The organism is Paenibacillus hamazuiensis (assembly GCF_023276405.1).
In the GTDB taxonomy this organism is placed as follows: domain Bacteria; phylum Bacillota; class Bacilli; order Paenibacillales; family NBRC-103111; genus Paenibacillus_AF; species Paenibacillus_AF hamazuiensis.
Genome location: NZ_JALRMO010000001.1, coordinates 4,841,594 through 4,899,264, shown reverse-complemented (window position 1 = coordinate 4,899,264; position 57,671 = coordinate 4,841,594). Strand labels below are relative to the sequence as shown.

At 54.3% G+C, this 57,671-nt stretch carries 46 protein-coding genes and 2 pseudogenes (1 of these 48 cut by a window edge); 40 read left to right on the top strand and 8 right to left on the bottom strand.

The features are described 5' to 3' along the window. Nucleotides 1-182 precede the first annotated feature (182 nt). The 9 genes from MYS68_RS21075 to MYS68_RS21035 all read left to right on the top strand — a co-directional run bounded on the left by MYS68_RS21075 (nt 183) and on the right by MYS68_RS21035 (nt 12,107). Nucleotides 183-782: a TetR/AcrR family transcriptional regulator gene (locus MYS68_RS21075; RefSeq protein ID WP_248927733.1), complete on the top strand. Its 600-nt coding sequence runs from the start codon at nt 183-185 to the stop codon at nt 780-782. Nucleotides 783-849: 67 nt separating this feature from the next. Then, nucleotides 850-2,058, top strand: coding sequence for an MFS transporter (locus MYS68_RS21070; protein WP_248927732.1), 1,209 nt, complete (start codon nt 850-852; stop codon nt 2,056-2,058). A 98-nt stretch (nt 2,059-2,156) separates the two neighbouring features. Beyond that, the gene (locus tag MYS68_RS21065; RefSeq protein WP_248927731.1) at nt 2,157-2,585 is read left to right on the top strand and encodes a VOC family protein; all 429 of its coding nucleotides are present in this window, start codon (nt 2,157-2,159) and stop codon (nt 2,583-2,585) included. A 175-nt stretch (nt 2,586-2,760) separates the two neighbouring features. Next, on the top strand, nt 2,761-4,092 hold the full coding sequence (locus MYS68_RS21060) for an extracellular solute-binding protein (protein ID WP_248927730.1): 1,332 nt from the start codon (nt 2,761-2,763) through the stop codon (nt 4,090-4,092). 71 nt (nt 4,093-4,163) lie between these two features. Then, nucleotides 4,164-5,039 carry a carbohydrate ABC transporter permease gene (locus MYS68_RS21055; protein WP_248930974.1) on the top strand — a complete coding sequence of 292 codons (876 nt, stop codon included), beginning with the start codon at nt 4,164-4,166 and terminating at the stop codon, nt 5,037-5,039. Between the two features lie 27 nt (nt 5,040-5,066). Beyond that, nucleotides 5,067-5,945: a carbohydrate ABC transporter permease gene (locus tag MYS68_RS21050; RefSeq protein ID WP_248930973.1), complete on the top strand. Its 879-nt coding sequence runs from the start codon at nt 5,067-5,069 to the stop codon at nt 5,943-5,945. A gap of 295 nt (nt 5,946-6,240) precedes the next feature. Then, nucleotides 6,241-8,016, top strand: a complete 1,776-nt coding sequence (locus MYS68_RS21045) for a sensor histidine kinase (RefSeq protein ID WP_248927729.1) — start codon at nt 6,241-6,243, stop codon at nt 8,014-8,016. Then, entirely contained in the window at nt 7,994-9,571 is a 1,578-nt protein-coding gene (locus MYS68_RS21040) for a response regulator transcription factor (protein ID WP_248927728.1), read from the top strand. The genes MYS68_RS21045 and MYS68_RS21040 overlap by 23 nt, the downstream gene beginning before the upstream one ends. 22 nt (nt 9,572-9,593) lie before the next feature. After that, complete coding sequence (locus tag MYS68_RS21035) at nt 9,594-12,107, top strand: beta-mannosidase (protein ID WP_248927727.1); 2,514 nt, start codon at nt 9,594-9,596, stop codon at nt 12,105-12,107. 296 nt (nt 12,108-12,403) lie between these two features. Here MYS68_RS21035 and MYS68_RS21030 read toward each other — a convergent pair whose 3' ends face one another. Then, nucleotides 12,404-13,051: an HAD family hydrolase gene (locus MYS68_RS21030; protein WP_248927726.1), complete on the bottom strand. Its 648-nt coding sequence runs from the start codon at nt 13,049-13,051 to the stop codon at nt 12,404-12,406. 154 nt (nt 13,052-13,205) lie between these two features. Between MYS68_RS21030 and MYS68_RS21025 the strand changes: the two genes are divergently transcribed. Continuing rightward, nucleotides 13,206-14,165 carry a LacI family DNA-binding transcriptional regulator gene (locus tag MYS68_RS21025; protein WP_248927725.1) on the top strand — a complete coding sequence of 320 codons (960 nt, stop codon included), beginning with the start codon at nt 13,206-13,208 and terminating at the stop codon, nt 14,163-14,165. 98 nt (nt 14,166-14,263) lie between these two features. Here the strand turns inward: MYS68_RS21025 and MYS68_RS21020 are convergent. The 3 genes and pseudogenes from MYS68_RS21020 to MYS68_RS21010 form a co-directional block, all read right to left on the bottom strand. Beyond that, nucleotides 14,264-14,854: pseudogene (locus MYS68_RS21020) on the bottom strand (RNA-guided endonuclease TnpB family protein); the annotation flags it as partial. Further along, nucleotides 14,854-15,274, bottom strand: a pseudogene (gene tnpA, locus MYS68_RS21015) (IS200/IS605 family transposase). The pseudogenes tnpA and MYS68_RS21020, both read right to left, overlap by 1 nt. Before the next feature lie 241 nt (nt 15,275-15,515). Further along, nucleotides 15,516-16,796, bottom strand: coding sequence for a VWA domain-containing protein (locus MYS68_RS21010; RefSeq protein ID WP_248927724.1), 1,281 nt, complete (start codon nt 16,794-16,796; stop codon nt 15,516-15,518). A 210-nt stretch (nt 16,797-17,006) separates the two neighbouring features. Between MYS68_RS21010 and MYS68_RS21005 the strand changes: the two genes are divergently transcribed. The 7 genes from MYS68_RS21005 (at nt 17,007) to MYS68_RS20975 (ending at nt 23,655) form a co-directional block, all read left to right on the top strand. Then, nucleotides 17,007-17,288 (top strand): chorismate mutase, encoded by a 282-nt coding sequence (locus MYS68_RS21005; RefSeq protein WP_248927723.1) that lies wholly within the window; start codon nt 17,007-17,009, stop codon nt 17,286-17,288. Between the two features lie 104 nt (nt 17,289-17,392). After that, nucleotides 17,393-17,803, top strand: a complete 411-nt coding sequence (locus MYS68_RS21000) for a GNAT family N-acetyltransferase (protein ID WP_248930972.1) — start codon at nt 17,393-17,395, stop codon at nt 17,801-17,803. A 142-nt stretch (nt 17,804-17,945) separates the two neighbouring features. Beyond that, the gene (locus tag MYS68_RS20995; RefSeq protein ID WP_248927722.1) at nt 17,946-18,956 is read left to right on the top strand and encodes a GNAT family N-acetyltransferase; all 1,011 of its coding nucleotides are present in this window, start codon (nt 17,946-17,948) and stop codon (nt 18,954-18,956) included. A 1-nt stretch (nt 18,957) separates the two neighbouring features. After that, on the top strand, nt 18,958-19,713 hold the full coding sequence (locus MYS68_RS20990; RefSeq protein ID WP_248927721.1) for an SAM-dependent methyltransferase: 756 nt from the start codon (nt 18,958-18,960) through the stop codon (nt 19,711-19,713). Between the two features lie 197 nt (nt 19,714-19,910). After that, on the top strand, nt 19,911-21,677 hold the full coding sequence (locus tag MYS68_RS38885; protein WP_248927720.1) for a methyl-accepting chemotaxis protein: 1,767 nt from the start codon (nt 19,911-19,913) through the stop codon (nt 21,675-21,677). A gap of 121 nt (nt 21,678-21,798) precedes the next feature. After that, nucleotides 21,799-22,686: an NAD(P)-dependent oxidoreductase gene (locus tag MYS68_RS20980; RefSeq protein ID WP_248927719.1), complete on the top strand. Its 888-nt coding sequence runs from the start codon at nt 21,799-21,801 to the stop codon at nt 22,684-22,686. Between the two features lie 39 nt (nt 22,687-22,725). Then, nucleotides 22,726-23,655 carry an NAD(P)-dependent oxidoreductase gene (locus MYS68_RS20975; RefSeq protein ID WP_248927718.1) on the top strand — a complete coding sequence of 310 codons (930 nt, stop codon included), beginning with the start codon at nt 22,726-22,728 and terminating at the stop codon, nt 23,653-23,655. Nucleotides 23,656-23,744: 89 nt separating this feature from the next. Here the strand turns inward: MYS68_RS20975 and MYS68_RS20970 are convergent, their stop codons facing one another. Beyond that, nucleotides 23,745-24,158, bottom strand: a complete 414-nt coding sequence (locus tag MYS68_RS20970) for a MerR family transcriptional regulator (RefSeq protein WP_248927717.1) — start codon at nt 24,156-24,158, stop codon at nt 23,745-23,747. A 293-nt stretch (nt 24,159-24,451) separates the two neighbouring features. Here MYS68_RS20970 and MYS68_RS20965 point away from each other — a divergent pair, with 293 nt between their 5' ends. Together MYS68_RS20965 and MYS68_RS20960 are read left to right on the top strand one after the other, a co-directional pair. After that, nucleotides 24,452-25,225 carry an HAD-IIA family hydrolase gene (locus MYS68_RS20965; protein ID WP_248927716.1) on the top strand — a complete coding sequence of 258 codons (774 nt, stop codon included), beginning with the start codon at nt 24,452-24,454 and terminating at the stop codon, nt 25,223-25,225. Between the two features lie 56 nt (nt 25,226-25,281). After that, nucleotides 25,282-25,836: a glycerol-3-phosphate responsive antiterminator gene (locus MYS68_RS20960; protein WP_248927715.1), complete on the top strand. Its 555-nt coding sequence runs from the start codon at nt 25,282-25,284 to the stop codon at nt 25,834-25,836. A 322-nt stretch (nt 25,837-26,158) separates the two neighbouring features. Here MYS68_RS20960 and MYS68_RS20955 read toward each other — a convergent pair whose 3' ends face one another. Next, the gene (locus MYS68_RS20955) at nt 26,159-27,103 is read right to left on the bottom strand and encodes a GDP-L-fucose synthase family protein (RefSeq protein ID WP_248927714.1); all 945 of its coding nucleotides are present in this window, start codon (nt 27,101-27,103) and stop codon (nt 26,159-26,161) included. Between the two features lie 697 nt (nt 27,104-27,800). Here MYS68_RS20955 and MYS68_RS20950 point away from each other — a divergent pair. From MYS68_RS20950 to MYS68_RS20925, 6 genes are all read left to right on the top strand, one after another. Then, nucleotides 27,801-29,042 (top strand): glycosyltransferase family 2 protein, encoded by a 1,242-nt coding sequence (locus MYS68_RS20950; protein WP_248927713.1) that lies wholly within the window; start codon nt 27,801-27,803, stop codon nt 29,040-29,042. Between the two features lie 36 nt (nt 29,043-29,078). Continuing rightward, nucleotides 29,079-30,734: a glycosyltransferase 61 family protein gene (locus MYS68_RS20945; RefSeq protein ID WP_248927712.1), complete on the top strand. Its 1,656-nt coding sequence runs from the start codon at nt 29,079-29,081 to the stop codon at nt 30,732-30,734. Nucleotides 30,735-30,761: 27 nt separating this feature from the next. Further along, nucleotides 30,762-31,397, top strand: a complete 636-nt coding sequence (locus MYS68_RS20940) for an FkbM family methyltransferase (RefSeq protein WP_248927711.1) — start codon at nt 30,762-30,764, stop codon at nt 31,395-31,397. 28 nt (nt 31,398-31,425) lie between these two features. Further along, on the top strand, nt 31,426-32,115 hold the full coding sequence (locus MYS68_RS20935) for an FkbM family methyltransferase (protein ID WP_248927710.1): 690 nt from the start codon (nt 31,426-31,428) through the stop codon (nt 32,113-32,115). Nucleotides 32,116-32,184: 69 nt separating this feature from the next. Then, nucleotides 32,185-32,964: an FkbM family methyltransferase gene (locus MYS68_RS20930; protein WP_248927709.1), complete on the top strand. Its 780-nt coding sequence runs from the start codon at nt 32,185-32,187 to the stop codon at nt 32,962-32,964. Nucleotides 32,965-33,100: 136 nt separating this feature from the next. Next, entirely contained in the window at nt 33,101-33,805 is a 705-nt protein-coding gene (locus MYS68_RS20925) for a glycerophosphodiester phosphodiesterase (protein ID WP_248927708.1), read from the top strand. A 68-nt stretch (nt 33,806-33,873) separates the two neighbouring features. On the opposite strand, the gene MYS68_RS20920 is transcribed toward MYS68_RS20925, so the two are convergent. Together MYS68_RS20920 and MYS68_RS20915 are read right to left on the bottom strand one after the other, a co-directional pair. After that, entirely contained in the window at nt 33,874-34,650 is a 777-nt protein-coding gene (locus tag MYS68_RS20920) for an EcsC family protein (protein ID WP_248927707.1), read from the bottom strand. 208 nt (nt 34,651-34,858) lie between these two features. Continuing rightward, complete coding sequence (locus MYS68_RS20915; protein ID WP_248927706.1) at nt 34,859-35,962, bottom strand: YheC/YheD family endospore coat-associated protein; 1,104 nt, start codon at nt 35,960-35,962, stop codon at nt 34,859-34,861. Between the two features lie 272 nt (nt 35,963-36,234). Between MYS68_RS20915 and MYS68_RS20910 the strand changes: the two genes are divergently transcribed. The 15 genes from MYS68_RS20910 to MYS68_RS20840 all read left to right on the top strand — a co-directional run. Further along, nucleotides 36,235-37,389, top strand: coding sequence for a glycosyltransferase family 4 protein (locus MYS68_RS20910; RefSeq protein WP_248927705.1), 1,155 nt, complete (start codon nt 36,235-36,237; stop codon nt 37,387-37,389). A gap of 69 nt (nt 37,390-37,458) precedes the next feature. Continuing rightward, entirely contained in the window at nt 37,459-37,851 is a 393-nt protein-coding gene (locus MYS68_RS20905; RefSeq protein WP_248927704.1) for a hypothetical protein, read from the top strand. Beyond that, on the top strand, nt 37,772-45,589 hold the full coding sequence (locus MYS68_RS20900) for a WIAG-tail domain (RefSeq protein WP_248927703.1): 7,818 nt from the start codon (nt 37,772-37,774) through the stop codon (nt 45,587-45,589). The genes MYS68_RS20905 and MYS68_RS20900 overlap by 80 nt, the downstream gene beginning before the upstream one ends. Before the next feature lie 182 nt (nt 45,590-45,771). Beyond that, a complete protein-coding gene (locus MYS68_RS20895) occupies nt 45,772-46,494 on the top strand; it encodes a sugar phosphate nucleotidyltransferase (protein WP_248927702.1) in 723 nt (240 codons plus the stop codon). Next, the gene (rfbB, locus tag MYS68_RS20890; protein WP_248927701.1) at nt 46,491-47,510 is read left to right on the top strand and encodes a dTDP-glucose 4,6-dehydratase; all 1,020 of its coding nucleotides are present in this window, start codon (nt 46,491-46,493) and stop codon (nt 47,508-47,510) included. The genes MYS68_RS20895 and rfbB overlap by 4 nt, the downstream gene beginning before the upstream one ends. Further along, entirely contained in the window at nt 47,507-48,394 is an 888-nt protein-coding gene (gene rfbD / locus MYS68_RS20885) for a dTDP-4-dehydrorhamnose reductase (RefSeq protein ID WP_248927700.1), read from the top strand. The genes rfbB and rfbD overlap by 4 nt, the downstream gene beginning before the upstream one ends. Then, complete coding sequence (locus MYS68_RS20880) at nt 48,387-48,842, top strand: dTDP-4-dehydrorhamnose 3,5-epimerase family protein (protein WP_248927699.1); 456 nt, start codon at nt 48,387-48,389, stop codon at nt 48,840-48,842. The genes rfbD and MYS68_RS20880 overlap by 8 nt, the downstream gene beginning before the upstream one ends. Nucleotides 48,843-48,875: 33 nt before the next feature. Beyond that, on the top strand, nt 48,876-49,907 hold the full coding sequence (locus MYS68_RS20875; RefSeq protein WP_248927698.1) for a mannose-1-phosphate guanylyltransferase: 1,032 nt from the start codon (nt 48,876-48,878) through the stop codon (nt 49,905-49,907). 16 nt (nt 49,908-49,923) lie between these two features. Next, nucleotides 49,924-50,877, top strand: a complete 954-nt coding sequence (locus tag MYS68_RS20870) for a GDP-mannose 4,6-dehydratase (protein ID WP_248927697.1) — start codon at nt 49,924-49,926, stop codon at nt 50,875-50,877. Between the two features lie 23 nt (nt 50,878-50,900). Then, the gene (locus MYS68_RS20865; protein WP_248927696.1) at nt 50,901-51,884 is read left to right on the top strand and encodes a hypothetical protein; all 984 of its coding nucleotides are present in this window, start codon (nt 50,901-50,903) and stop codon (nt 51,882-51,884) included. Between the two features lie 40 nt (nt 51,885-51,924). Further along, nucleotides 51,925-52,896 (top strand): hypothetical protein, encoded by a 972-nt coding sequence (locus MYS68_RS20860; RefSeq protein ID WP_248927695.1) that lies wholly within the window; start codon nt 51,925-51,927, stop codon nt 52,894-52,896. Nucleotides 52,897-52,918: 22 nt separating this feature from the next. Beyond that, nucleotides 52,919-53,893 (top strand): hypothetical protein, encoded by a 975-nt coding sequence (locus MYS68_RS20855; RefSeq protein WP_248927694.1) that lies wholly within the window; start codon nt 52,919-52,921, stop codon nt 53,891-53,893. A gap of 32 nt (nt 53,894-53,925) precedes the next feature. Then, a complete protein-coding gene (locus MYS68_RS20850) occupies nt 53,926-54,861 on the top strand; it encodes an NAD-dependent epimerase/dehydratase family protein (protein ID WP_248927693.1) in 936 nt (311 codons plus the stop codon). A gap of 1,175 nt (nt 54,862-56,036) precedes the next feature. Further along, entirely contained in the window at nt 56,037-56,999 is a 963-nt protein-coding gene (locus MYS68_RS20845; protein WP_248927692.1) for a hypothetical protein, read from the top strand. 20 nt (nt 57,000-57,019) lie between these two features. Beyond that, nucleotides 57,020-57,671, top strand: partial view of a glycosyltransferase gene (locus MYS68_RS20840; protein WP_248927691.1) — the 5' end (the start) only. The gene runs 707 nt beyond the window's last position; the window shows 652 of its 1,359 coding nt (coding positions 1-652); the start codon lies at nt 57,020-57,022; the stop codon falls past the right edge of the window.

The window sequence follows — 57,671 nt, the reverse complement described above, 5'->3', positions numbered from 1 at the left end:
ACAACCGGCAAGAGTATTACTTTTGAAATGATCGGCCAAGTTCCGGGTTATTCGCTTTTGACACAATAACGAATGTTTGCAATGATTGCTCCAATCGCCTATAATACTGAATAAATGTTCAGTATTATTTTTCGAACTTTTCTCTTAATCAATCTATCATCCGGAAAAGCGGTGAAGATGACGTGAATAAAAAGAAACAGCAAACCGAGCAAACGAAGAAGAAAATCGCCGATGCTGCAAGAGCTTTATTCGCTCAAAAAGGCTATAAAGCAACATCCATAGAAGATATTGTGAAAGCGACCGGGTGCAGCGCAGGCAACATCTATTATCATTTCAAAAACAAGGAAGGGCTTTTTGTATATTTGCTTGAAGAGTGGAACACGGAATGGGATAAAACATGGCTGGCCAAAGAAACGCTGTACCCCACCACGACCGATAAATTATACGGCATGGCCGAACAATTGGCGTTCGATCAACTAAATCATCCATTGACCAAGGCCGCTGACGAGTTTTTCAACAACTCGGAGAAAGCCCCGGATGTGGGGGAGCGAATTAATGAAATGGTCGAAGGTTATCTTAACTTTAATAGGCGGCTGCTCCAGCGGGGGATCGATAGCCATGAATTCGAAATTACCAATGTTAACGGGCTGGCCATTATTTTGGACAGTCTGATGCTTGGTTTGAATCAGCATAGCCGGAGAATGGAAAGAGAGGAAGCGCTGGAAACTTATCGATTGGCTGTAGATGTGTTTCTGCATGGCATTGTCCGGCGAACCCGCTAGCCTTTTTTTTACCACAATCCTGAATGAATATTCAGTATTTTTTTGAACCAACATGGAGGAATAAATAATGGAATTATTATCAAAAAATCGCGGAGCCTTACCGATTCTCATGTTCAATCTATTTCTGGTCTTCTCGGGGATCGGACTTGTCATTCCCATTATGCCCAAGTTTATGGAGAACTTGGGCATAACCGGGGGGATTGTCGGCCTGCTCGTGGCGGCTTTTTCACTCATGCAGCTTCTTTGTTCGCCGTTGGCCGGCCGCCTGACCGATTCCTTCGGCAGAAAAAAGATGATTGTCATCGGCTTGTTCGTGTTCGCTTTCTCCGAATGGCTGTTTGGGATGGCAGGCTCATCCGGCCTGTTGTTTGTTTCCAGGCTGCTCGGAGGCATTAGTGCCGCCATGATTATGCCGGCCGTGATGGCTTATGCGGCGGATATTACGACGAAGGAAGAACGGGCGGCGGGGATGGGCTACATTAACGCGGCTATTACGACAGGTTTTATTATCGGACCGGGCATTGGCGGATACATTGCCGATTTTGGTATTCGTGTTCCCTTTTACGCCGCGGCGGTTGCGGGGATTTTCGCGGCATGCATCACTCTTTCTATTCTTCGGGAATCGCTCCCTTCCAAAGAGAATACAGCCGCTGCTCCATCCGGCGGAGCGGAACGGAGCGGTTTTCTCTCGCAGCTGAAGAACGCCTATAAAGAGCCGTATTTTTTAAGCTTGATCATCGTTTTTGTCATGTCGTTTGGCGTTGCGAATTTTGAAACGGTCTTCGGACTGTTTGTGGATCAGAAGTTTGGGTTTGATACCAAAGATATCGCCTTTATCATTACGTTCGGGTCGATAGCCGGCGCTGTGGTTCAGGCTACGGCCTTCAGCTGGATATTGAAGCGCTTCGGGGAGCGGCGTATCATATCGCTCTGCTTGCTCTTTGCCGGTTTGTTTATTTTGCTGACGCTTTTTGTTCATAAATTCTGGATGATTTTTGCCGTCACCTTCATCGTTTTTTTGGCCATCGATATTTTACGGCCGGCCGTCAGCACGCAAATGTCGATGGTGGCTAAAGATCAGCAAGGTTATGTCGCCGGCTTAAACTCCGCCTTTACCAGTCTCGGCAATATTGCGGGTCCAATCGTTGCCGGTTTTTTATTTGATTTGAACGTTAACTATCCGTATACGATGGCATGCATGGTATTGTTTATTTGTTTCGTTTTATCGGTAAAAGGGAAAAAGAACAATTTGCAGGATGCGAGTATGGTCTCCTGAGAAGCTTGTTTGAAAAACACTGACATACAGTTGTCAGCGGCGGCCCCTTACAATAAGAATAGAAAACCGATAAACAATTTCTTGGGAGGAAATCGAATATGAGCAAGCAGCAAACGTTACGGGGATTTGCAACCATCAATTACTGGGCGGATAATATAGGGGAGGCCATGGCGTGGTACTCGGAGCTGCTCGGCATTGCGCCTTACTTTGAGCGCTCGGGACCGGACGGTCAACCGGTTTATGCCGAGTTTCGCCTGGGAGACTACCAGCACGAGCTGGGGCTGATCGATCGCCGTTTCGCTCCCGCACGCGCGGCGGCCGGCCCCGGCGGCGCCGTCATGTACTGGCATGTGGACGATGTCGAAGCGACTTTTAACAAATTGAAGTCCATGGGAGCCGAAGAGTACGAGCCGATCATCCATCGGGGAGCGGGATTCATCACGGCTTCCGTCATCGATCCGTTCGGCAACGTGCTCGGTATTATGTATAACCCGCATTATTTGGAGATATTGAATTCCGAAAGGTAATTCCACCGCGCACCTTGCCCCCGGGCAGGGTGTTTTTTTCGTCCGATGGGAACCCTGAAAGTAATCATCGACATCATACGATATTTTTCTACCCTACTGCTTTGTTTTTTCCCTTATTGCTGCCCGCCCGGACTTTGTACAATGAAAACATAAATAAAAAGGGAGGTTACACAGCATGAAAAAAGTGTACAAGCTTGGATTGGCATCGGTAATGACCGCTTCCCTTCTCGCCGGATGTGCCGGCGGAGAGCAGGCGGCTGACAATAACGGAAACGCTGCAGGCGGCAAAAATGAACCGGTCACGCTGACGGTATGGCATAACTGGACGGGAACGGACGCGAAAGCGACGGCGATGCGGAAAATTTTGGATGACTTCCAGGCTGCGCATCCCGACATCAAGCTGGAAATCGAAGGACTTCCTACGGACGGCCTGAAAACCCGCTTGAAAACGGTGGCGGCAGCCAACGAAATGCCGGATCTGTTCGTCATGTGGCCGGATGCGATGACGAAGGAGTTCGTGAAAGGCGACCTGCTTCAGCCGATCGACGATTTCCTGAACAGCAAGCCGGAGTGGAAAAACAACTTCATCCCGAACGCGCTTGACGGATACACGGTTGACGGAAAAATCTACTCCGTGCCGATGAACCTCGCGCCAAGCTCTTTCATCTATTACAACCAGGCGATTTTTGATAAATACGGCGTAAAGGTGCCGAAAACGTGGGACGAGCTGAAAGCGGCGATCGATACTTTCAATAAAAACGGCGTGACGCCGATCGCTCTCGGCAACAAGGCGAACTGGGTTGTCCAGTCGACGATTTTCAGCACGATCGGCGACCGCGTGACCGGAACGGACTGGTTCCTGAAAGCAGTTAACCAGGACGGCGCGAAATTTACCGATCCGGAGTTCATTAAAGCTCTGAACGTGCTGAAGGATCTCGGCGATTCGAAAGCGTTCCAGGACGGCTACAACAGCATCGATGAAAACCAGATGATGCAGCTTTACTTCCAAGGCAAGTCCGCGATGTTCATCGACGGCGGCTGGGCGCTGGCGAACCTGGTGAAAAACGCGCCGAAGGAAGTGCTTGACGTGACGCATCTGGCGATTTTGCCGACCATTGACGGCGGCAAAGGCAATGCGCAGTCGACCTCCGGCGTCGTCGGCACCGGCATGGGCATGAGCAAGAAAGTGACCGGCGCGAAGAAAGAGGCGGCTCAGCAGCTGCTGTACGCATTGTCCGGTCCGGACGGCCAGAAGGCGACGCTGGAGAGCAGCACGCTTGTCAGCTACAAGATCGATCTGGACAAATCGAAAGCTCATCCATTGTTCGTCGAGCTGAACGAGCTGATGAAAAATACGAAGATCAGTCCGGTCTACGATTCCAAATTAAGCTCCGCCGCGGTGGAAGCGATCAACAACGGCCTTCAGGAGCTTTTGATGGGCGGCAAACCTGAGGACGTCGCGAAGAAAGTTCAAGACGCGCAGGCGGCGGCCATCGGCAAGAAATAATCCAATCGGTGAAAATGTGAAAAAGCCCTCCCTCGCGGAGGGCTGATTACTTGGAAAGGAAGTGAAGGATGATGAACGCCAGGGCTATCCGCCGTTTTACGGTGCTCGGCTTGCTGCCGTCGGTCGCTATTTATTTACTGTTCGTGTTCGTACCGGTGATTTGGTCCGCATATTACGGATTTTTCGATTGGAAAGGGATCGGTGCCGCCAAATTCATCGGCATCGACAACTATGTGGAAGTATTCCACGATCCGGTATTTTGGCGGGCGCTGAAAAACAACGTCATCTTCGTGCTCGCATCGGTTTTCGGTCAAGTGCCGATCGCGCTTATTCTCGCCATCGTTTTGCACAAAAACACGCTGCTGCAGCGATTCCTGCGATCCGCGGTGTTCATTCCGATGGTGCTCTCCACGGTGGTCATCGGGATGATTTGGCAGTACATTTATCATCCGCAAATCGGCATCCTGAACTTTCTTTTGGACAGAATCGGCCTCGGAAGCTGGAAGCTGCAGTGGCTGTCCGACCCGAACATCGCGATTTTCTCGATGGTGCCTCCGCTCGTTTGGAGCTTCGTCGGGCTGTATCTGATCATTTTCGTATCGGCCTTTCAAAATATTCCCGGGGACATTCACGATGCGGCGCTCATTGACGGGGCTTCCGGCGCGAGAAAGCTGATCTCGATCACGCTGCCGATGATTTGGAGCACCATTCAGGTGGCGATCGTTCTTTGTATCTCCGGCAGTTTGAAATCGTTCGACCTCGTTTACGTCATGACGAAGGGCGGCCCGGCGCATGCGACGGAGCTGCTCGCGACCTATATGTACAATTCCACGTTTTCGTCGTACCGGTACGGCTACGGAAGCGCGATTTCCACTTCCATCATTTTGCTCAGCCTGCTGTTTATCGGCACGAGCCAATGGCTGATGACCAAAAAATCGACCGCCTAAGGCGCATGGGAAAGGAGGCTTTTCATGATGGAAAAGGCAGCGGCAGCTTTTAGAGAAACACCAACACATAAATGGAAGCTGAATGTGATAAAATGTAGGCGATTCCTGTTTTGGGCTTGTTTAACCGTGTACGGTCTCTTGACGCTTTATCCGTTATTTTGGCTGTTTATAAGCGCGTTTAAAACGAACGCGGAATTTATTAACCGCCCCTTCAGCCTGCCGGAGGTATGGCAGTTTGAAAACTTTGCGCGGGCGTGGAAAAGCTCGAAGATGGGCGTGGCCTTCACGAATTCGGTGATCGTGTCTTTGCTTTCGCTTGTTCTAACTTTGTTCGTTTCGGCGCTGGCCGCCTATGTGCTGGCGAGGTTCAAGTTTAAAGGAAAAGGCTGGATTTTGGGCTTTTTCGTCGTCGGCATGCTCATTCCGATTCACAGCACCTTGGTGCCGCTGTTTATTTTGATGAAGCAATTGTCGATGCTCAACACCTATTGGGCGCTTGTCCTGCCGTATACCGCGTTTGCTCTGCCGACCGCGATTTTTGTGCTTACCGCTTATTTAAGCTCGGTGCCCAAAGAGATCGAAGAAGCGGCGTTTATCGACGGAACGGGGCTTTGGGGCGTGTTTCTGCGGGTGATGCTGCCGATCTCGCTGCCTGCGCTGTCGACGGTGACGATTTTAAGCTTCCTGCATTTTTGGAACGATTTCTCGTTCGCTTTGGTGTTTATCAGCAAAACAAGCCTGAAGACGTTACCGCTCAGCATCGCCACGTTCGCCGACGGCTACCAGACGGATTACAGCCTGACGCTGGCGGCGATGACGATTGCGGTCATCCCGACCATTCTCGTCTACCTGATGTTCCAGGAGCAGGTGATGAAAGGCATGACCGCCGGCGCGGTGAAAGGTTGATTATTTATTTTTTATTTATTTAAAAGCGTGTTTAAAAAGGGGGAGTGGTGAAAAGAGCGGAATGGACGGATTCGTGCTGGAGAAGCGCCAGCGGTCGCCTTTGTCCTCGGATTTACAAGTGGTGCGGCTTCTTAGTTAAGGGGTCCCCGCAAAGTAGTCGGACTAAGCTGCGAAGATTTGCTTCACTTTGTGGGGCAGAGGAGCGATCGGAAGCACGATCCGGGACATGGAGCGGATATTTTCACCACATACCCAGCCTTTTTAAACACGCCGATCGCGCAGGGGGATTGTTCACATGTGGGGATGGATCGGACGTTCATTACGGCGAAAGCTGTCTATAATCATGTTGGCCAGCTCCCTGGTCCCCCTGCTCTTTCTGGGGGGCTTTGCGTTTGTCATCTCCTCGAAAATCACCGAGGACAGCACGAACCGGGCCGGGATCGACACGCTGCGGCAAATGGAAGGCAGCCTGCGGTTTATGCTGCAGGACATCCAGAACATGTCGATATTTCTGATCGGGCAGCAGGATATACAGCGATTTATGGTCAGGCCGGACGAAGACATGGCGGAACGGACGCGGATCAGCGGCATGCTGGCCAACCTGAGCAGCTCGAAAAACTACATTGCGGACATTTCCATCGTTCCGGCAAACGGCATTTCGGCCATATCGAGCACGACGGTCTACGAATCTTCGCTGGCCGCCCAGGTCGATCTCCGTACGGTGACGGACAAAATGTGGACGGGGCTTTACCGGATGACGACATATGCCGGCGAAATTCATGCGCTGTCGTTCATACGCCCGCTGCGCAGCACGGACAATTACACGCAAACGCTCGGCTGGATCGTCATCAGCCTTGACGAGAAAATGATTTCCCGGCTTTGGTCAAACCCGAACGCGGGTTTCCAGCAGGGTAAGGTGGCTCTGCTTAGCGAAGGCGGGGTTATTCTCTCATCCACGGAGAAGATTTGGCTGAACCGGCCGTTTCCCACGTTATTTTCCGCAGACTGGCCCTTAAGTTCGGCGGAATACGGGGTCACGACGCAAGGGGAAGGCCGGATGAAAAACAGCATCCTGTATTACCGGGAGCCTTTGACCGGGTGGACGCTGGTCGACGTCGTACCCTACGAGCAGTACCGGGTGCAGAACAGGTACATTTTGCAGCTGACGGTGGCGGCGGTCGGGCTTTCCGTCGTCGTTACGGCGGGGCTGATTCTGTTTCTGATCCGGCGGGTAACGAATCCGCTTGCCGTACTCGCGCGACTGCTCGGCAAAGTGAACCCGGACGAACCGCTGCCTCATTATACGGCGAATTCCTCCGACGAAATCGGCAGGCTGACGGAAAGCTACAACAAGCTGGGCGATCATATCGAAAACCTGAAGACGCAGCTCATCCGCAATGAAGCCTTGAAAAAAGAAGCGGACATGCGAGCGCTGCAGGCGCAAATCAATCCGCATTTTCTGTACAATACGCTTTCTTCGATCCATTGGATCGCGCTGATGTCCGAGGAAAAAAAGATCGCCGACATGGTCGGCGCTTTGAGCGATTTTCTGCGCTTCAGCCTGAACAAAGGCAAGGAGTTTTGCCCGGTCCACCAGGAAATTGCGCATATAAAAAACTACGCGCAGGTGCAGTCGATCCGTTTCCCGGATCAGTTTGACGTCGATTTTGCCGTCGACCCCGAGCTGCAGGACAAGCTGATGCTGAAGCTGCTGCTTCAGCCGCTGGTGGAAAATGCGATGATTCACGGCGTTCAGAAAAAGGAAGGCAAAGGCACGATCGCGATCTACGTTCAGAAAAAGGATGGCCAGATGTCCTTTCTGGTCATGGATAACGGCATCGGCATGACAGGGGAGCAGCTGCAGGCGATCCGCGCCAGTCTGAATCCGCGGGAAGGCGAGGAGCTGACGGAGAGCGTCAGCTACGGGCTCCGCAACGTGCATCAGCGGCTTACGCTGCATTACGGGCCGGAGGCGGGACTGCATATCGAAAGCCGGCCGAACGCGGGGACGAGGGTTTCGTTTTCGATCCCTTTTTTGGAGGTAAGCGATGAGAATCATGATCGTGGATGACGAGGTGATCATCCGGACCGGACTCGCCAAGGTGATCAAATGGAACGAGCTGGGACTCGAGCTTCTCGAGCCGGCGGCTTCCGCGGAGGAAGCGCTGCGGCGCATTCCGGAGGAGCGTCCGAACATTTTGCTGACGGATATCCGGATGACGGGGAAAACCGGGCTTCAGCTTGCGGAAGAGGCGAAGCAGATTTTGCCGGATCTGGAAGTGATCATCCTTTCGGGTTATGACGATTTTACGTATACCCAGAAGGCGATCCGCCAAGGCGTCAGCGATTATTTGCTGAAAACGAGCCGTCCGGAGGAGATCATCAAAACGGTGCTGCTCGCCAAGCAGCGGATCGAGGAGAAATGGGCGCTCAGCAGCCAGGATCTGTTCAAAAACAAAGAGGCGCGAAACCGGCTCTTCGAGCGTTTGGTCATCGAAGGCGATGCTTCCGTGCCGGGCACCGGCAATGCGACCGCTTATTTGCCCAAGCTGTTTTCCGGCGAGCGCGGCGGGGAAGACGCGTTTTTGGTGATGCTCGTTGCGGCTGAAGGCTGGAACGACTCGCCCGCTTCGGAAGCGCTGCTGCTTTTTGCCGTGGAAAATATGCTCGGGGACCTGTTCTGCTGCGAATCGCTGATCCAACGGCAGCGCGTCGTCATGGCCGTACGCGCGACGGATTGGAGCACGGACGACATGCGCCGGCAGTTTGCTTTTCAAAAAATCGAGCGGCTGCTCAAATGCGAATTGTTCGTCGCCGCCGGTCTGCGGGTCGACCGCCCGGATAAGCTGCACGAATCGTATGAAGCGGCGGACGAGGCGTTTGGCTATAAGGCGCTGTCGGGAGATAAGCTTTGCTTCTACGAGGATATCGCCAAGCGGAAGGGCGGGAAAACCGTCTGCACCTATGAGGAAGAGCTTGAGCTTTCATCCATCATGCTCGACGATGATCCGGTTGCGCTAAAAGGGTGGACGATGGAATTTATGCGGCAGCTGCTCGCGGATCCCGAGGTGACGCGCAAGTCGCTGGAGGCGGCGGTGCAATCGGTCGTCATCGCGGCCCATCGCTGGCTGGAGCGGGTGCTCGAATCGACCGGCCACGCCGACAAAATCGAGGAAACCGCAGGCGAGCTGCGCGGTCGGCTGGCGGAATTTTCGAAGGAAGCGCTGTTTCAGTATCTGTACTCGGTGATGAAGCTGTACCATCAGAAGCTGGGCGAAGGGCCGGCTGCGCACGTGCAGAAGGCGATGGCTTACATCGAGGAAAACCTCGAAAACGACGTGTCGCTGCCGCAGGTGGCGAAGCATGTGCATCTTCATCCGAACCATTTGAGCGAAATTTTCAAAAAGGAAACCGGCATGACGTTCGTCGATTTCGTAGCGCGGCAAAAAATCCGCAGAGCGATGCAAATCCTTGCGGTGTCGCCGGCGAAAATCAGCGAAGTGGCGGCGAAGGTCGGGTACGAGGACGTGAAATATTTCGGGCAAATTTTCAAGAAATATACGGGAAAAACGCCGAGCGAATACCGCGAGGACGCCGCTTTGAGCGACGGAGCGAATAAGGGCTAACAAGACAAAGGGGAGAATACGGATGGAACTGACAGGCTTATGGAGATTGCAGCATTTCGACGTCGGGCAGGCAAAACCGCTGGAAGTGGCGGCTCCAGGGCTGGACGACCGCTTCTGGATGACCGCCCGCGTTCCGGGCGATGTACATTCCGCGCTCATCGAACGTAATATTATCGAAAATCCGTATTTCGGACACAATGACATCAAATGCCGTTGGATCGAGCAAAAGGAATGGTGGTACCGCGTTCAGTTCGATTACGACCTGGAAGCCGGCAGTGGAGAGAAGCACGAGCTCATATTCGAAGGGCTGGATACGTTTGCGACGATTTATGTAAACGGGCTCGAAATCGGCACGACGGACAATGCGCTGATGGGCCATTCCTTTGACGTCACCAAGGTGCTGCGCCGCGGCAAAAACACGATCGCCGTCAAGTTCGACCCGCTGCACCTGCACAACCGCGACAAGGAGCAGTTCCAATGGTCTTCCTATACGAAGGAGCGCCCCTGGATCCGTAAAGCGGCGATGAACTTCGGCTGGGACTGGGGTCCGCGGCTCGTAACCGTCGGCATTTGGGGCAAGGTGCGCATCGAACGGAAGCGCCTGGCGAAGCTGAACCACGTGTTTGCGAGAACCGTCTCGATCGGCGAAAAAGAAGCGGTAGTTCAGGTCGACGTGGATGCGGCCGCGTTCCGCAAGGAGTACAAGCGGGAGTGCGAGGTGCGCCTTGTATCGGCAAGCGGGGAGACCGCGGCTGTCGAACGCGGCGCTATGACGGGCAGAACCGGCAGCTTTACGTTAAAAGTGGCCGATCCGAAGCTGTGGTGGACTCACGATCTGGGCGAGCCTTACCTTTACCGGTTGGAGGTCGTGCTTTTTGCGGAAGGGGAAGAAGTTGACAGCTATGTGCATGCCTTCGGCATCCGCACGATTGAGCTGCAGTTGAAGGACGAGCAGGGGAACAATGCTTTCGCGTTTTTGCTTAACGGGGTGAAGCTGTTCGCCAAAGGCGCCAACTGGATTCCCGTGGACAACATGATCGGAGCCGCGTCGGACCAGCGTTACCGCGATCTGATCTCGCTTTCTGTTGACGGCAGCATGAACATGCTGCGAGTGTGGGCCGGAGGCATTTATGAAAAAGATGTGTTTTACGACGAATGCGACAAGCAGGGCGTGCTCGTTTGGCAGGATTTTGCGTTCGCCAATGCGCTGTTCCCGGACTTCAACCGCAATTTCATGGACAATGTGCGCAGGGAAGTCGAATACAATGTCAAACGTCTGCGCAATCATGCATCGCTTGCGCTGTGGTGCGGCAATAACGAGATCGATTGGCTGTACGACATGAAAACGTCCGGCGGCGACATCACCTGCCCGTTTTACGGGGAAGGCATCTATCACGAGCTTATTCCGGAGGTGCTGGAGGAGCTCGACGACAGCCGCGCATATTGGCCGTCCTCGCCGTACGGCGGCAACGACGCCAACGACCCGGATGTGGGTGACCGCCACAACTGGCAGGTTTGGCACGGTTCCGTCTATCCGCGGAAGTTCGGCGAAGCTCCGCTGCTCGACTACAGCATGAAGGGCGTCACTTTTAAAAACTACAAGAAAGACTTCACTTTGTTCAGCAGCGAATTCGGCATGCATGCATCGGCGAACCGCTATACGCTGGAGAAAAATATTCCGGCCGGCGAGTTTTACTGGGGCAGCGTCGAAATGGCTTACCGCAACAAAGATACGAACCATCAGAAAGGCATCCTGCTGATGGAGGATTACACCGGCATTCCGCGCGATATCGAGGAATACGTGAATTTCTCGATGCTGACGCAAGCGGAAGGACTCAAATTCGGCATCGAGCATTACCGCCGCAACAAAAAAAGAACGAGCGGCTCGCTCATCTGGCAGTTGAACGACAGCTGGCCGGGCACGAGCTGGTCGATGATCGACTATGAGCTGCTGCCGAAAGCGTCGTTCTTCTACGCGAAGAAGTTTTATCACCCGATGCTGCTTTCTCTGGACATCACACCGGGAGAAACGGTTTCCATCTGGGTTGTGAACGACAAGCTCGAGTCGTACCGGGGGCAAGTCCGGTTAAGCGTGTATGACCTTTTCGGAGCCGAGGTGTTCGCGACCTCGTCCGCCGTGGATGTGCCGGCCAATGCGGCCGTGAACGTAGGCGAGCTGCGCGAGCGGGACATCCTGGGCGGCCGCAAGCCGGAGGAGGTGCTGGTCCGCTTGACCGCCGAAGGCTGGGACGCGCCGATGAATCAATATTTCCTGCGCGATCAGAAGGATCTGCCGATGCCTGCCGCCAAGCTGCAGGTGGAAGCGGATGAAGCTGCGCAGACGGTCACGGTGACGGCAAGCGAAGCGGTGGCGCGTATGGTCAAGCTCGACCTGCCGAAGGGCAATGTGCGCTTCAGCGACAACTTCTTCGATTTGCTGCCGGGGGAAAGCATGACGGTACGGATCGGCAGCCCGGACGGCAAACCGGTACCATTCGCGGGACTGCGCGTATCGGCCATCAACGTGAGCAAGTGAACGCGCAGCAAGCGCAAATGAAGAAAGGCGTCCAGTCCCTTCCGAGGGGCGGGCGCCTTTTTTTCTAACACGGTAGCTGCAACTTCCGTCTTGACTTGGAGCGCGGTCATAACGCACGAGAAACGGAATGAAGCGGGAGAGAACTGCATGCTGATCCGCCAAACGACAGACCGATCTGTATGAAAAATCATAAAAGGGCCACAGCAGACTGCCTCCCGGCCAACCTGCCGCAGCCACCAATCCCGCGTTTTATTAGTTTGGGATCATTGGAGATTCGTTCCATGACCCGCCATCGTCTATTGAACAGCTTGCTCCATGTATTGTTTAAAATCTTCTATTGTCAAAAACAGTCTGTCGGGTTGAAAAGAGCGCAGCAGTTCCGGATCGGCGGTTTCCGCCCATGCGGCGGATACAACTGGAACCCCGGCTTCTCTCGACGCTTCGATATCGCTTGGGGCATCTCCTACATACAAGCTTTCCTCAGGTGTAATTCCGAGCTGACTCAACACGCTTCGAATCCCCTGCACTTTTCTCGGCCCTAGCGGAGATCCGGTTTCAATCACGTCAAAATAGGAGCGAATGTCAAATATGTCTAACGTCATTTCTGTGCTCCGCCAGCCCTTTCCGGTAACTAAAGCCAACCGTACGTTCCTATCCTTCGCATAGTCAAGCACCTCTGTCATACCCTCGAACGGAGCGGAGCACATCGCATGCATATCGCGGTAATGCCTTAAATAATCCTCAATTCCCCGCTCGTATTGAGCCGGAATCAAAGCTCGAACAGTTCCTTCTTCGGAAGGGCCGAAGGTAGCGATAATTTCCTTATCGCTCAGCACCCTGCCGGCCAGCGGTTCGATCGCCTTCTTAAATGCAGCGATACACAGCGGCAATGTATTTCCAATCGTACCGTCCAGATCAAAAATGATACATTTCGTTTTGTTCATCCTCTTTCGATTCCTTTCCATATTGCACGCGCGGCCAAAACGTTGATTTGCAAGCTTGCAAAATAAATCTAATGTATGGAATGCATTTCATGTCAAGCACTTTAACTGCTATACTAGAGACAATTTTTATGTGGTTTGAAAGGAAGAGAGGATCATGGCGAATATTAAAGATATCGCGAAATTAGCCGGAGTGTCGGTTACGACGGTATCGAGAGTAATTAATCGTCACCCTTACGTAAGCGATGAAAAAAAAGAAGCCGTTTTACGCGCCATGGAGCAGACGAATTATGTGCGGAATATCAACGCCGTTCATTTAATCAAAGGAAAAACCAATCTGATCGGCGTCGTAGTTCCCTCCATAAAGAGGCCCTATTTCGGTCTTGTCGTGGAGGGCATAGCTGACGAAGCATTGAAAGGCAATTACAGGTTGGTTTTGATTCAAACCAACTACGAAGAAAGCCGCGAGCTGGAAGCTTTGATGATGTTAAAGCTCAAACAAATCGATGCCCTGATTATTTGTTCCAAAATCAGCGATTGGGAAATCGTAGAGGAGTACGGAGCTTACGGCCCGGTTATTGTATTTGAAGATGCGAGAGGCACAAACGTATCGTCGATTTTTATCGACCACTACAAAAGTTTTATGGAAGCGTTGGCTTATTTGAGCGGAAAGGGCCATCGTAAAATCGGTTACTGCCTGGCCAGAAAGTCTGGCACAAGCAGTAAGCAAAGGGAAGCGGCTTACAGAGATTTTTTGAAAAATGCGGGCGAGCCATTCGATCCGAGCTGCATATTTTATGACGCCGTTCATTTTGAGGATGGCGAGTGGATCGTGCAGCGATTGACGACGATGCAAAATCCCCCGACCGCGCTTCTCGTTACGAGCGACCAGGTTGCCGCCGGAATTCTGGCCTGCTGCAACGAACGAAAGATCGGGGTGCCGTCCAAACTTGCCATCGTCAGTTTCGATAACCAACCGATAGCTAAAATTTTGAATATTACCACTTTCGAAATTCCTTTGGTGGACATCGGAAGAAGTTTGTTCCTTCAAGCCATTAACGGTAATTTCTATCAAAAAGAGATACCGGTTAAGTTAATTGAACGGTTAACAGTTTGAACCTCTCACGACTAAAGTCGCGAGATTCCTGCGCTAAACGCTCCAACGAGCGAAGTCAAGCAGGCTACCCCCGTAGTTCCTACGGTTGGCGTAACGATTTACGCTGATAATAGTCTTTTGCCTTCGGCAAGAATGTTTCGACTTGCGTTTATATCCCTTTGATGATGTTCATGGCACGAAGGGCACGTCCAGTCACGAAGATTCAGATTTTTAACCTCTTTGTTTTGGTATCCGCAACTAGAGCACAACTGAGAAGAGGCGAATGTTTTTCCAACGACTACTAATTTTTTTCCATACCATTTCGCCTTGTACTCTAACATCGTTCTGAATTGATACCAAGACACTTCGCTAATCGCTTTTGCTAACTTATGGTTCTGCATCATATTCGAAACTTGCAAATCTTCCATCGCTATCATGTCGTGGTTTTTGACGATGTGCGTTGAAATTTTGTGCAAGTAATCGGTACGAGCAGCCGCAATCCCTTCATGGATACAAGCAACCTTGACCCGTTGTTTGTTCCAGTTGGATGAACCTTTTTTACATCTGGAAAGCTTGCGTTGTTCACGAGCTAATCGATGCTCCATCTTGCGAAGGAATTTCGGATTCGCAAACACTTCACCAGTAGAAAGGGTCGCAAAGTCTTTTAATCCAACATCGATTCCCACTTCCTTGTTTGTTTTTGTAAGCTTTATGGATTTGTATGGTTTTCACCACCTTTCTGATTTTGAATATACTGTCGAATTTGCGCTTCGGTGTGTTCGCTTACGGTTGCTACAAAATAAGAGGGATTCCACATGTTCCCTCCCCAAAGCTTCTTCTTTAATTGTGGAAACACTTTGAATAGAAGATTTGCTGAAACACCTTTAAGAGCCTTGATTACGCTCGGAATAGAATGTTGTGGAGTACAGTCCACCAAAAGATGAATATGGTCAAGATCGCTTTCGATCTCGGTAGTGGTAATCCCATTGTCCGAAGCAATTTTATGTAATATTTCCTTGAGCCGTTTATCTACATGGTCAGACAATACCTTATGCCTTGTACTTCACACACCATACGATGTGGTATTGAATAGAGTAGACGTACCCTCGTCCATGTTTAACTTCTGACATCATTGTCCACCTCTTAACTCGAGGATAACATATGTCAATAGATTTTGTGAAGATATCCTAATACTTATTTGTCTTTTTCTTATATTACATCGTAACATGTGTTGGATGTAAAACGCACCAAAATTGGGGTACATCACATCCGAAGCCGATTCATCTCATGACTAAAGTCACAAGTGTTCTCGGCTGGATCATAAAAACGCAGACCGCCGCAGCGGTCTGCCCGTTTTACCCGAACCAGCGGCTATTGAATATACGAATTAATAGTCTTGACCAGCAGCCGGTTCAGCAGCTCCACCTGGTAATCGCCGATCGTCGGCTCGATATGCTTATCGCCGATTCCGCTGTGGTCGGTCAAGAATATATAGGTGCCTCCGGTCAAAATATCAATCGTCCGCAGCAGCATCTCGGTGTTTTTGTCGACGCCGCTGGATGCGACAGGGATGATGCGGATCCCTTTCTCGGCTGCGGAGGCCGTCACCTTCTGCAGCTTCCCGATCACATCCGGGTTCGGATGCGGCGGTGCATCCAGCACAAGGAACAACAGCCTCGCACGCGCCGATCCGCTCCAATTGTGTTTGTCGATGGCGTCCTGCAGCGCTTCTTCCACAGCTTCCTCGTAGTCGCCGCCTCCCTGCGCCTTTTGTCTGCCGATTTGTTTGACGACCTCATCGACGTCGGCCGTGAACGGAAACGGCCGAACGACGTATTCGTCGCCGCGGTCACGGTAAAAATTGCTGCTCAAACGGACTGAGAGCCGGTTATCGTTCTCCGACTTCACTCGGGCGACGACGTCTTTCAGCTCCGCGGCCAAAAAATTCAACTCATCCGCCATCGAACCGGTCGTATCGACGACGAACATCAGGTCGATCGCATCCGGCTGTTTCCCATCGCCGGGCACGTTCACGACTAGCGGAAGCCCGCCGTTTACGGCAACCTGCTCGACCGTTTTGGTCTGCTGCCCATAAGCGATTTTCAGGCTGTAAGGCGAGTCTTCCTGTTTTTTCGCGACATTAACGAACAGAAACGCTTCGCCCTTGTTATTTGTCCGTGCGCTCCATTCCTGCTGCCCGCTGCCCCCGAACAGCGTCACCTGTGCATCGACTGCCGGTCCGTTGTCCGTTTTCACTTCCACGGTAACCCGCTGATACGTTCTCATGTCCCATTTCTCCTGATACTGCGCCCATTCACGGTTGTTCATCAGATTGAGCCACCAATCCCAATGCCTCAGGTCGCTCCATTCTCCCGCGGTCAACTGCCCGGACTGGATCTGATTTTGCCTGTAGCCGCCTGACGCCCCGCCGGGCGCCTTGTCGCCCTTGGGCGGCGACGATGCCGAATCTTTCCTCGCTTCGGACGAGCTGCCGGCCGGTGCCTCGGCTCTGCTCGTCGCCTTCGCCCCCGCGTTCGAATCGGCCGTGCTGCTCTGCTCTCTGCCGGCGCTGCACCCCGAGGCGAGTGCGAAAGCCGCCAGAACAAGCATCAGCCAGCGCAGGTTTTTTCCTGTAAAGAACAAGCCCCCCATATTCTCTTCCCTCCAGGTATCGTATACTGTTACATCCTTCAGACGAAGGGATCTGGAAATATGTTTCTGATATGGAAGGTCCGGTACGTTTTTTTTCGGAAAAATGAATCGATTTACAGCCTACGGAGGGTATGGTAATGTTTTAACAAATAGCATTACTTTATAGCTTAAAAGCGTTTAAGCACAAAATTATTAAAAGAGGTGCATTTGATGACAAAGCTAGATGAATTGAGGAAAAATATTGACGAAATAGATCAAAAAATAATCGTCTTATTAGCTGAGAGATTTAAATATACAGAAGAAGTCGGAATATATAAAGCGAAAAATCATCTAAATGCCCAAGATGCTGACCGTGAATTTCAACAGTTTCAGAGAATCATTCAGCTTTCCGAACAAAATGGTTTGAATCCTGAATATTCTTCTGAAATATATAGACGCATTATAGATATTGTTATTTCTCGTCATCAAGAGCTGGTGACAACGGAAGGATAATTTGAGCGGAGTACGATAGCGAGGCGATGGAACCGATCCATCGCTTGTTTTTCGTTATTGCGATTGCTTAACTTGATTGTTGCGGGATGATAGGGGGGAGCATGATGAAAATTAGGACTGCAGCCGAATCTGACTATGAATACATAAGAGACCGTGATCATCATATTTTGCATAGTTTAATCCTGCCGAAAATAAGAGAAAAGGAAATATACATCATTCGTAACGAAGAAGATATGAATATCGGATGGATGAGGTATGGATATTTCTGGGATAACGTTCCTTTTATGAATATGATCTGGGTGGACGAACCATATCGGGGAAAAGGCATAGGTAAGCAAGTTGTCTTGTACTGGGAAGGTGAAATGCAAAAAAAGGGTTTAACACTAGTCATGACCTCCACACTGGCTAACGAAAAAGCACAGCACTTCTACAGAAAATTAGGATATCAGGATGCGGGTTGTTTATTGATTGAAAAAGAACCGTTGGAAATCATTTTGACGAAAAAATTAGTTTAAATAGAAACATCATGAGGCCGCCGTTGGATCAATCGGGCCTCGTTATGCTATGCACACCTCCAATATAGCCGAATTTTACCTTTTTATTCCTTTCTCTTTATGTCAACCTAGTAACGGAACGTAAATTTAGGGAGGGATTGGAATGTCGATTACCGTAAGGGCTCTTCGTTTGCCGGACGATTACGAAGCGATAGCGAAATTGGCGAATACTTATTGGTCCGAGCCTACAAATGCCGGAAGGCTTGAGGAAGAAGACGGCAAACTATATACAGTTGGGCATACGTTTACGGATGAGAATGGGCTTCTGGGCGGTTACGATCGGCTTAGGCAGGTTGCTGTCACGGAGTACGACGAAATTGTCGGCTACCTGTGGATATGGCGAGCGCCCTGGACCGAGCCGGGAAATCTGAATCATACGTTGGTCGTCGATCGGACGTTTCGCCATCGAGGCGTCGGCGGGTTGCTGTTTCATCAAGCTTTAAAGTGGGCCCATACGCTTGGCGCAAGTAGGATCGTAACCGAAGTATGGGACGATGATGCCGCATCGCTGGATTTTGCCCGCAATCGAGGCTTTGTTATCGAGCGTCAATCGTTTCAATCGGTGCTTCCGCTCGAGGGACTTGATATCGCAGCCGTCTACGGCACGAATATTCCCGAGCTTCTGGTACGGGAGGGGTTCCGGTTCACGACACTCGCCGAGGAAGGTACGGATGAGGGAGAGTCCCGGCTGTACGAGCTTTACAAGGAAACCCTGGTTGACATTCCGGGTTTCACCGGCGAGGTTCCGGAAATCAACGAATGGCGCAAGTGGTACCTTATGGCGAACGGTTATTCGCCCGAGCAGGTGCTTATTGCTGCCGCCGGTGACCGGTATGTGGGCGTAACCAACGTGCTCCATAATGCGCAGACAAACGGCATGTATCACGAATATACGGGAGTCAGCCGCGACTATCGCCGCCGCAGCATCGGGTTAGCGCTTAAAATCAAAGCGATCGAGCTGGCTGTCGCACGGAAGGCTGCCTATATCCGGACCGATAACGACTCAATGAATGCGCCGATCCTGTCCATCAACCGGCGGCTCGGCTATAAGTCGCTTCGCGGAACTTACCGGCTGACCGTTTCGCTGCGGGAAATGGGACATGGAGGGAAATAGGTTGCGTATAAATAATAAAAATTTTATCGATTTCGAATTTGACGGCGAGTTTTACAAAGAAGTCGGCGATTTTATCCGGGAAAACTATTTCAATTATGGCTTTACTAAAGGAACGGTCCAGGAGGTTGATTTCCTTGTAGAGCTGCTGGACCTCCCTCCCGACAGTCGTATTTTGGACATCGGGTGTGGCCCGGGGCGCCACAGTTTGGAACTGGCACGCCGCGGCTTCACTTCGGTAGGAATAGACATTTCCCCGGAGTTCGTTAAGTACGCCGCTAAAGCGGCATCTGCCGAAAAATTAAGTGCGGAGTTTCATACGATGGATGCCCGGGAGCTCAAATTTTCTGAGGAATTTGACGGTGCAATCTGCCTTTGTGAAGGGGCATTCGGTTTAGCCGGCAATTTGGATAATCACCGGAAAGTATTGAGGGGAGTCCAAAATGCTTTGAAACCGGGAGCGCCATTTGTTTTGACCGCGATAAATGCATTAAGTGCGGCAAGAAACAATAACGACCCTGAAAATTTCGATGCTTATTCCTCTACAAGTTTCAATTTGAGCACGATAAAAAGCCCGGAGGGTGAAATGAAAGAGGTTGCAATATATACGACGGGTTTTACTTTTCGTGAATTGAAGCTTTTGTTTGAAGAATCGGGTTTCGAGGTGTTGGCGGGATATGGTTGTGTTGCGGGTAAGTTTTCCAGAAAGCCGTTAGAGCTGGACGATGTTGAAATCATGATGGTAGCACGCCGTAAATAAGCATTAAGATGGGATGATAGCTCTGTCCAAAACAAACGCCCTCCTGAGATAAAGTCCAACAGAAAAACGAGGCGATGGAACCGATCCATCGCTTTTTGCGCTGCTGCGGAATTATATATATTTTTGTAGAAAAAAGGAGGAATTTGGTGAAAAATACCGAAACTTAGAACATTCATATTCAGCAGGGGGACTTCAGGGTGTATAATCTTATTCGTTTTTTTCAAAAAAGTTTGGCGGCCAAGCTTGTTCTTGTCGCGGGCATCGTTATCGTGCTGCTGTACGCGGGCAATATGCTGCTGCAGCTGCGCAGCGCCAAGTCCGCCAGCGAAAGTGCGATAGCACAATACGGCATCAACCTGGCCAAAAGTTATGCCGGGCAAATGAATGTGCAGCCTTATGCCGAATTTTTGAAAAATCCCGGGGAAAATGATAACTACTGGGCGATTCGAGAAGAGCTAAATAGGTATCGCAAACAAATCGGGGCGCTTTATGTGTATGTGGTCAAAATCAACGAAAAACGGGAACCGTTGATGATGATCGACGGGCAGCCGAAAGATTCCGATTCCGCTTCCCCGATCAATGAGGTGACGGACATTCCTGCGGCGGCAATCGACCAGCTGTTGAAGGGAGAGGCGGCGCATTCGCCGCTCATTCAAAATCCCGAGTACGGCACTTACATATCCGCTTATGCACCGGTTAAGGATGCGCAGGGAAAGATGATCGGCGTGCTCGGCATCGATACGGAAGCAACCGTCATAGACCGGATCTCGGGGGATATTTTGCGGAGCAACGTTTTGTATTATGCGGGACTCGCCGTTCTTACGCTGCTTGCGTTGTTTTTGATTGCGTGGTTTATCGCCGTCGCCTTGCGTCCTCTTCGGCATCTGGTACTGGCGACCGAGAACATAGCCGCCGGAAAGCTCGCCGAGGCCAACGAAATCTTATCTATGCATGCGGTCCGTTCTCTCGATGAAATCGGATCGGCCTATCAAAGCACGAAGAAGATGTCGGATCATCTCAATGCCCTGATGGCGGCCGTCTCCTCGAACGTGCTGGGAACGTCGGAGCAGCTGGCTGCGTCGATGGATGTGTTTGTGCGCCAGTCCGAGGAGCTGGTTCAATTGAATCAAACGGTAAGTTCAACCGCACAAAAGGTGGATGAAGGAGCGCAAACCCAGCAGCAAAGCGCCGTCGAAAGCGCGCGCTCCATGGAGGAGATCACCTTATCCATAGGACGGGTGTCGGAGGCGGCGGCGAATGTCTCCGAAGCTTCCCGGGAGGCGCTCGATTCGGCGGAGTCGGGCAAGGATGTCATTTTATTAATGAGGCGGCAAATTGAAACGATCGCATCGTCTGCCGGCGATACCCAAGAGCTGGTCGAGGCATTAGGCACGTATTCCCGGCAAATCGGCGAGGTTCTTAACATTATCGTGGATATTGCGGAACAAACGAAGCTGCTGGCCTTGAATGCTTCCATAGAAGCGGCACGGGCGGGAGAACATGGAAGCGGCTTCGCCGTCGTTGCGGGAGAAGTGCGCAAGCTGGCCGAGCTTTCCTCTTCCTCCTCTTCAAAGATAGCGTCGCTGCTTACGAATATTCAAAAAGTTTCCGGGGAAATCAGCCATACGATGGCTGCAGGGTCCAAGGAAATTAATGAAGGCGTCGAGCTGTCCGGGCAAGTCGAGGAGACCTTCGGCAGCGTCGTCCGGCTGTTCCGCTACGTTACGGAACAAATTCAGGAAATATCGGCTTCCTCGGAACAGATTTCCGCCAGCTCCCAGACCGTGGCGGCTTCCGTGGAAGAAATCGCGTCCATTGCCCGCGTTTCATCCGGCGACACTCACGAAATCCATCTACTGGCGGATCAGCAGCTTCAGGCTGCCCGGCAAATTGCCGCCTCGGCCGGACAGCTGAGCGGAATGTCGCATGAGATGAGGATAGCGGTGCAAAAGATCAGCATATAACTCGCAAACCCGGCCTGGATGCTCAGGCCGGGTTTGCATTTATGGAAACGTAAAAAAACGGGTTGACTTTGACACTGTGTCAACCTTTTAAGATAAGGGAGAAAGGAGATGAGTATCCCGAATGAAGGACAATCAAAATAAGCAACCGGTGACCGTCATCGGTTTAGGCATGATGGGATCCGCTTTAGCCCAAACGTTCTTGAAGGGAGGCCACCCGACAACCGTCTGGAATCGTACGGCCGGTAAAGCCGATGCACTTGCGAGGCTGGGAGCGGACGCTGCGGGCACGGTGGCCGAAGCGGTTGCGGCAAGTCCGCTGGTAGTCATCTGCGTGCTGGATTACGAAGCCGTAAATGCGATCCTCGAGGAGGCGGGCGACCATCTGGAAGGTCGGGTAATTGTAAACCTGACCAACGGAACACCTGCGCAAGCCCGCCAAACGGCCGCGTGGGCGACCGGGCGGCGCGCGGAATATTTGGACGGCGGGATCATGGCAGTTCCGCAGATGATTGGCACCTCCGGAGCGTTTGTACTGTACAGCGGTTCGCTAAGGACTTTCCAGGAATGTCAGCCGACGCTGGAACTGCTGGGGGCTGCAAAGTATCTTGGTGATGACCCCGGATTGGCGCCTCTCTATGATTTGGCGCTGCTTAGCGCGATGTACGGGATGTTCGGCGGCTTCCTCCATGCGGTTGCCATGGTCCGCTCGCAGCAGATCCAGGCGGAAGCCTTCACTTCGCTGGCGATTCCATGGCTCCATGCAATGTCGGCCTCTTTGCCCCGGATGGCGCAGGCGGTTGATGCAGGCGATCATCGAACGAATGTGTCCAGCCTTTACATCAATCAGGCGGGGTTTGAAAACTTCATCGGCACCTGCCAGGAACTGGGCATAAGCGCCGAGCTTATGATGCCGATTCGAGATTTGATCAACCGCGGGGTTGCGGAAGGTTATGGCGCCGACGGACTTTCAAGGTTGGCCGAGCTGATCCGCAAGCCGATTTCGGTTTAGCTCAGTTGAAATTGTTTTTAGGTGAGGAGGCAAATTCGTATGACTGCAAACGGTGAAATGGAGCAAATGACCCGTAACAGGGAAACCCGGACCGCGAACCGTGTACCGGTAACCGTGCTCGGCCTCGGTCCGATGGGACGGGCGTTGGCGGGAGCTTTCCTTAAGGCCGGACATCCGACCACCGTCTGGAACCGGTCGGCCGGAAAAGCCGATGTGCTTGCCGCACAAGGAGCGATGCCGGCGGACACCGCTGCCGAAGCCGTTGCGGCAAGTCCGCTGACGATCGTTAATGTCCGCGATTATGACGCCGTACATGAGATCGTCGGATCGCTTGGCGAGGCGCTGAAAGGACGCACACTGGTGAATCTCACGTCCGACTCGCCGATTCGTGCGCGCCAAACGGCGGAATGGGCGGCAGGGCATGGGGTCGAATACCTCGACGGGGCGATTATGACTCCGACGACGACAATCGGACAAAACTCGGCCGTCGTCCTGTACAGCGGATCAAAGGCTGTTTATGAGGCACATCGCCATACTTTGTCAAGTATCGGCGGCACTTCCGTACACCTCGGGGAAGACCCGGGCCGGGCCGCCGCATACGACGTATCGCTTCTCGATATTTTCTGGACGGCGATGAGCGGTTATATTCATGCCCTCACCTTGGCGAAAGCGGAGCATATAAGCGCGAAAGAACTGCTTCCATTCGCGCAGGGCATTAGCGGCATTCTGCCGGATATTATGGCCGCACTGGCCGAGCAAGTCGATAACGGGCAGTACCCGGGACTCGGCTCCAACCTCCTGTCGGCGGCTGCGGGTATGGAGCATATTGTGGATACCGCGCACGCCCACGGCATCGATACCAGCGTGCTGAGTGCCGCGGGCAATATCGCAAAACGCGCCATCGACGCCGGCCACGGCGCGGACGGATTCGCCAGTCTGACCGAAGTGCTTCGAAAAAAGCAAGGGTAAACCCCGGGCGGCGGCTTCTGCAATGAACGAACTTGACGTAAAAGTCCGGCCCACAAGAGGGACCGGACTTTTACGTAATGTATCGCCGCTTATAAAGGTGCACCCTGCCCGATAGGGTCGCTCGCCTTACTCAGCAGCGCCTGCCGGACTTTCATTTGTTCAATGCGTCCATCCAGCCGCTGTTGCACGGCAGACAGCGCCTCGATTTGCTTGGCGATTTCTGCGCGTTTTTCCTCGTAAGCATCGAGCATTTCCACACAAAACCCATCTTTGTCGGCATAAGCATCGTAGTCATCATGGCATTTCAATATTTCGAGAATTTCTTTCGTCGACATCCCGAGCTCCAAATAAATCTGGATCGTTTTGATTCGTTTGATGTCGGTCTCGTCGAATTCCCGGTAATCGTTTTCCAACCGTTTGGCGGCAATCAGCTTTTTCTTCTCATAATAGCGGATCGATCGGGCGCTTACTCCGGTTGCTTTGGAGAGTTGGCTTATTTTCAAATGGGATGCCTCCCTTCAACGAAGTGTTTCAATACATACATTATATACTATCATCCCGTCGCTGTAAGTTTTGCAATATTATTGTTCCTTCGAAGTTGCAATTGTTAATTTATTGTTGACAAAACGCTTGCCCCGGCCATATATTATTAACAATCCATATTTCATACGGTTAGGCGCGAGTCCTTGGAGAAAACCTTATCCGTAATCATGCTTTTCCTTAGCGGGAGGAGTATGCTTACACACGGATAAGGTTTTTTGCGTTTTGCGCGAAAAATCATGAGGGTGAGGCAGAAATGGTGAAAGGTTACATTTTTGACTTGGATGGTACCGTTTACTTGGGAGACCGTATGATCGAAGGGGCCGCTGAGGCGATTGAAACGCTCAGGGCAAGGGGAGACCGGGTCGTCTTCTTATCGAACAAGCCGATTGCGACTCGCCAATCATACGTCGACAAGCTGAACAAAATGGGGATCAAAACGACGCTCAGCGACGTGCTGAACTCCTCGCAAATCGTCGCGAGGTATTTGCTGAAGCGCATCCACCCCGGCGAGAAGGTGTTTGTGATCGGGGAGGAGCCGATTCGCGAAGAGCTGGGGCAGCACGGCATCGCGATCACGGAAAACAGCGAAGGCGTCCGCTACGTCGTTTTGTCGTGGGACCGCAGCTTCACCTACGACAAGCTGAACCGTCTGTATCAGGCGGCAATCCGCGGCTCCGTCATCATCGCCTCCAACCCGGATGCGACGTGCCCGCTCGACGGCGGGCAGCTTCCCGATACCGGCGCCTTTATCGCTGCGCTGGAGGTCGCCACCGGCAAGCCGATCGACCTTGTCGTCGGCAAACCGTCCCTCATCGCCGCAGAGGAAGCGATTGCGCATCTGGGGCTGAGCTGCGAGAACATCTTTATGGTCGGCGACAGACTGGAGACGGACATCCGGATGGCGAACGAAGCGGGCATGAAGTCGGTGCTGGTGCTCACGGGTGTCAGCACGAAGGAAATGGCCGAAAAGGCGCCTTTCCGCCCGCATTATATCGTTCCGAGCATCAAAGATGTCGTAAATTTATGATCCGCCCCGATAAGTCATGGTATAATGTTCTCACCTTAGAGAAGGGCGGGAGATGCATGTATCCGATTGTCGACATTGTAGAACACCAAACCATTGCAGCTGTGCAGAAAGTCGAAGATATGGATCGGGCGATCGCAAGCCCGGTCAACGTCATTTTTTTGCTCACCGGGTCGATTTTTAACGTGAAGGATTTGGTCGACCAGGTGAAGGCCTCCGGCAAGCATGTGTTTCTTCATATGGAGTTTATCGAAGGCATCGCTCCGGACCGAAGCGGCGTCGCCTACATCGCGCAAAACATCCGTCCGACGGGCATCATTTCGACGAAGAGCAATTTGATCCGCGGGGCGAAGGAAAACGGCCTCATGGCGATCCAGCGCATATTCCTGATCGACCGCAGCGCGGTCGTCCGCGGCATTAAGGCGGCCGAACAAAGCGGGCCCGATGCGATCGAGGTCATGCCGGGCATCATGCCCCGGGTCATCCGCGAGATGACCGACATGACGTCGCTGCCGATCATTGCGGGAGGGCTCGTCGGCAACCGCCGGGAGATCGGGGAAGCGCTCGAGGCGGGGGCTTTGGCCGTCTCGGCCGGTACTGCAGAGCTTTGGTGACGGCCGATCATGACCTTCCGCCGGAACTCAGGTGATCTATTTGTCCGTTTACCCGACATACACGCCGTTTTCCGCCATATCAGCGCATCTCAGTTCCTCTATTTTTTTGGCCGTGCTCATTTACATGAGAATAGCGAACCTGTGTTCCTCTATATATATGACACTATATTTGCAGGATACAGGTTCCCGCGAATTCATGCGATTTTTTGGCGGTTAGACGTCAAAAAGCCGTCCATGTGCTTAATGGGACGGCTTCTTTCCATGCCTACGGGCCCCTCCACACGCGCGGTCCGACCATGCGATAAAGAGGGCATTCCATTACTTAAGCGTTGTCCATATGCTCCAGGTACCACTCAATCGTATGCCTTAATCCGCTCTTCAGACTCGTCTTCGCTTCAAATCCGAACCACGCTTTCGCCCGCTCGGTGTTTAACCTTCTTCTCGGTTGGCCGTCCGGCTTGGACGTGTCCCAAACCAGTTCACCCGGATAACCGGTGAGCTCCTTAATCATTTCGGCAAGGCGGCGAATTGAAATTTCTTGTCCGGATCCGAGGTTGACCGGGGCCGAATCGTCGTAACGCTGTGTCGCGAGGACGATCGCCTCCGCCGCATCCTCCACGTACAGAAACTCTCTGGTTGCTTTCCCCGTTCCCCACAGTGTGACGCTTGGATCGTTTCGCCGCTTCGCCTCCAGGCATTTGCGGATGAGTGCAGGAATGACGTGTGACGTTTGCAGATCGAAATTGTCCCCGGGACCGTACAGGTTGACCGGAAGCAGATAGATGGCATTAAAGCCGTACTGCCTGCGGTAAGCATCCGCCTGAACGAGCATCATCTTTTTGGCAAGCCCGTAGGGAGCATTGGTTTCTTCGGGGTAACCATTCCATAAATCATCTTCATTGAACGGAATCGGGGCAAATTTCGGATAAGAGCATATCGTCCCGATCGCAACGAACTTTTCAACGCCGAACAAACGGGATTGTTCCATCAGCTGTGTGCCCATGATCAGATTATCGTACAGGAACTTGCCGGGATTCAGCAGGTTGGCGCCGATCCCCCCGACAACAGCGGCCAAATGAATGATCATATCGGGGCGGCTGCTTTCCAGCATGCGGATAATGTCTTGCTCCCGGCGAAGATCGAATTGTTTGCTTCTGGGAACAACAATCGACGTACACCCGGCTTCTTCCAATTTTTTGACCACCTGTTTGCCCAAAAAGCCTGAACCGCCCGTTACCACCACTCTTTTATTTGATATATGCAACATTAACGAAACCTCCCTTGGATAGCTTGGCTAGCAAAAGATGTTATTTGACAGGGGTATCATCGTGATTAGCTATTAACCAATTTGTAAGCTCGGAACGCATGTGCCAATAAACATGGCAAAACTCTGTTTCATTTGGCATTAACGGAGCAATGTCTTGAAGAATGAAACTGAGGGGACGCGGATCGTTATTAATGCCCATTGCAGAAGGTACAATACGGCGATGAGCAGCAATTTCGATCGTACAGGTTTTGTGCTGGTTCGGGATGTCGATTCCCAGCACGAATTGTTGGGCTTTTCCCAAAAATGCCGCAGGATTTATAAATATTCAACAGCGAGAACAAATCCTTGCGGACATGGCTGTCCGAAAAAAGCCCGAAGCCGGCTCCGGCAGTCCGACTTCGTGGCAAATCGTTGCCGTTTTCGATTTGGGAAATCACATCATATCATTTCTCCTTCAAAATAAAGTTTTAAGTTTCTTTTTTTCAGCATATGCGACAGAGACATCGAAGATATAAACAAGTTGCCTGTTGATGGAAAAATGGTTTTTTATAAGGGGGGGGACATACAAGTTGGCGCTCATGACGTCATCGGAGCAACACTCTGGATTACCTATTTTTATGAAAATAGGTGGTTTTGTCCATACCCTACCAGGTTTGAAACATATAATGGGAAGAGCTTTAGGAGAGGAGGCTGTTGTATGACCGCACATGACTATCCTTTAGTCAGCATAATTACACCTTCATTTAATCAGGGGAAGTATATCCGTGAAACGATAGAAAGCGTCTTGGCCCAGGAGTATCCGAATATTGAGCATATTATCATAGACGGAGGCTCCTCCGATGAAACGCTTGGGATATTGCACAGTTACAGTTATTTGGGTGAAAGATTTCGTTTTGTTTCGGAACCCGACCGCGGACAGGCACACGCCATTAACAAAGGACTGGCTATGGCAAAGGGTTCGATTATCGGATGGCTGAATTCGGACGATACTTATATGCCATGGTCGGTCGGAAAAGCAGTTCAAGCATTCCATGACCATCCGGAGTGGGGCATGGTCTATGGCAGAGGAAATTACACCGATGAGCATGATCGTATCATTGTTGCTCATCCCGTTGAGGCTTTCAGCAAAAGACGATTGTTTGAGGCGTGTATTATATGCCAGCCCGCCGCTTTCATCAGGAAAAGCACCTTTCTCGATGTCGGTGGAGTCGATGAGAGCTATTATTTTTGCATGGATTACGATCTATGGATGAGAATTGCGAAAAAATATACAATTGGCGATATTCAAGAATGTTTGGCTCACGCCAAATGGCATTCCGAAGGAAAAACTATGACAAGCTTCGGCACTACGGGACTGCATGAGGTATTTCGCGCGAGTCTAAAAAACTACAGTGCCATTTCAAATGAATTAATTCATTTTTTTGTCACATTTCACCAGGATAAGGAACCGCTTTGGATTTTGCACCAAATGAAGCCGTATCCGTTATTCGGAAATGCCCCTAAAATCACGGCCATGAACAGATACGATGATTTATGGGTGTCCACCCACTTTAACATATCTATCGAGGTCGCCCGGGAAACACCGCTTCACACGTTGATTGTGAAAGGAAGGCATGTGATTCAGAACGATCCTTTTCCTTGCTCCATTTATGTAAATAATCAATTTTATAAAAACGATGTTATTCAGCCGGGGACATTTAAGTTAAATATTGAAATTCCTTGGGGAAGTCAAAATCTTGACGTTCAGATCGATTGTTACTACCATGTAATACCTGCCCAAATAGGGTTAAGTTCGGATCCGCGCGCGCTAAGCTATATCGTCGATGAAGTAAGCCCGCTTTCTGCAAAAGAATACGAATTTTATCAAGTGCTGCAGAACGGTACCGCGCATGTTCAAGAATGGCTTTCGAAAAACAGGTATCCGACACCTGATTTGTAACCAATTGGCTCATGGGTCTCGGAGGGAGCATAGAACATGAGTATAGCTCAGAGATTGCAAAACGTTTTGAAAAAGGATTGGGATGGATTCGTCGTGGAAGTATTCCGGGAGTGGTTGCATCAGGAGCCGAGTTCTTACGATTTAAATTACTATGTTTCTTTACTGAGAAGCGGAAAATCGAAATTGGAAGTGTTGTTTTCAATTCTTTATGCGATAAGGCATCAAATGAGTAAATTTTGGAGCGGTACGTCTCCTTCCGAAGTTTGCATCAATACAAAGGATTGGTTGGTTTCCTTTTGCAATATGAATGGGATGCATCCGTATTACGTCAAATTCGATACGGAACCCCCTTCCATCCGTTACGACGCCAAAACCATCTGGCCGTCTCCTTACCATCATAAATTTATAAAGTTATTGCATGACCCGCCGGAACAATTTGTCGCTGTCGTACCCTGGGGGCGGGTTTGGGGGCCTAACGGAGCCGTTTGCACTCCGGATCACAAGCTGCTGTGGGATATTTCATTGGAATATAACAAGCAGCCCTATCAGCATTCGATTTTTTCCGAAACCGTGCTGCCCCCTTTGATAAAATCGAACGAAACTGTGGCCGTACTAACCTCTGTTGCCAGCTCGAATTATTATCATTGGCTGTTTGACGTACTTCCTCGGTTCGAATTATTGCGCCGCAGCGGAATTCCCATCGATCGATTCATCATCAATCGCCAAAGTCGCCCGCGCTTTCAAGCGGAAACACTCGCAGCATTAGGTATCCCTGAAGAAAAATTGCTCGATTGTAACGAATCTACTCATCTGGAAGCCCGAACTTTGGTCGTCTCTTCTATGCCCGGATGCACCGGACAGGTGCCGAAGTGGGTTAGCGATTACTTGAAAAAGCAGCTTCTGGGTAATAGTAAAACCAATCCATTTAGTGGATATGAGCGAATTTATATCACACGCGCGCACACGAAATATCGAAAAGTGATCAATGAGGATGAAGTGATCCGATTTTTGGAAGGATATGGATTCCATCCTGTTGCTCTGGAGTTTCTAACCGTACAGGAGGAAGCCCAGCTCTTCGCATCTGCGAAAGTGGTAGTCGCACCTCATGGGGCCGGGTTGACGAATTTAATATATTGCAATCCGGGAACAAAGGTCGTAGAAATCTTCGCTCCCAACTACGTTCATCCGGTGTATTGGGTACTTAGCCATAACCTTGGCTTGGATTACTATTATTTGACCGGTGAAGGCCGAGTCGATCCAACAAATTCGTTGAATGTGGTTGAAGATATTAGGGTCGACCTGTATAAATTATCCGAAACTTTACGGTTCGCCAATGTCACAAATGAAAGAGCAGGGGAGTCATTGGTCAAGATGGATTTTATCAGAAAACTTAGAAGTCTGTTCCGCATGGACGAATCCAACGATATTATACTTCATCCTAATGCCGTAGAAAGTGCCGTCAAAGACTGGGACAGCCTTAATATACGAAGTATCTGGACATTGAAAACGATGATGTCCAAGGAAGGATACGATTTCGTTCGGGATTGCTACCGCGAGCTGCTGTGCCGAATGCCGGGGCAGGAAGAGTTGGACTTTCATGTGAACCTGCTTTGGTCAGGCATGTCTAAACTGGATCTCGCCCTTGGCATCATGCAAAGTCAAGAAGCGATAGGGTTATACTCCCGAAATTAAATATGCTGTTTGGAGGTCGAATAAGGGATGATCGATTTATATTCTTTGTGCAAAAATTATGGTATCGGAAACCATGGAGTTATTCATTTAGGTGCACACGAAGGGCAGGAAGTCCATTTATACCAATCTCTGGGCATGCAAAATATATTGTTTGTCGAAGCCAACCCTGACGTTTATCATCGTTTGAATGCCAACGTAAGTTCCTTTCCTAATGTAAGAACGGCTAACTACGCAATTACGGACCGGAACGGAGTTGTTCAATTTCATGTCACCACATCCGATTTCTGCAGCTCCGTGCTGCCGTTGAAAACAGTCACGACGAATTATCCGGGAATAGCGGAAATGTATCAAATCACCATCCCCTCGCGAACGGTGGATTCGCTGCTGGCAGAACTTCATTTCTCCCCGGCTGATTTCAAATTATTGAATATGGACATACAGGGGGCGGAGCTGCTGGCTCTTCAAGGAGCAGGAGGCTTGCTTCAGCACCTGGATGCGATTACTACCGAAGTCAATTTTGAAGAGCTTTATGAAGGCTGTGTGCTTATCGGTCAATTGGATCATTTTTTAAGCGTGTACGGCTTTCATCGTGTAGAAACCGTGCAATATCATCCAACCTGGGGAGACGCCTTTTATGTGAGGGGCAGCCTGATCGGAAGATAAGCAAATTTGATTACGGGGTGAACAAGAAATGGATCATGATTTTCAATCCAAAATAAGTATGTATTCCCAATTCGTTAAACCTGGTGCTTTATGTTTTGATGTAGGGGCAAATGTCGGTAATCGCACAGCGGTTTTTCTGCATCTTGGCGCCAACGTGGTGGCGGTAGAACCGCAGCCGGATTGCATTCAAAGTCTCTGGGCCCAATTCGGCAACCATCCTAAATTTACATTGGTTCAGAAAGCTCTGGGGCCGTATGAAGGGGTCGGGGAGTTGAATCTGAGCCAGTGGAATCCGCTTGCTTCGATGTCCGCGGAATGGATTCATCAGACGAAAGCGAGCGGCCGTTTCGCTCACATCGACTGGTACAATAAGATACAAATCCAAGTGACCACAATGGATAATCTGATTCGCGAGTACGGTATTCCCGCTTTTTGCAAAATTGATGTCGAAGGGTATGAGTCTCACGTACTTGCAGGATTATCCGTTCCGATTCCGGTGCTTTCTTTCGAATTTACCAAAGAGCATCTTCAACCGGCTGTCGAATGTGTTCATCTCCTTGCAGCATTAGGGAATTATCGTTTTAACATTTCTTCCGAGGAAAGCATGAGGTTTGATCTGCCCTACTGGCTGGAACCAAAGCAGTTTCTTGCCGATCTTGATCGCATTCTGCCGAACCCTCTTGCATGGGGAGACGTATACGCCGTATTGGTAGGTTAGTTTGTCGGGGTAACGGGATAGGAGCGCGATCAGTAAGGGTGCGTCTCGTTAGCGAGGGAGGTAGATCGAATGACTGGCGAATCAGCCGCTTATCAGTGGGGAGAAGAGTTCTTGGTGCTTGCGCACAATTCTTTCGGTCAAATGCTGAAGATGTTTATTAGCGGACCGGGCATCGTCGAGGATTACATTATGAAAACCGGCAGATGGGAACCGCATTTGGCGGATTTGATGTCCCGTTTTAGCAAGGAAGGGGGTGTTGTATTGGATGTCGGCGCCTACATCGGGTATCATACGCTAAATTTGGCCAGCTTGTCTCCTGGGATTACATGCATTTGCTTCGAGCCCCATCCGGCAATCTACGGGACGTTGACACGCAACGTTGCGGCGAATTCGCTGTCCAATGTTCAAGCGTATAATTATGCGGTTGGAGACAGCCAGGGCACGGTCAGCTTCTACATGCAAAGCAAGGATAATTACAATCGTGCGCTGTCAACGATTCACTACCACCATGAGATTGGAAGCTTTGAAGAAACCAAGGTGACGTCCATCACGCTCAACGACTTTCTGAACGAGGACATCAAGAGCAGAGTAAACGTCCTGAAAATCGACACGCAGGGGAATGAGTACCAGGTGCTGAAGGGCGCTTCGGACATTTTGCATAAATCGCGACCTTTGATCGCTTTTGAATACCATCCTCATTGCGGGGTCGTCTTGGAGGATATCGTCAATCTTATGCCGGGGTACGATATTTACAAGATGGATGCATTGAACGGAGAGCTCAGAAAGCTGCACGAGCCTGATCCGAACAACTTCGCCCTGGATTACGTTTGCATCCCCAGAAGCCTGTGAGCCGGCACTGAATGAAACCGTGTTATGGGGCGAAGAGGGTGTGCCGGGAAAACATGGTCAGCCGTCTACGGATGAGTTATGATAAAAGGGTTGGAGCATTTCCGCATGGAATGAACAATGGAGGAGGACAACCCATATGACCGTAACCGGACTGGCGCATCGAGGTTATCCCAGGAAGTACCCGGAGAACACGATTTCTTCTTTTCAAGCCGCGCTGGATTTGAACTTTAGCGTGCTCGAGCTGGACGTGCAGCTGACCAAGGACGGCGTACCCGTTGTGATTCACGATACGACCGTAAACCGGACCACGAACGGGAAAGGCCGCGTGATCGATTATACGTTCGAGGAGCTGCGGAAGCTGGACGCCGGCGGCGGCCAGCCGATCCCGACGCTGGAGGAAGTGCTTGCGCTGGCCAAAGGGAAGGCCAAAGTCGATATCGAGCTCAAGCAGAGCGGCAACCTGTATCCCGGGCTCGAGGAAAAAGTGCTTGAGGTCGTTGCCGACGCAGGTATGCAGGACCAGGTGTTCGTTACTTCCTTCGATCATTATTCGATCATCCGGATGAGAGAACTGTCCGCGGACATCGAGCTCGGGCTTGTCATCTACGGCGCGACACCGTCGGTGTTTCCGCTGGCGAAGCAGCTCGGCGCCAAATACGTGTCGGTCAAATCCATATATTTGAACGACGATTTCGTCCGGCGCTGCGCGGAGCAGGACATCCGGATCATCGCATGGACGATCGATGACGAAGAAGAGATGCGCGCGCTTCGCTCCCGCTATCCGCAAATATGGGTTTGCACCAACGAGCTGGAGAAGTGGAAAGCTTGCGTGGAGGAGTAAGGGAACCGAAGCATAAAAACAAGGCCAGGGCGGATCGATGCGATCCGCCCTTTTGGCGTGCACGGATATTATTCCGCCTCCGGTCCTTCGAGCGGTTCCGGCTGCGGACCGTTCAGCAGGCGAAGCCGGAAACAGTTGATTCCGGTCTCCCCTAACTCCTCCAGCAGACCATAGTTGGCCCAAGCGCCGACGACGGCGCCGATGCCCGGCACAAGCTGGAGCATTTTGCGAAAATCGATCGTGTCGCGGTATTCCTGCTGCAGCTGCTGCCAGTCGATATGCTCGACGTTCGATTGCAGCGGCGGCAGCGAGGCGGCCGTTTCGGGCCAGCGGAGGATGGTTTGAAGCAGCGCCGGTTTTTTCGTTTGTCCGGAAAATGCGAGCTGAAATACGTAAAGCAAAAACAACCGCTCGCGGTAATCTTTGGTCCGGAATCCGTATACGTGGGCAAGCTCGAACAAAAACTTCATCTTGATTCCGATCAGCAGCGGAAAATCCGCCAAACCCAGCAGGATGCCGCCTGCGCCGGTGCCCGCTCCTTCGGCGGCGGCGAGCTTTTTATAGACGGAAAGCAGCTCCGAAGCCCGGCGGTCGCGCTCCGCCAGCGAAATTCCTTCGAGAGGCTCGCCTTTGGGGATATAGTCCAGGCTGAACAGCGCCGTTTTCACAATGCCTTTCACGGCGGCCGTTATCGCCTCGTGAACTTTTTCCGGAATGACCTGGTTGATTTTCCCCTGAACGAGCCGGGACGTTCTCTCCACGAAACCCGGAGGCTGCAGCAGCTTATTCTCCCACTGCTTCAGCTCCAGCCTTATTTTGTCTTCGTATGTTCGAAACCTGTCCATATTTAATCTCCCTATCATTCGCGGGTTTTCGCTCATTTGCTGTGGCCGCGGAGTACTTCCTGGCTCAGTCTTTAATTGATTAGATTGTAAAGGAGCGGAGTCGCGATTACAAGCGGAGCGGAATGGAGCAGCCCAAAAAACCGTTTCCTGCGGCATGGAAGGCATGACCTGCCCTTTAAACCGGAAGAAACGGTTGGGGGATTTGCGGTTACATCGGAGGCGTGTCTCCGGAGTCCAGCAAATATTTGGCATAAGCGATCGGGTTGAAGTAGGTGGATCGCCATTCCTCCATCATGCCGGCTTTGCGAAAGCTGTAACGCTGGTCTTTTCCGTTGCATTCTACAAACAAGGGAAATCCGGACGTCGTGATGCCTATATCGAGCCCGAGGTCGGCGAGATGGGGAAGCTGGCTGCTAAGGCGCCGCGCGACGCTGAGCGAGAAGTCCGCGACCCCCCGCATCACTTCCGGGACGGACAGGTGCGGGTATTCCTCCTGCAAAATATGCTCCAGCCGGTAAACGGAGCCGCCCTTTGCAACGTTCGTCAAAAACACGGCTTTGCCGGCGACTTTCGCCACAATGCCGGTGACCTGCCACTCTCCGCCCGCTCCGCGCTGCACGGAAACGCGCATGTCAAACGGCCGGCCCCGATACGTGGCGAGCGGCAGGCATTGCTGGACGATATATTTCATGCCGGCCAGGCGGCGCAGCAGAAGGCGGGGCAGCGCGTTTCGGAATCGGATGTTCCGCCATTTATTGTTTTGAACGCTTAAAGTTACCGGGTAGGTGAGCTGCCACCCGCCGGGGCAGCGCTCCAGCTTCATGACGCCGCGGCCGATGCTGCTGCGGTCCGGCTTGATAATGATTTGATCGTACATTTTCATCATGGCGGCGATGTTCTCCCGCGTTGCGGGAAATGTTCCCGGAAGGTGGGGCCGCAGCGCCGGATCCATCATTAACGTTTCATGGACGTGGAGCTTGCCGAAACGGTTCCAGCGGTTGAATATCCGCAGTCCGCTTCGTTCCCAGGCCTCCAGCTCGCGAAACTCCTTGTCGGAAGGATAGATGGCACGGTTATGAATGACAGCCGGGACCGGGATTTTTTTGGCCACGTAACGACCGTTTTCATTGATATATGCCGTAACGCACTTTTGCTCCGGGTTGTAGTCCCGCATGCGGAAAAAGGCGGGAGTCAGCCCATACCGTTTGCCCGCATCGTGATAATAATGGATCGCCTCGTGCCTTGTCTTCCCCGATGGAATACGGCTGTACATCTTATCGCCTACCATAATTCCCACGTAGGGAGAATCCATGGAATCCGCTCCTTTCCTTGAATTTCGTTTTGTCTAAGGCAGGTTCCGTACAGCATATGCCGAGCCGTCGTCATCCGTATGGACAGGTGTGCCAGGGCATTCGACACCATCTTAACGGCAAATGCGAAAGATCCTGGGCAGGTGCCTCGGGAAACCGGAGAACGCCGAAAGGCCGCGCTCCAAGCCGCTTGCCCAAACGACCGGAAGCCCACCCGATATAAGATCGGGCTGAATACACTTACAGTAACAATGGTTCAGGGGGGCGTAAGTTTGTGAGGAAGGTGCCGTATGTCGCTATCGTAACGCCGGGAACATTTGCCATTCCATCGGGAAAGAGCAGCTCCGTCGAGCTGGTGGTGGAAAATGTTGCGAAGCGGGTCAGCGGCGAAACCAAATTGTTCGTCTTCGGCAAAAAAACGAAGCGGCTTCCTTCGCGCGAAATCAGAGACGGCGTCGTTTATATTCGTCCGCAGGTACGGAAAAAGGGCGGATATATTTACAGGGTGAACCGCGAGCTCAAGCTGCTGCAGCCCGACGTGATCCAGGTCGAAAACCGCCCGCGGTTCGTCCTTTTTTTGCGCAAGCGCCACCCGCGCACCCCGATTTGGCTGTCGCTGCACTCGCTTAATTTTGTCTCCCGTCCCTATATAAGCCGGGTTCAACTGAAGCGATGCTGCGAAGCGGCCGACCTCATAATCGTGAACAGCGAATATTTGCGCGAGCGAATAACGAGGCTCGTTCCCGGAATTCGTTCCAAGGTACGGATCAATCACCTCGGCGTCGATCTCGAACGTTTCAAGTCAAGATGGGAAGATGAGGGCCGGCGGCTGCGGCAGCAGATGATGACCGGTCAGGGGCTGGAAGGAAGGAAAATCATATTATACGTGGGCCGGTGGATTGAGCAAAAAGGGATCCACCGGCTGCTGGAGGCGATGCCGGACATCGTCCGGGAAGTGCCGGAGGCGATGCTGATCATTATCGGCGGCGCATCTTACGGCTCGAACCGGATCACGCCTTACGTGCGCGAGCTGTACCGGCTCGCGCGAAAAGTGCCGAAGCATGTTCGCTTCGTCGATTTTGTTCCCCACGACCGGATCGAAGATTGGTATCGGATTGCCGACGTGCAGGTCGTTCCTTCGCTGAGCAAGGAAGCGTTTGGGCTTGTAAATGTGGAGGCGATGGCCACCGGCGTGCCGGTCATCGGCACGAACGTAGGGGGCGTCGGCGAGGTGATCGTGCATGGGGTAACGGGTTTTTTGCTGGAGCCGGATCATCTCGGAGAACATTTGCCGAAGGCGGCCGTCACGCTGCTGAAGCATGACGAGTTGCGTCGCTGTATGGCCGAGCAGTGCCTCAGGCATGTACGGGAGCATTTTACATGGGAGCATACGGCGGCTCGTTGGCTGGACATGATCCGGGAGCGCTAGCCTTGGGTAGCTGCACATTTTTTCCGTACCGGACAGACTGCGTTGTGACTTTGGGATAGGTATTCGCATATGTTACAACAGACCAGTCTGACGGAAGGGGAATTATATGAAAAAACATCGAGGCAAGGGGCAACCCGGCAGCAAAGCCGCTTACCGGCGGGCCAACGCCAATTTGAACGAGTTGCAATGGCTGGACGCCGATTCACTGTCTTCAGCTTCATCATCAGCTTCATCCGCTTTATCGATTTCATCGCCTGCAAAAAATGCACCGGCCCTACCACCTGCAGCGCCCACACCACCCGTATCGACCTCGCCGCCCGCAGTATTCAAGCCGGCGCCAGGCAGCACAGATCAACCTTCAACTTCAACTGCGAGGCAGGCTTTGTCCGTTCCTCCCCAGGCGCCGCCGGCATCCGGCGGACCGAAAACACCGGCCAAAGCACCTTTATCCGAAGCGCATGACGCTAAATCGAATGCAAAAATCAGCAAACTTTCGGTCAAGCCCGAGCAGCCCGACGCTTCCCGCGGCACGGAGGAAAACGACAAGGAACACCCGGCGCCTCTTCCTGAGGCGGCAAAAACGGACGTTGTTCCGCCACCGCTTTTGCTGCTCTCGGAGCGCAGACAGCCGGCACGCTCCGCCCAGTTTATTTATACCGACGACATCCGCGACGAGGCGGTGACGGGCAGCAAGCTGGCCGCTCATTCCATAGACGGCACCAAGATCAAGCCGGGCAGCCTGGATGCGGAGGCGCTTGCCGATTACGCCATAGGGCCCGACAAGCTGGCGGACCACGCGGTGACGCAGCAGAAAATCGCTCCTTATTCCGTTGTGGAAGCGCATATTGCCGACGGGGCGGTTTCCGCCGGCAAAATTCAGGACCGCTCGCTTTCCGGCGACAAGCTGATGGATAACAGCATTACTTCCGCAAAGCTGGCTGACAAGACGATCAGCTCGATCAAAATCGCCGACGGTTCCATTCAAATGAAACATCTGGCCGATCAATCGATCGTCGGCAGCAAGCTGGCGGACCGCTCCGTGACTGCGGACAAAATTCAGGTCGGCGCGGTAACCGCGGATTGTTTGGCCAACGAATCCGTCGACACCGCCAAGCTGGCCGAAGGCGCCGTCACGACGGACAAAGTGCGCGACCAAGCGATCACGGCCGAGAAGCTGGCCGAATCATCGGTGAGCACGCAGCATTTGGCGCCCTCCTCGGTGACGGGAGACAAACTGGCGCCGGAGTCGGTAGGTCCGCAGCATATCGGGTATCGGGCCGTCGATTATTCGCATTTGGTGCGCGGATCGGTGCTGGGAGATATTATCGGGCACAGTCAGATCGGCAGCGAACATGTAAAACCGCAATCGATTGCGGGCGAGCATTTGCGGAAAAAGGCGGTTACTTCCGATAAGCTGGAAGACGCCTCCGTGCTGTCGCAGCATTTGCGCGAAGGGGCCGTGGAAGACAGGCATCTCCGCGACGGCGCCGTCACGGCGCGACATCTTTCCGAGCAATCGGTGACCGGCACCCATCTGGCGAAAGGCTCGGTATCCAACGTACATTTGATGGAAGCTTCCGTTACGGAAGGAAAGCTGGCTGACAGGTCTGTCGCGGAAAACAAGCTGCAAAAAGGCGCGGTAACCGCTGATAAGCTGGCCAAAGCGGCCGTGACTGCCGACAAGCTGGCGCCGTCTGCCGTTCGGCCTGCGCATTTGGCTGAAAAAGCGGTCGAGGAGAAGCACCTGCAGGACGGTTCCGTGACGAGTCGGCAGCTCGCGCAGGGAGCTGTGACCGGCGATAAGCTGGCGCCGGAATCGGTCTCCGGCGGCCATCTGGCCGAAGGCGCCGTCACCGGAGAAAAGCTGGCGCACGGTGCGGTGACACTGGATCATATCGAGCCCGATGTCGTGCGATGCATCGTGGAAACGAGTGCGCACCTCAGCAGGCTGAAGGAGGCTTCCGTCGGCGAAGAGCATCTGAAGGACGGCGCGGTAACGGGGAGCAAAATTGTGGATGGGGCGATCGCCGGCCCGCATCTTGCGGCAGGCAGTATCGGCTCCGAGCATATCCGGGAGGCGAGCATCACGGAGGCCATGCTGCAGGAAAACGCCGTGACGGGAAGGCAGCTCGCGCCGGAAAGCGTGCAGTCCGGGCATATCGGGACCTGGGCGATTACAGGCGACAAAATCAAGGCGGAATCGATTGACGGACTGCATGTGGCGCGGGAGACGTTATCCGGCTACCATCTGATTCCCGGAACGATTGAAGCGACCCATCTGGATCCGTATTTGATCGAAAAGATTGCCTACAGCATCGAGCACCGCAACCTGCGGCAGCACCGAATAACCGAGCAGTTCCTCGAAGACGCTGCCGTTACCGGAACGAAGCTGGCGGACGGCAGCGTGAGCGGGGCGAAGCTGCAGGAGGGTGTGGTGACGCCGGAGCATTTGGCGGAAGGGGCTGTGACGGAGACGGCACTGGCGGCGGGTGCGGTAACGACGGAGAAGCTGGCTGACGGCAGCGTCGACGGCTTCAAGCTGCAGTCCGGTTCCGTGTCGGCCGAACATGTGCGAGCCGGAGTGATCGGCACGGCGCACTTGGCACCGGGCTCGGTGGCAGCGGCGCAGCTCGCAGACGGTTCGGTGGCGTCCGATCATTTGATGATCGGCGCGGTGACGGAGGCGGCGCTGGCGTCCGGAGCCGTAACGGAAGAGAAGCTGGCGGATGACAGCGTGAGCGGGCGGAAGCTGCAGGCCGGAGCGATTACGCCTGGGCATGTACAGGAAGGAGCGATCGGCAGCGCACATTTGGCGAACGGATCGGTAATGACGGAGAAGCTGGCCCCCGGTGCGGTAACTGCCGAAAAGCTGGCCCCCGGCTCCGTCCATACCGACAGGCTGGCGGATGAAAGCGTGAGCGGGCGCAAAATCCAGCCGGATGCAGTCGGACGAAGCCATATTCAGAACGGCGCCGTGACGGAAGAGAAGCTTGCCGGCAGCGCGGTGACGGAAGCGGTTTTGGCGTTCGGCTCGGTAACGGAGCCGAAGCTGGCGGACGGCAGTGTCAGCGGAACGAAGCTGGCGCCGGGCTCGGTATCGGCGCGGCACATAACGGCTGACGCGGTGACGGAGACGGCGCTGGTGCCCGGCTCGGTGACGGAGCCGAAGCTGGCGGACGGCAGCGTAAGCGGAACGAAGCTGGCGCCGGGTTCGGTGTCGGCGCAGCACATGACTGCTGACGCGGTGACGGAGATAGCACTGGCGTCAGGTTCGGTAACGGAGCCGAAACTGGCGGACGGCAGCGTAAGCGGAGCGAAGCTGGCGCCGGGCTCGGTATCGGCGCAGCACATGACCGCCGACACGGTGACGGAGACGGCATTGGCCGCCGGATCGGTGACGGAGTCGAAGCTGGCGGACGGCAGCGTAAGCGGGGTGAAGCTGGCGCTGGGCTCGGTGTCGGCGCAGCACATGACCGCTAACGCGGTGACGGAGACGGCTTTGGCGGACGGCTCGGTAACGAAGGAGAAGTTGGCGGACGACAGCGTCGACGGCTTCAAGCTGCGGTCCGGTTCCGTGTCGGCCGAACATGTGCGAGCCGGAGTGATCGGTACGGCGCATTTGGCTCTGGGCGCGGTGACGGCCGCGCAGCTCGCGGACGGTTCGGTGGCGTCGGATCATTTGATGATCGGCGCGGTGACGGAGGTGGCGCTGGCGTCCGGGTCGGTGACGGAAGAGAAGCTGGCGGACAACAGCGTGAGCGGGCAGAAGCTGCAGGCCGGAGCTATTGCGCCCGGGCATGTGCAGGAGGAAGCGATCGGCAGCGCGCATTTGGCGTCCGGTTCGATAACGACGGAGAAGTTGGCACCCGGCGCGGTAACGGCAGAGAAGCTGGCTCCCGGTGCGGTCCATACCGACAGGCTGGCGGACGAAAGCGTGAGCGGGCGCAAAATCCAGCCGGACGCAGTCGGACGAAGCCACATCCAAAGCGGCGCCGTGACGATGGAGAAGCTTGCCGGCAGTTCGGTGACGGAGGCGGCGCTGGCGTCCGGATCGGTAACGGAGCCGAAGTTGGCGGATGGCAGCGTGAGCGGAGCGAAGCTGGCGTCGAGCTCGGTGTCGGCACAACATTTGAAGGCGGATGCCGTGACGGAGGCGGCATTGGTCTCTGGGTCAGTGACGGAGTCGAAGCTGGCGAACGGCAGCGTGAGCGGAGCGAAGCTGGCGCCGGGCTCGGTATCGGCGCAGCATATAACGGCGGACGCCGTGACGGAGCTGGCGCTGGCGTCCGGCTCGGTGACGGAGCGGAAGCTGGCTGACGGCAGCGTGAGCGGAGCGAAGCTGGCGCCGGGCTCGGTATCGGCGCAGCATATAACGGCGGACTCGGTGACGGAGGCGGCACTGGCGTCCGGCTCGGTGACGGGGCCGAAGCTGGCTGACGGCAGCGTAAGCGGAGCAAAGCTGGCGCCGGGTTCGGTGTCGCCGAAGCACTTGGCGGAAGGCTCGGTGACGGGGCAGGCGCTTGCGGCCGGAGCGGTGACGACGGAAAAGCTGGCTGACGGCAGCGTCGACGGTTTCAAGCTGCAGTCCGGTTCCGTGTCGGCCGAACATGTGCGTGCCGGAGTGATCGGCACGTCGCATTTGGCCCCGGGAGCGGTGGCAGCGGCACAGCTCGCAGACGGCTCGGTGGCGTCGGATCATTTGATGATCGGGTCGGTGACGGAGGCGGCGCTGGCGTCCGGGTCTGTGACGGAAGAGAAGTTGGCCGATGACAGCGTGAGCGGACGAAAGCTTCAGGCCGGAGCGATTGCGCCCGGGCACGTGCAGGAGGAAGCGATTGGCAGCGCACATTTGGCGTCCGGCTCGGTAACGACGGAGAAGCTGGCCCCTGGTGCGATAACTGCCGAAAAGCTGGCCCCCGGCTCGGTCCATACCGACAGGTTGGCGGACGAAAGCGTGAGCTGGCGCAAAATCCAACCGGACGCAGTAGGGCGAAACCAAATTCAAAACGGTTCGGTGACGGAGGAGAAGCTCGCCGGCAGCGCCGTGACGGAGGCGGCGCTGGCATCCGGCTCGGTGACGGAGCCGAAGCTGGCGGATGGAAGCGTGAGCGGAGCGAAGCTTGCACCGAACTCGGTATCGGCGCAGCACATAACGGTGAATGCCGTGACGGAGGCGGCGCTGTCTGCCGGATCGATAACGGAGCGGAAGCTGGCGGACGGCAGCGTGAGCGGAGCAAAGCTGGCGCCGGGCTCGGTATCGGCGCAGCATATAACGGCGGACGCGGTGACGGAGGCGGCGCTGTCTGCCGGTTCGGTAACGGAGCGGAAGCTGGCGGACGGCAGCGTAAGCGGAGCGAAGCTGGCGCCGGACTCGGTATCGGCGCAGCATATAACGGCGGACGCGGTGACGGAACTGGCGCTGGCGGCCGGCTCGGTGACGGAGGCGAAGCTGGCGGACGGCAGTGTAAGCGAAGCGAAGCTGGCGCCGGGCTCGGTATTGGCGCAGCATATAACGGCTGGCGCCGTGACGGAGGCGGCGCTGGCGCCCGGGTCGGTGACGGAGGAGAAGCTGGCGGATGGCAGCGTAAGCGAAGCGAAGCTGACGCCGGGCTCGGTATCGGCGCTGCACGTTCAGGCCGGGGCGATCGGCACCGGGCATCTGGCCCCGCGGTCCGTCACGGCCGCAGGGTTGGCCGGCGCCTCGGTGACTGCGGAGAAGCTGGCCGCGGAAGCGGTAACCGAAGCAGCGCTGGCTGCGGAAGCGGTGACGGAGGCGAAGCTGGCCGACGGCAGCGTCAGCCGATCGAAGCTGCAGCCGGCTTCGATAACGGCTGAACATGTGCAGCCCGGAGTGATCGGCACGATTCATCTGGCGCCGGGCTCGGTGACGAAGGATAAGCTGGCCGAAGGGGCGATTACCGGTGAGAAACTAGGCGAGGATACGATAAAAAGCGTCAACTTGGTACGCGGTGCGGTCACCGCGGAGAAGCTGGCCGACGGCGCCGTCGTCACCGCGAAGCTGGCCCCCGGTGCGGTAACCGGCGAAAAGCTCGCGCCCGGTGCGATTGTGACCGATAAGCTGGCCGATGAAAGCGTAAGCGGCCGCAAAATCCAACCTGCTGCGATCGGAAACGCCCACATTCAATACGGTTCGCTGACCGGCGAGAAGCTCGCCGACGGATCCGTTACCAGCGACAAGCTGAATGCTAGCGCCGTAACGGAATCGAAGCTTGCGGACGGTGCGGTCACCGCGGAGAAGCTGGCGCCGGGTTCGGTCTCTGCGCAGCACATGACGGCGGACGCTGTGACGGAGACGACGCTGGCGGCAGGGGCCGTAACGGAATCGAAGCTTGCGGACGGTGCGGTCACCGCGGAGAAGCTGGCGGCGGGTTCGGTGTCCGCGCAGCACATGACGGCGGATGCCGTGACGGAGACGACGCTGGCGGCAGGAGCCGTAACGGAATCGAAGCTTGCGGACGGTGCGGTCACCGCGGAGAAGCTGGCGGCGGGTTCGGTGTCTGCGCAGCACATGACGGCGGACGCGGTGACGGAGACGACGCTGGCGGCAGGAGCCGTAACGGAATCGAAGCTTGCGGACGCTGCGGTCACCGCAGAGAAGCTGGCGGCGGGTTCGGTGTCCGCGCAGCACATGACGGCGGACGCTGTGACGGAGACGACGCTGGCGGCAGGAGCCGTAACGGAATCGAAGCTGGCGGGCGGTGCGGTCACCGCGGAGAAGTTGGCGCCGGGCTCGGTGTCCGCGCAGCACATGACGGCGGACGCGGTGACGGAGACGACGCTGGCGGCAGGGTCGGTGACGGAGTCGAAGCTGGCGGCGGGTGCGGTTACCGCGGAAAAGCTGGCGCCGGGCTCGGTGTCTGCGCAGCACATGACGGCAGATGCCGTGACGGAGACGACGCTGGCAGCAGGGGCCGTAACGGAGTCGAAGCTTGCGGACGGTGCGGTCACCGCGGAGAAGCTGGCGCCGGGCTCGGTGTCCGCGCAGCACATGACGGCGGACGCGGTGACGGAGACGACGCTGGCGGCAGGGTCGGTGACGGAGTCGAAGCTGGCGGCGGGTGCGGTTACCGCGGAGAAGCTGGCGCCGGGTTCGGTGTCTGCGCAGCATATGACGGCGGACGCCGTGACGGAGACGACGCTGGCGGCAGGAGCCGTAACGGAATCGAAGCTTGCGGACGGTGCGGTCACCGCGGAAAAGCTGGCGGCGGGCTCGGTGTCTGCGCAGCATATGACGGCGGACGCCGTGACGGAGACGACTCTGGCGGCAGGAGCCGTAACCGAAGAGAAACTGGCGGACGCTGCGGTCACCGCTGGGAAGCTGGCGAAAAATGCAGTAACGGAGGCGGCCATTGCCCCATGGTCGGTGACGGAGTCGAAGCTGGCGGACGGCAGCGTGAGCGGTTCGAAGCTGCAGATCGGAACGGTTGCGGCCGCGCATGTGCGGCCCGGAGCGATCGTCGCCTCCCACCTGGCACCGGGTTCGGTTACAAGGGATAAGCTCGCCGAAGGGGCGATCGGTGGGGAAAAGCTCGGCGAAGCTTCAATTACCGGGGCGCATCTTGTACAAGGCGCGGTGACAGAGGAGAAGCTGGCCGACGAAGCTGTCGGCACGACGAAGCTGGCCGCCGGCGCGGTGACCGGCACGAAGCTGGCGCCCGCTGCCGTCCGGACCGATCATTTGGCGGACGGCAGCGTGAGCGGCCAGAGCATCCAGCCCGGCGCGGTCGGCAGCGGCCATCTCCAAACCGGTTCGGTGAACGCGCGGCATTTGGAAGAAGGTGCCGTTATCGCCAGCCGCATCGCGGACGGGGCCGTTACCTCGGAGAAGCTGGCGGCCCAGGCGGTGCGGGAGGAGCATATTGCCGACGGTTCGATCGGAACGGGCAAACTTGCCTTTCGCCCGGTGCAGGTCGCGAAAGACCGCATTTTGCAGCAGTTCGGGCTGTATCCGTTTTTGTTCAAAATCGAGGATGAAAGCGGAGAAGTGGTCATTCCGTTCGACGAACCGTTTGCAGACATTGATTATGTGGTTACCGCCTCGACGAATCATCCGGCATGTTACGCCGCCATCAAGCAGAAAACGCCGGAGGCTGTAACCTTGACCATCGTCCGCACGAAATTTTCCCCTGAGCTGCATGCGATCGTCAACTGGATCGCCATCGGCTCCCGCAGATCATAACCCGAGCAACCCGGCGCGGCTTCGCGCCGGGTTTTTGCAGTTGCCGCTGCCTCCGGGAATGAAGACAAGAGCCAATTTTTCGCCTTATGCGGTAAGCGTCCATAAGCTTTTGTCGGTGAGGGCATATCCTTTAAATATGGTGAAAAATATGCCAACCATCTACAGAAAGGGGCATCCGCCAGATGAAAGGTGTGATTTTGGCCGGCGGGTTGGGCACTCGCTTGCAGCCGATGACCCGTTTTCTGAACAAGCATCTTCTTCCTGTCGGTCCTAACCCGATGATACATTATGCGCTGTCCAAATTGGCCGAATCGGGGATCGACGATATTTTGCTCGTTTGCGGGAAGAAGTCCGCAGGATTATTCATCGACTACATCGGCAGCGGACGCGAGTGGGATGTCCGCGTGTCGTTTACAGTGCAGGAAGAGGCGGGAGGAATTGCGCACGCTCTTGCACTTGCGGAAGGCTTCGTTCAGCCGGACGAAAAGTTCATAGTGCTGCTCGGCGACAATTTGTTTGAAGACTCGCTTGCCGATGAATTCGCACGGTTCAGGCAGCGGCCTGAGAAAGCCCACGTGTTTCTGAAAGAAGTGGACGATCCGCGCCGGTTCGGCGTTCCGGTGCTGGACGGAACACGCATCGTACGGATCGAGGAGAAGCCGGAGCAACCGCAATCCTCCTACTGCGTAACGGGGATCTACATGTACGATGCGGACGTTTTTGACGTCATCCGTTCCATCCGGCCTTCGGCGCGGGGCGAGCTGGAAATTACCGATGTAAACAACGCTTACGCCGCCAGCGGCATGCTGTCGTACAGCATCCTCCGCGGCTGGTGGCTCGATGCGGGCACCCACCATTCGTTATGGGAAGCATCCCGGCGAATGGCAAAGGGGGAGATGGAATGAGGCGTATGCTGGTCACCGGCGGAATGGGCTTTATCGGCAGCAACTTCGTGCGTTATTGGCGGGAACGCCATCCGGAGGACACGGTTGTGAATTACGACCTGCTGACCTATGCAGGCAACAGGAACAACGTCGCCGATCTGGAGGAAGGACCACGTTATCGGTTCGTCCGGGGAGATATCGCGGACGCCCGGCAGGTGGGTCAGGTGCTGGCGGAGGAACGGATCGATACGGTCGTGCATTTTGCCGCCGAATCCCATGTCGACCGCAGCATTGCCGAGCCGCAAAGCTTTGTCGGGACCAACGTGCTCGGGACGCAAATTTTGCTGGAGGCGGCCCGCAGGCATGGCGTTGCCCGTTTCGTGCACATTTCCACCGACGAGGTGTACGGCACGCTCGGTCCGGAGGGGTTGTTTTCGGAATCGACGCCGCTTGCTCCGAACAGCCCTTATTCAGCGAGCAAGGCCGGGGCCGATCTGCTGGCTCGGGCGTACTTCGAAACGTACCGCTTTCCCGTCATGATCACGCGCTGCTCGAACAACTACGGTCCCTATCAGTTTCCGGAAAAGCTCATTCCGACGGTTATCACCCGGGCGCTCCGGGATCAGCCGGTTCCCGTGTACGGCGACGGCCTGAACGTGCGGGACTGGCTGCACGTGCACGACCACATCACCGCTGTCGAGCGGGTGATCGAAGCGGGTATTCCCGGCGAGGTATACAATATCGGCGGCAGCAACGAAAGAACGAACCTGCAGATCGTTCACCGCATCCTGCAGGAGCTCGGCAAACCGTTCTCGCTGATCGAATTTGTCCCCGACCGGCTTGGCCACGACCGCCGTTACGCGATCGATTCGGCCAAAATCCGCTCGCAGCTCGGCTGGAACCCGCTTTATACGTTTGAAGAGGGCATTGTCCAAACCGTGAATTGGTATGTCAGCCACGCGGAGTGGTGGCAGAGCATATTGGATGGAACTTATCGCCGTATCGATCAGGCCGGGAGGGGAGGACAATCCGGATGAAAATTGCCATTACCGGAGCGGGCGGACAGCTGGGCAAAGACCTGGTGCGCACGCTTGCTCCAGGGCATGAAATCTTCGCTTTCACGCGGGCCGAGCTGAATGTGGCAAACGAGCGCGCAGTGAGCGAGACCTTTGCGAAGGTAAAGCCCGATGTCATTATCCATGCGGCCGCCTATACCCAGGTGGATCGGGCGGAACGGGAGCCGGAAGCCGTGTACACCGTCAATTCGTTCGGTTCCCGCAATGTCGCGCTTGCCGCGAAACATACGGGAGCGAAGCTGGTTTATATCAGCACGGACTACGTATTCGACGGGAAAAAGGAAGGCGCCTACAAGGAATCGGACTGGACGAATCCGCTTAGCGTGTACGGCAGCTCCAAGCTGCACGGAGAGAAATTCACTGAGCTGATTTGCGACCGTTACTACATCGTGCGGACCTCGTGGCTTTACGGCAAATACGGGGACAATTTCGTCACGAAGGTGGTCTCCCTTGCCGAGAAGCAGCAAGTGCTGGCGATGGTGTGCGACCAGTTCGGCTCGCCGACGTATACGCTGGACCTTGCCGAATTTATCTCCGCGCTCATCGAGACGGACCGCTACGGGGTTTACCATGCCTCCAACCGGGGCGTCTGCTCCAGGTACGAGTTCGCGCAGCATATTTTGAAGGCAGCCGGGCTTACGAATGTCGTTCTGAAGCCTGTTAGTTCGGACTCCTTCCCCGCTTCGGCCATCCGTCCCGTCAATTCGGCCCTGGATGACGAAGCGATTCGGGTGAACAACCTCCCGCCGCTTCGCGAATGGGTACCGGCACTTTACGATTTTATCCGCAATGATCTGAACTACGCAGGCGTCCGCAAGGAAAAGGAGGGAATGAACGATGATTGAAGGCGTCAAGAAAAAAAACTTGATCAAACATTGCGATGACCGTGGGTATTTCATGGAGCTGCTGCGCGAAGACGACGAGATGTTCGGGCATTTCGGCCAGGCTTCGCTGTCAATGAGCTATCCGGGGGTCATCAAGGCGTTCCATTACCATGAACATCAGGACGACATCTGGTTTTTCCCAAGCGGCAATGCCCAAGTGGTGCTTCATGACCTGCGGACCGATTCGCCGACGCACGGGCAAACGGATGTGTATTACATGGGAGAAAACAATGCGTATTTGCTGCTGATACCGCGGGGGGTCGCGCACGGCTACCGGGTGCTCGGTTCCGGCCCGGCGACCATTCTTTATTTTACAAACCAGGTCTATAACCCTTCGCAGCCCGACGAATACCGGATATCCTACAACGATCCGTCCATCGGCTTTGACTGGCAAACCCGGTTCCGGTAAAAGTTGCCTGAACTTTAATTGAGGTGAAGCTCTATGAAGGTGGTTATTTTGGCTGGAGGAAAAGGTACCCGGTTTTGGCCGAGAAGCACGGAGCGCAGGCCCAAGCAGTTCCTGTCGCTCACCTCGGATACGGAGACGCTGCTGCAGCAAACATACCGCCGCTTTCTTCCGTTTTTAGGCAGCGAAGGGATCTTTGTGGCGACAAGCAAGGAGTATATGGAGCTCGTGCTGGAGCAGCTTCCGGGACTCGAAGCCGAGAAGCTGATTGTAGAACCCGAGGCGCGCGATACGGGTCCATGTATGGCGCTGATCGCACGCCATTTTTTGAAATTGGGCGTCGGCGACGTGCTCGCCACCGTGCCTTCCGATCAATTTGTCCCGCAGGCTTCCGAGCTGATGGACGCCTTGCGGGAAGCGGAGAAAACGGCGCGTTTTCAAGGCGCTATCGTTACCCTGGGCGTAGTGCCGACCCGTCCGGAAACCGGCTTCGGTTATATCGAAGCGGAGAAGGCGGATCCGCATTCCGCGCAAGGAGGGATCCGGCGGGTGACCGCTTTTATCGAAAAGCCCGATGCCGCGCGAGCCGACGAGCTGTGCCGGATGCCGAATGTGTATTGGAACAGCGGCATCTATTGCTGGACCGCCTCGACTATCGCGGCTCAGCTGCAGGAGCATCAGCCGGCTATGTGGCAGATCCTTGGGGCGGGCGATGAGGAACTGCCGGCAATTTACGCCGCCCTGCCGAAAATATCGGCGGATTACGCCATAGCGGAGAAGGCCGGGTCGATTTATACGATTCCGATTCGATTCGCGTGGGACGATGTGGGGACATGGACGTCCATGGAAAGAATTTTTACGCCGGATGAGGACGGCAACATCGTTCAAGGAGCGGCGGACCGGACTGAGCTGGCCGGCGTGAAGGGCTGCATCGTCTACACGGAAAGCAAGCGGACCGTATTGGTCGGGGTCAAGGATCTGATTGTCGTCGAAACTGCGGAAGGCTTGCTCATCTGCCATAAATCGCAGGAATCTCACCTGAAGCCGATGCTCGCGAAAACCAAGTAAAGGGAGGTTTTGGTATATGAAAGCATTGATCACCGGGATTTCCGGTTTTGTGGGCAGCCATTTGGCCGAATTTTTGCTAAGCCGTCAGGTGGATGTGGTCGGCACCATTCGTCAGCGAAGCCGCATGAATCATATCTCCCATCTGCAGGGCCGCATTCGTCTGGTGGAATGCGAGCTAAGGGACCCGTTTTCGGTCGAATCGTTGATCGGCGCAGAAAAACCGGACCTTATTTTCCATCTGGCGGCGCAAAGCTTTGTTCCCACTTCGTGGAATTCGCCAATCGATACGATTCATAACAATGTCGCAGGACAATTGAATATTTTCGAAGCGGTTCGGCGTTACGGGGTTTCCTGCAAAATCCAGATCGCCTGCTCCAGCGAGGAATACGGCCATGTCGAGCCGCACGAGGTGCCGATCAAGGAGACGAATCCTTTACGTCCGCTCAGCCCGTACGGGGTCAGCAAATGCGCGCAGGATTTTCTGGCTTACCAATACCATAAAAGCTACGGGCTTCATATCGTGACCACCCGTACGTTCAACCATACGGGGCCGCGCCGGGGCGAAAATTTCGTGACCTCGAACTTCGCCAAACAAATCGCCGAAATCGAAGCGGGCAAGAAACCGCCGGTTCTCTACGTCGGGAATCTCGATGCCAAAAGAGACTTTACCGATGTGCGGGATGTGGTGAAAGCCTACTGGATGGCGCTGGAAAAAGGCGTCGCCGGCGAGGTATACAACATCGCGTCGGGCCGCTGCTGCACGATTCGCGAGATGCTGGAACAGCTGCTCGGTCTCAGCTCCGTTCAAATCGAAATCAAGGAAGATCCCGCGCGTCTTCGTCCTTCCGATGTGGAAATTTTGCTTGGCGATTATACCAAGTTTCATAACCAGACCGGCTGGAAGCCGGAAATCCCGTTCTCCCAAACGCTTAAAGACCTGCTTGATTATTGGAGAGCGCAGATGGTTTAAATTTCCGAGGAAGGTGAACGACATTGCTGATAAGCACGATAACGAGCGGAGCGGATCTGCCTAAAGCGATTTTGATGGCTGAGTCCGTCAAACGTCATATGCGGGACGCCCGTGTCGTCGTCTGTCTGGCGGAGGAGGAGCTTCCCCGGACGGATGCCGTCCCGTACGCAGACAATCTTGTTCTGGCCAAGCATCTGGGGGACCCCGATTTTTACCAGCATATATTCAAATTTACCCAAGCACAATGCGCCTCGGCGCTTAAAGGGCAGCTGCTCCGGTTTCTGCTGGACACCTTTCCGGAGGAACGACATTTTGTTTACGTGGACGCCACCATGTATATCACCGGCCCGTTTGACGAACTTGCCGCGTTGCTGCAAAACCGCCATATCGTCTTATGCCCGCATTTGCTCGAGCCGGTCGGCCCCGATGCCGCTTCCGAAATCGGGGCGCTCAGGGACGGAACGTTCTGCGGCGGGCTTATCGCCTTCAAACGGTCGGCCGAAGGGCAGCGGTTCGCGAACTGGTGGACCGATATGATCGCAAGCAGCTATGAGGATCCGCTCGGCTGCCTCTTTCTGGATCAGAAATGGCTTAATTTCGTCCCGGCTTGTTTCGACGCGGCCGTACTGAGACATTCCGGTTATAACGTGGCCTTTTGGAACATTCATGAGAGCGGGAGGAGGCTGGTCCGGACCGGGGCCGGCTATGAGGCGGGCGGCTTGCCTCTGAGATGCATCAATTTTGTAAATCTGATGGGGCTTCTTGATCAAACTTTGGAGGTCGCCTTGCCGGACCGGGCGGACCCCGTCTACGAATTGAGGGCGTGGTATGCCGCTCAGCTTGCGGAAATGGAGAGAACGGTACCCGCAGATTCTTCGTGGAGCTACGATTTTTATTGGAACGGGGAGCCTATCTCCGATACGGCGAGGGCAAAGTACAGAGCGGTTCCGGCGGTGAAGCGGAGATATTTGAACCCGTTCACCGTTTCGAACCGATTTTTCGGATAGTCTCTTATTCGCATTATTTGCAGAAAAGGAGTGTACGGCTGTGATCGTGTGCACGGTAACCTGCGCCGACAACCTGCATGAAGCGGCCGTTATGGCCAAATCCGTCAAGCGGCATATGAACGGGAGCAAGGTCATCGTTTGCCTCGCCGAAAAGACGATGCATCCCGCCGCTTTGACCATCCGGCATTTTGATCAAGTCGTGCTGGCGGCAAGTCTCGGTATCCCCAATTTCCCCCATTATTTGTTCAAATACGTTTTGTTTGAAGGCGTCACCTCCATGAAGCCGCATTTGCTGAAATATTTGATGAGCTGTTACCCGAACGAACGGCAATTTCTGTATTTGGACTCAGATATGAAAATGTTCCGCTTCCCCGAGGAGCTGGCGGGCGCCATGGAACGGAGCAGCATCGTGCTCGTACCCCAGCAAATCGAAGCGGAGTCTCTATGGGAGGAGCATCTGTTTAACGGGTCGTTGAATTCCGGGCTGCTGGGGGTGACCCGATCGGAGGAAGCGAGCCGGTTTATCGGATGGTGGGCGGAAAGGACGTACCATTACGGTTTCTTCGACGACCAATTTTTTGCCGACCAAAAATGGCTCGATCTGGCCGCAGCCTTTTTCGATGTGCACGTATTCAAGCATCCCGGATACAATGTGGCTTTTTGGAATCTCCACGAAAAAGCGAGGAGGGGGCTGCATGTGGCCGGCGGCGAGCTGCATCTGACGGATAAACCGCTGTGCATTTTCCATTATTCGCATTATGAGAGCTTTCTTCCGAACTGCTTCGTCAAATTGGGGATTGATCCCCAAGGAGCGAGGGCGATTATGGATTCGTATGGCCGGGAATTGGCTGAAACGGGAATTCAGGACATTGCCCTGACCCACTGGAGCTACGATTTCTTCGACAGCGGGGAGCCGATTTTGTCCGAAAGCCGGGTGAAATTTAAAAACAACCCCGCTTTCAGGATAGCTATGCCTAACCCGTATGCTGCTTCCAACAGCGCTTTCGGATGATTTTTGAAAAAGGAGCAGTGACATGATTGTCTGTACCGTTACCTCCGCCGCCAATTTGATCAAAGCTCAAATCATGGCAAGATCGGTGAAAGAGCATCATCCGGATGCCAAGGTTGTCGTTTGCCTTGTAGAGGAGCGGCTTCATTCCGCCGCTATCTGCCCTTTCATCGACGAAATTGTGCTCGCCAGACAAACAGGCGTTCCGGACTTTTACCGGCGCATGTTCAAATATAACGTCAACGAGGGCACAACCTCGATGAAACCGGATTTGCTGAGGTACGCCATGAAGCGGTATGCGGACGAACGCGATTTTGTTTATCTGGATTCCGACATGAAGGTATACGCCCCGCTAACCGATCTGCTGAATGCTCTGCGGAGGCATTCCCTTGTATTGACCCCTCATCTCGTCAGCACCCAGCTGAACGATACCGTTTATCTTCAGGTCGGCATTTATAATACCGGGATCGTCGCTATGACCCGCTCGGAGGAAACGGTCCGTTTTCTGGGCTGGTGGGCACAGCGGTTGTACCGGTACAGCTACTACGACGACCTTTTTTTCGCGGATCAAAAATGGCTCGATCTTGCGCCCGGATTTTTCGACGTCCATGTGTTCGGACACCCCGGTTACAACATGGCTTATTGGAATTTGCACGAAACCGCCAGATCGCTTCGGAGGCTGCCGGACGGCCGGTACGTTTTGGCCGGCGGTCCGCTGGCCGTTTTCCATTTTTCCCATGCGGAGACCGACCTGCAGCAATATATGGCCGCATTTTTCCCGGATCGGGGGAGCGCTATTTACTCGCTCGTGGACAGCTATTTGGAGGAGTTCACGCGAGCCGGAGGCAGGGTCTTGTCCATGACCCCGTGGAGCTACGACTTCTTCTCGAGCGGCGAACCGATCCTCACGCAAGTCCGCAAAAAATATGCGATAGATCCCGAGTTGGCTGGCCTGTATCCGAATCCGTTTACAGCCTCCAACGCCGCATTGAACCCATGACAACGGAGAACATTTGAAGTGGAGGGAACGTTATGCGATTCATTGTCACGGGAGCAACCGGCTATATCGGCAGCTACCTGTGTCGCTTTTTGAAAGCCCGGGGGCATGAGGTTATCGTGTTTTCCAGGGCGCTGCCCGAAGCGTTCGTGAAAAGTCTGCAGCCGGAAGGGTTCATCGAATGCGATGTGACGTCGGAGAAGCTGACGCAGCTCAAAGCTTCGGCGGATATGATCATCCATCTGGCATCGGCCAACGAGGTCGTATCGCGAAACGTCCGGGCGGGCATCGAAATTTCCGCCTTTGGGACGAAGCAGCTGCTTGACTTTGCCGTCCGTAACGGCATCGCGCGTTTCATGTTTTTCTCGACGCTGCAGGTATACGGTCTCGAACCGGTGGGCACCGTCAGCGAAACGACGCCGGTTCGCCCGGAGAACGATTATGCGCTGAATCATCTTTTTGCCGAGCAGTATGTTGCCATGTATGCGAGGAAGGGGCTGCTGCAAGGGGCGGTCATCCGTCCTGCCAATGTGTACGGCCGCTTTTTCTCCCCGACCGTCAGCCGCTGGACGATGGTTCCGGCATGCTTCTGCAAGGAAGCGCTGGAGTCGCGAACGATCACGATTCGCTCTTCCGGCAAGCAGCACCGCAGCTTTATCAGTATGGAAAATATCGCGAGGTCTTGCGAAGCGATAATCGGCCGGTTTCCGGACGAATACGGGATTTACAATGCCGGATCGGAGCATACGCTCTCCATTTTGGATGTCGCGCACAAGGTGCAGCGCATTTATCATGAGCTTTACACAGGGGACGCCGAGCTCATCGTCGCGGGCGACGCGCCGCAGAAGCCGAACCGCTTCTCGGTATCCACCGCCAAGCTGGCGGCCTGCGGTTATGTGCCGGACGAAAGCTTTACGCTGGAGGACGCGATTCGTTGGCTGTTCGAATATTTGCAAAGCAACGGACATTAATCCGTTGCTTTTTTACGGTTCGCACGCACGTCTCACCCGGCCTCGCGCCGAACGGGCCAGGAACTGTTATCCCGTAATAGAAGTAGCTCATCGATTTAGCGGAACCCACGTTCGCTATTCTCGGGTGAATGGGCATGTCTGAAAAAATAGAGGAACTGAGATGCGCTAAATCGGCTGAAAATGGCGTGTGTATCGGGTAAACGGACAAATAGCGCACCTGAGTTCCTTTAATTTCCACAAATATCCGAAATTGCCCCGATTAGCGAACAATAGTTCCGCTATGATCCCGCCTCCCCTGGCAGTTAACATGAATTTGACGTTTGCTCAGATCCGTAACCCGCCAAAACCGACGTACAGCCCCAAACAAGCGATTCGCGCCGAACTGTAAGCGGCGCCATCCGTTTACACCCCGAACTTGCGGTCTAAAAAACCGAACCATCGCCCCTCGGGCCGTTCACAACCGTAGAGCGTGTCCGGCATCATTTCGGCGACAGCCGAAACGTGCCGGACAAACGCGGGATAGAGGCACGTACCCCCTCACTCAGCATCGCGCCGATCGTGCAGCGTGTCAGGGCATAGGCTTTTTTACCCGAAGGTGAAAAGCCATGCCCTGACAAACGCGAACTAGAAGCGAGCATTCCCTCAAACAGGGCGGGTCCAGGGCGCTTGGGGCGCCTGGGGTCCCCCCGTTGGGGGGATTTAGGGGGGAGGCCACTTTAGGGGGGCTCCAGAGGGAGGACAAACGCCAATTTTTCGCAGGGTAGGTATTGAACTACGAAGCGGATGCGGCAAATGCATACTTATAAGGGGACGGGGCATTTCACCCTATGGAGCGCGCTCTCGTTTCACCGGCTTTGTGAACGCGTCCATTGGCCCTATTACCGTATAAAGGAGTGTGTGAAGAAATGAAGGTTCGCCGCCGCACCAGCAAAAAGGGTTCCCGCCTGAAGCGCGGTCTTAAGCGAAATACCGGCATAAAGTCAAGCAAAAGAACGCGGGGACTGAAAAGACTGAAAAACCGCAAGCCGGTTTTGCGAAGAAAAGGTTGGCTTCGCCGAAAGAGAGCGGCCAGACACCAACATGTCGCTCCGCCTATTCTTGCCCCCGTACTGACGGTTACGGAAGAGCCAGCTCCTCCCCCTCCCCCTGCTCCAGGCTACACGGGAGGACGCTCGATGATCGTATGTACCGTTACTTCGGCAAGCAACCTGCATCGGGCGAAAGTGATGGCCCGCTCCGTCAAGGAGCACGAGCCGCTCGCCAAAGTGGTCGTCTGCCTCGTGGAAGAATACGTCCATCCGCTGGCCGAGTCACCGTATTTTGACGAAATTGTGCTTGCGAGGGATATGGGCGTCCCCAATTTGCCGAAGCTGCTCTTCAAATATTCGGTAAGCGAAGGAACGACCGCGATGAAACCGTATCTCATCCAATATGCGATGCAGCGTTATGCGGACGAACGCGTTTTCCTGTATTTGGACACGGACATGAGGGCGTATCATCCGTTCGAAGAAATGTTCGAGCTGCTGGAGCAGCATTCCATTCTGATTACCCCGCACGTGCTGGAAGTGAGGGGGCATAATGACGGATATTTGCAGGCGGGCGTTTACAACTCGGGCATTTTGGCGTTCGCCAGGTCGGAAGCGACCGACAGATTCCTCGCCTGGTGGGGCGAAAAACTGTTCCATTACTGCTACTTTGACGATAAGTATTTCGCGGATCAAACGTGGCTCGATTTTGCGCCGGTTTATTTCGGAGCCTTCATCTGGAAACATCCGGGCTATAACATGGCGGCCTGGAACCTGTGCGAACGCGATTTTACCGGCATTGAAAACGGACGTTACCTCGTAAACGGCAGATCGCTCTGCCTGTTCCATTACTCCGGCCTGTGGGGACTTCTGCAGGAGTCTGTGAACGGCACCTATGCGGATCCCGCACATCCGTTTCACGGTTTGCTCACAGCGTACCAGCAGGAGCTGGAGGAGATGGGCAAAAGCGAATTCAAGGACATTTTCTGGAGCTACGATTTCTTCGCCAGCGGAGAGTTTATCGATCGGATCACCAAAAAGAAATACAAGGATAATCCCGATCAATATCAGCACATCACGAATCCGTTTGAAGCGACAAACAGCCATTTTTAAACGAAAGGAGGGTGCTTGACATGAAGGTGCGCATACATTCCGGAAAAACGCGGACCCCAAAGGCGCAGCCCGGCAAACGAAGAGGCAAGGCGTTTCGCAGGAAAAAGAAGCCGGCCGCAGCGGGCAAAGCCAATCGTTTGCGTAAACGGAGGCGGACCGTTTCGAAAAAAACGAAAAGGAAGCTCAGGAACGGAGGAATGCATGGAGCTGCTGTGTCCCTGGATCATCCGGCCCCTCTACCGGTCTCAGAAACCGCCATTTTGCGTACCTACCTGCCGGGCGTCAATCTGATCGGCACCTCGCGCGCCGAAAGCGGGATCGGGGAAAGCTGCAGGCTGGCCGCAAAGTCGCTTCAGACGACGAACATCCCGTACGGAATCAAAAACATTGCTTTTTCTCCTTCCCGAACCTCCGATGACTCGTGGGCCCATAAGGAAATCCCCGAGGCGATCTATAAGGTAAACATCATCCATATGAACGCCGACAGCCTGCAGGCGATCGACCGGAGCCTGCTTGAGGGCCGGTACAATATCGGCGTATGGCACTGGGAGCTTCCCGACTTTCCGAACGAATGGTTAGGAGCCTTTGATCTGGTTCGGGAGGTCTGGGCGCCGAGCAGGTTCATCCTCGAATCCGTTTCAAGAAAATCGACAGTCCCTGTTTTGCGCATAC

Coding starts and splice junctions, on each gene's coding strand:
- MYS68_RS21070 (WP_248927732.1), top strand. CDS start 850: ATGGAATTATTATCAAAAAATCGCGGAGCCTTACCGATTCTCATGTTC.
- MYS68_RS21065 (WP_248927731.1), top strand. CDS start 2,157: ATGAGCAAGCAGCAAACGTTACGGGGATTTGCAACCATCAATTACTGG.
- MYS68_RS21060 (WP_248927730.1), top strand. CDS start 2,761: ATGAAAAAAGTGTACAAGCTTGGATTGGCATCGGTAATGACCGCTTCC.
- MYS68_RS21055 (WP_248930974.1), top strand. CDS start 4,164: ATGAACGCCAGGGCTATCCGCCGTTTTACGGTGCTCGGCTTGCTGCCG.
- MYS68_RS21050 (WP_248930973.1), top strand. CDS start 5,067: ATGGAAAAGGCAGCGGCAGCTTTTAGAGAAACACCAACACATAAATGG.
- MYS68_RS21045 (WP_248927729.1), top strand. CDS start 6,241: ATGTGGGGATGGATCGGACGTTCATTACGGCGAAAGCTGTCTATAATC.
- MYS68_RS21040 (WP_248927728.1), top strand. CDS start 7,994: ATGAGAATCATGATCGTGGATGACGAGGTGATCATCCGGACCGGACTC.
- MYS68_RS21035 (WP_248927727.1), top strand. CDS start 9,594: ATGGAACTGACAGGCTTATGGAGATTGCAGCATTTCGACGTCGGGCAG.
- MYS68_RS21030 (WP_248927726.1), bottom strand. CDS start 13,051: ATGAACAAAACGAAATGTATCATTTTTGATCTGGACGGTACGATTGGA.
- MYS68_RS21025 (WP_248927725.1), top strand. CDS start 13,206: ATGGCGAATATTAAAGATATCGCGAAATTAGCCGGAGTGTCGGTTACG.
- MYS68_RS21010 (WP_248927724.1), bottom strand. CDS start 16,796: ATGGGGGGCTTGTTCTTTACAGGAAAAAACCTGCGCTGGCTGATGCTT.
- MYS68_RS21005 (WP_248927723.1), top strand. CDS start 17,007: ATGACAAAGCTAGATGAATTGAGGAAAAATATTGACGAAATAGATCAA.
- MYS68_RS21000 (WP_248930972.1), top strand. CDS start 17,393: ATGAAAATTAGGACTGCAGCCGAATCTGACTATGAATACATAAGAGAC.
- MYS68_RS20995 (WP_248927722.1), top strand. CDS start 17,946: ATGTCGATTACCGTAAGGGCTCTTCGTTTGCCGGACGATTACGAAGCG.
- MYS68_RS20980 (WP_248927719.1), top strand. CDS start 21,799: ATGAAGGACAATCAAAATAAGCAACCGGTGACCGTCATCGGTTTAGGC.
- MYS68_RS20975 (WP_248927718.1), top strand. CDS start 22,726: ATGACTGCAAACGGTGAAATGGAGCAAATGACCCGTAACAGGGAAACC.
- MYS68_RS20965 (WP_248927716.1), top strand. CDS start 24,452: ATGGTGAAAGGTTACATTTTTGACTTGGATGGTACCGTTTACTTGGGA.
- MYS68_RS20960 (WP_248927715.1), top strand. CDS start 25,282: ATGTATCCGATTGTCGACATTGTAGAACACCAAACCATTGCAGCTGTG.
- MYS68_RS20955 (WP_248927714.1), bottom strand. CDS start 27,103: ATGTTGCATATATCAAATAAAAGAGTGGTGGTAACGGGCGGTTCAGGC.
- MYS68_RS20950 (WP_248927713.1), top strand. CDS start 27,801: ATGACCGCACATGACTATCCTTTAGTCAGCATAATTACACCTTCATTT.
- MYS68_RS20945 (WP_248927712.1), top strand. CDS start 29,079: ATGAGTATAGCTCAGAGATTGCAAAACGTTTTGAAAAAGGATTGGGAT.
- MYS68_RS20940 (WP_248927711.1), top strand. CDS start 30,762: ATGATCGATTTATATTCTTTGTGCAAAAATTATGGTATCGGAAACCAT.
- MYS68_RS20935 (WP_248927710.1), top strand. CDS start 31,426: ATGGATCATGATTTTCAATCCAAAATAAGTATGTATTCCCAATTCGTT.
- MYS68_RS20930 (WP_248927709.1), top strand. CDS start 32,185: ATGACTGGCGAATCAGCCGCTTATCAGTGGGGAGAAGAGTTCTTGGTG.
- MYS68_RS20925 (WP_248927708.1), top strand. CDS start 33,101: ATGACCGTAACCGGACTGGCGCATCGAGGTTATCCCAGGAAGTACCCG.
- MYS68_RS20920 (WP_248927707.1), bottom strand. CDS start 34,650: ATGGACAGGTTTCGAACATACGAAGACAAAATAAGGCTGGAGCTGAAG.
- MYS68_RS20915 (WP_248927706.1), bottom strand. CDS start 35,962: ATGGATTCTCCCTACGTGGGAATTATGGTAGGCGATAAGATGTACAGC.
- MYS68_RS20905 (WP_248927704.1), top strand. CDS start 37,459: ATGTTACAACAGACCAGTCTGACGGAAGGGGAATTATATGAAAAAACA.
- MYS68_RS20895 (WP_248927702.1), top strand. CDS start 45,772: ATGAAAGGTGTGATTTTGGCCGGCGGGTTGGGCACTCGCTTGCAGCCG.
- rfbB (WP_248927701.1), top strand. CDS start 46,491: ATGAGGCGTATGCTGGTCACCGGCGGAATGGGCTTTATCGGCAGCAAC.
- rfbD (WP_248927700.1), top strand. CDS start 47,507: ATGAAAATTGCCATTACCGGAGCGGGCGGACAGCTGGGCAAAGACCTG.
- MYS68_RS20880 (WP_248927699.1), top strand. CDS start 48,387: ATGATTGAAGGCGTCAAGAAAAAAAACTTGATCAAACATTGCGATGAC.
- MYS68_RS20875 (WP_248927698.1), top strand. CDS start 48,876: ATGAAGGTGGTTATTTTGGCTGGAGGAAAAGGTACCCGGTTTTGGCCG.
- MYS68_RS20870 (WP_248927697.1), top strand. CDS start 49,924: ATGAAAGCATTGATCACCGGGATTTCCGGTTTTGTGGGCAGCCATTTG.
- MYS68_RS20855 (WP_248927694.1), top strand. CDS start 52,919: ATGATTGTCTGTACCGTTACCTCCGCCGCCAATTTGATCAAAGCTCAA.
- MYS68_RS20850 (WP_248927693.1), top strand. CDS start 53,926: ATGCGATTCATTGTCACGGGAGCAACCGGCTATATCGGCAGCTACCTG.
- MYS68_RS20845 (WP_248927692.1), top strand. CDS start 56,037: ATGATCGTATGTACCGTTACTTCGGCAAGCAACCTGCATCGGGCGAAA.